Below are 57,671 nucleotides of genomic sequence, written 5' to 3'. Positions count from 1 at the left end.
GTTTAAAGTAGGACAAGCACCATCTACCCCTGGTAGCCAGTGGGTTTCTGCTGTCATTCTGCGGGGTAATGGAATGACGATGGTAACTCAACGTCTGCAAGTGGTGAAAAAGTAGAGACGTGATGAATCGCGTCTGTACAAGAGAGACGTGATGAATCGCGTCTGTACAAGAGTTAGGAGTTATAGCCTGAGTGATGATAAATTATGAACGATGAAACTTGTGCTAATTCATAATTCATAACTGTTAACTCCTGACTCCTAACTTATCCTAATGACTTCTCTACAAAATCAAATCATTTTGATCACTGGTGCAAGTAGTGGTATCGGTACTGCTTGTGCCAGAATCTTTGCTGGTGCGGGTGCAAAACTTATCTTGGCAGCACGACGGTTAGAACGTTTACAGCAGCTAGCAGATACTCTTAATAAAGATTTTAGTACTGAAACTCATTTATTACAGCTAGATGTGCGCGATCGCAGCGCTGTTGAATCTGCTATTGCTACTCTACCCCCCGCCTGGGCTGACATCGACATTCTCATTAATAATGCTGGTCTAAGTCGCGGTTTAGACAAGTTGCACGAAGCCAGCTTTCAAGACTGGGAAGACATGATTGATACTAACGTTAAGGGTTTACTTTACGTCTCCCGCTATGTTGTTCCGGGAATGGTGAGTCGCGATCGCGGTCATGTGGTAAATTTAGGTTCCATTGCCGGACATCAAACCTATCCCGGTGGCAATGTCTACTGTGCTACTAAAGCTGCTGTCAGAGCAATTTCTGAAGGTTTAAAACAAGACCTGTTGGGAACGCGGGTACGTGTAACTTCCGTTGATCCTGGTATGGTAGAAACGGAATTTAGCGAGGTACGCTTTCACGGAAATACTGAACGCGCTAACAAAGTCTATGAGGGAGTTACACCCCTAACAGCAGATGATATCGCTGATGTGATATTTTTCTGTGTGACGCGATCGCCCCATGTAAATATCAATGAAGTTGTGCTGATGCCTGTTGACCAAGCTAGTGCTACCCTAGTTAACCGCCGAACATCAAAATAACTCATCTACATACCAGGGGAGTGGGGAGTAGGGAATCGAGAATCGGGAATATATTAGCCCCGAAAAAGGTTTAAGCCGGACAACTCTTAGAGACGCTACCGCTATCGCATATTGGTTGAAACCCCGCCCATTTTGGGCGGCTTAGTTTCCCCACTCCCCACTCCCCACTCCCTTTCATCTAATTGGCTAGAGTGAATCTATAAACTGCTGTACTTTTTCTAGTAGTGGCTGATGTTCGATTTGTTCTGCTAACTCTTGGGCATTTTGGAAACACAATCGCGCCATTTTTTTGCGTCTGGTTGTGGCGTAAAGGTTTCCCATATTCAGCAAAGTCGAAATTTCTCCCAGAGCATCGCCCAATTGTTGATAAATTGCAATGGCTTGTTTGTAAAACTTCATTGCCTGTCGATGCTGTACCAGAGTAGTGTAGGTAAAGCCAATGTTATGAAGGGTTGTGGCCTCACCAGAGCGATCGCTAATTGCCTGACGTGTCAAAAGAACTTGATAGTAGAGTAATAGAGCTTCTTTCGGTTTTCCTAAATCATGATAAACAGAAGCAATATTATTCAAAGTGGTTGCTTCTGCAAGCAAATTCTTCGCAGCTCGTTGAATTGGGAGTGCTGCTTGAAAAAATTCTAGAGCTTGCTCAAACTTGCCTAAAACATTGTAGGCGAACCCAATGCCATTTAGGGTTGTTGCTTCACCAGAAAAGTCACCTAGCGATCGCCGCATCGTCAAAATTTGGTGTTGTAACAACAGTGCCCGTTTTGGTTCTCCCAACCGGGTATAAATTAGTGCTACATCATTGAGCGTAGAAACTTCACCTTGAATATCTTGCAATCGCCTAAAGATGGGAAGTGCTTTGTCAAAATATGCCAACGCTTGCGAAAAACGTCCCAGGCGGCTGTAGGTAGAACCCAAATTGCTAAGTGCAGTTGCCTCTGCGGAAGCGTCGCTAATTTCAACAGCAACCAAAAGCGCCTGATGAAACCGCTCTAATGCCCTTCGAGGTTGCGAGCAACTGAGGTAAGCTAAACCAAGATCGTTCAATGTATAACCTTCCCTAGCTCGGTCTGGAATTGCTCTAGCTAGGTATAAATTCTTGGTTGCCAGATCGAGATACTCTTGAAATTTACCCCGCTGATAGTAGCGGTTTGCTTCATCACGACGTTGTTCCCACTCTTTGACTTGATTTAATGGTTGCGTCATCTGACCTCAGTTGCACTCTGCGATAATTAAGCAGGACATCTCTTGGGAATCAATCTCTCTTAGGTTTCCCAAATCTTAACCTTGATCTTCTATCTTTAGATATAAGACGTAAAGATATAAGTATGGTATTATTCCATCTTTACATGAGTATTTATGAAGCAATTAATACAAAATACCTTAGTAGAGGCGCACAAAATCTGACCTTTTTCCTGAAAGGAGAAAGGTTTTAACGGGGGCTGCTTCCTTGAGATTTCCGACTTATTTAAGATTTCAAAATGTAAAGAGAATCATCTGGCTGCCATTCTGTGCGTGAGATAGCGTAGTAAACTACATCATGACCGTAATAGCTAGCATCTTTTTCATACTTCATGCCTAGCTTTTGAATCACACGCACTGAAGCGATGTTTTCTGGATGTGCGATCGCAACTATCCGATCTAGCTTCACTTCCCCAAATCCAAACTTTAAAGTTGCTTGTGAGGCTTCAGTCCCCATTCCCATATTCCAATAGGACTTGTCAAACACATAGCCAAGCTCAACTTCGGGGGTATTTTCCAGAAAACTAAGTCCACAACGGCCAATCATTTTACGAGTTTCTTTGTGTATTACTGCCCACATCCCAAAGTTGTGTTGTTGCCACTGTTGGATATGTTTGTTTAAACTTGTCTGGGTTTGTTCCCTTGTTCTTGGCAACAGATACTTCATCACTTCTGCATCGCTGTAGAGGCGAAATAGGTAATCAAAATCATTTAGAGAGAAGTGCCTTAGTTGCAGCCGCGCAGTTTCTATCTCCATAATTGCCCCAATTCAGAATTAAATTTAGAAATTGTCAAGATAATTATCCAATCCCTATTCTGAACTAATTAGAGCAAAATATAAGCACTAACCAGATTTTTCCAAATCTTCAGTTATTGTCAAATATTCCAAAACTTAGGGACTTCCAAATAAAAAAATATTCAATTAACTCTTGTGGATTCTTGTGGGGTGGGCGTCTCGCCCGCCCTATGGACTGGGCGCTCATGTTGCCCACCCCACAATGTTGAATAATTTATTTCTTGGAGTTCCCTTAAGCAAGAGCTATTTGAATTTTCTTCACTACTTTTTGAATTAATCGATTACTTTTGGTAACAATGTTCGGCTGTTTTAGCTGTTGCGGTCTTTTTTCCGGTTCTTTAAGAAAACGATAGTATAAAAACTCGTCTCTGTAACAAATATTGACATCTTCACCTTGACATAAACGAGCAAAATCAGTATGGGAATAGTTCATGTAGTGAATACGATGAATTGGTTTTAATCCATCTTGGTTGTAAAGGATATTATTAATATTTACAAAGGGGTCTGAATTAGCACAGTTACCTGTTCTTTCTTGACCGTTTGGACTGAGAGTAAAATTAAATAAGGCAAGATTTGATTTCCATGTCAAATAATTAAATAAATGTGCATCATCCCAACATGCAGTTAGCCATTCAATCTCTCCATCTTCAATTAATAATTTTTTATATAAATCTAAATCTTTTTCTGGAAATAACCCTGATTTAGAACCAAAAAAATCAGAGCAATGGAGTCTAGGACGTATGTTTTTTTCAGAAGCAATCTTGGACTTTTCTAAAAGTGGAATATTTAATGGTACTTCTGTACGTTCTTTAATGTGTATCCAGTCATCAAATACAAAATCGTATGCGTTTAATTTTTCAAAAATATCATCAACTGGCTTCATAAGAAGGCTATCAGCATCACAAAATAAAAACTGATTAAAATGTCCGTTAAAAACACACATTTTTCTTTGTAAGTGACCTGATGACCACCAATTACGTGAGATTTTGGAACTTCTAGCACCTGGGTGAACTGCCCAAACTTTGTGAGCAAAATCTTCCCAGTACTGTATTGCCTCCCAATTCTCAAAAATGCTGACGTTTTTTCTAGACTTTATTTCTTTTTGAACTAAGTCTAATCTTTCATTATAGGGAATAATACAAACAGGAATATCTGGGCTAACATTAACTTCAATACTATTCAACAATGCCACTAACTGATCGTAAACAGCATCATTTGCAAGTGTATAAATACCGAAAAATTCCATAAGTAAGATAATATCCTAGTTATTATAGTTTATTTATAATGTTTCTGGCGCGATCGCGCCAGGAAGTTGATAGATAAGAACTCAGCACAACTATTATAAATAGCGTTTTTAGGTAAGTCAACGAATTCAATTTCTGACGAAATTTTCTTAAAAACTCCCAATTATATAATTAATTTCATCATTATTACTTGATGGGTATTGATTAAATTTTATGCCAGGCGATCGCCTCGAAAAATCTGGAAAAAATTCGTAATGATGCTCTCTATGAGACACTGCACGTAGCTTGCTTCTCTGTAAGGGTACGCGGACTCGCTACCTCTGCGCTAACTTAATTTATCATGACGCTCTCTAGGAGACGCTACGCGCAGCGTGGAGAAGACAGTAATTAATTTTTGTAACGGGAATCAAGCAAGACAAGAGCCACAAAACTTGCCGAGACTCGATTGAAGGTTCGCCAAATGTCTTGTTTGTTGCTCTTGAGCGACAAAATTGATTAAGACAAATCGTTAGGCGTATTTTTTTGCAAACATTAATATAATGCTCTTACTATGAGCATCTACCAATCTCTCAAAAAATCTTACAGGCAAGACAGACGCCGTGAAAATGACTGGCGGTTGTTTTTGCGTCTAGTACCCTATGCCCGTCGTAGCGGCCGGTTATTGGCGCTGTCAATGTGCCTACTAGTACCGATCGCCCTAGCGAATGCCTTACAACCGTTCTTAATTGGCCAAGTGATTTCCCTGATTCGGCATGAACCAAGCGCTTACGAATTTTTTCGGAATCGTCCCTTCTCGCAAGGGTTAAATATCCTGGAGGGATCACTGGTGATTGCGATCGCCATCCAATTAATGTTGACAGGTGTCCAAGGTTATATAGTCCAAAAGCTAGGGCAGCAAATCACCGCAGCAGTTCGCCAAGACTTATTCCAGCATGTGACATCTCTAGCAGTGCGCTTTTTTGACCGCACGCCCGTAGGTAAATTAATCACCAGAATCACCAGCGATGTGGAAGTGTTAGGTGATGTCTTCTCGACTGGGGCAATTGGCATCGTGTCCAATTTGTTTTTAATGCTGGTAACTTTGAGTTTAATGTTTTCTATCCAGTGGCAACTCGCTTGCTTGCTGCTATTAATACTATTACCAATTAGCTGGTTAATTGTTTACATTCAGAAACAGTACCGCAAAGCCAATTACAAAGGACGGGAAGAACTTTCGATTCTGAATTCGCAGCTACAAGAAAATGTACTTGGCATTAACGTCGTCCAATTGTTCCGCAGAGAAAAATTTAATGCTGAATTGTTTCGTGCTACGAACAACAACTACACTCAGCAAGTGGATAAAACCATTTTTTATGATTCATTTGTTTCCGCGACCTTAGAGTGGATTGGACTAATTGCGATCGCAGGTGTTTTGTGTGTAGGTGGGTGGTTGTTATTGGGAAAAACCTTGACTTTTGGAACATTATCTACATTTATTTTGTATGCCCAGCGATTATTTGATCCCTTACGGGATTTTGCCGAAAAATTTACAGTAATTCAAGCTGGTTTCACTGCCATTGAACGCGTCGGCGATATCTTAGATGAACCGATAGAAATCCGCGATCGCGCCAACGTTCGTTTCTCAATCTTTGATGCGAAATTTGGCTACATAGACGAAATCGTGGCAAATCTAGAATCCCCAGACCTGACTTCTCCCCCAGAACTGGGAGAAATTCATTTCGATCACGTCTGGTTTGCTTACAAAAATGATGATTACGTAATTAAAGACTTAGATTTCACCATTCATCCTGGTGAAAAAATTGCATTAGTCGGCCCCACAGGTGCGGGTAAAACTTCGATTATCCGGCTTTTGTGCCGCCTCTACGAACCCACCCAAGGACGCATTCTCATCGATGGCGTAGATATTCGAGAAGTCCCACAAGCAGAACTGCGGCGCTACATGGCAGTGATTTTACAAGACGGCTTTTTGTTTGCTGGCGATGTTAAAAGCAACATTTCTTTAGGAGATGGCTACACTATTGAACAGATTCAACAAGCAGCCGAAGAAACCAACATTGCCCAGTTTATAGAAGAACTACCCCAAGGTTATGATACTCAACTTCGAGAACGGGGCACAAATATTTCTAGTGGTCAAAAGCAACTTTTAGCCTTTGCGCGGGCTGCCATTCGCAATCCCCAAATTTTGGTATTAGATGAAGCTACCGCTAGTTTAGATGTTGGTACAGAAGCTTCAGTTCAAGAGGCATTAAACCAGCTATTGCTCAGACGTACCGCCATTATTATCGCTCACCGCTTGTCTACAATTCGCAATGTAGACCGGATTTTTGTTTTGAAGCGGGGCGAATTAATCGAACAGGGAAGCCACGATCAACTATTGCGAGAAGGAGGGCTTTACGCTACTTTACATAACTTGCAGATGTTGGGAAGTTAGAATATTGTCAAAATAATCTCAAATGGGAAATAGCGATCGCTATCTCTGTGACGACATCTACAAAAAAAGTGAAAGACTGTTATTCTTAACCTATTTTTGGAGTGCGATCGCTAGTTTGTAACTAGACCATATACTAATAAAAAATCCCCACCCAGACAAATGCCTGAGTGGGTAATATGAGGTCGAACAAAACAATCTTCTCAAAAGAAGTCAGGGAATTATTTGCTCTCTGTAAAATCAGCGTCAATCACATCGTCACCGCCACCAGAGCTAGATGTAGAACCGCTATCTTGAGGTTCCGCACCTGGCGCAGCACCGCCACCAGCTTGCTGATAGATGTTGCTACCAACAGCGAATAGCGCTTGTTGCAATTCTGGGGTCAGCTTCTTGATTTGCTCATCGTCTTCTTTAGCAACTGCTTCCCGCAGTTCTTTCACTAAACCTTCGACTTTAGTTTTGTCAGCATCGGGAACTTTATCGCCCAATTCTTGTAACTGCTTTTCAGCTTGGTATGCCAAAGAATCGGCTTGGTTCTTGCGTTCAATCTTCTCACGCCGCTCTTTGTCAGATGAAGCATTTTGTTCAGCTTCTCTTACCATCCGGTCAACATCATTTTTATCCAGGGTGGAAGCGCCGGTGATGCTGATGGACTGTTCTTTACCAGTGCCTTTGTCCTTAGCGGTGACGTTAAGGATACCGTTAGCGTCAATATCAAACACTACTTCAATTTGAGGGACGCCGCGTGGTGCAGGAGGAATACCATCGAGGCGGAAGGTTCCCAAGCTCTTGTTATCGTTAGAGAATTCGCGTTCACCTTGGAGGACGTGAATTTCTACGTTGGTTTGTCCATCCACAGCAGTGGAGAAGACTTCTGATTTCTTGGTAGGAATTGTAGTGTTGCGGGGGATAATTTTGGTCATTACGCCACCCAATGTTTCCACACCCAAAGATAGGGGTGTCACATCTAACAGCAAGATGCCAGTTACATCACCAGCCAGTACGCCGGCTTGAATGGCTGCACCAACTGCTACGACTTCATCAGGGTTAACGCTTTGGTTGGGGTCTTTACCCAATACCTGCTTCACAATCTGGTGGACTGCGGGAATCCGGGTAGAACCACCAACTAACACGACTTCATCAATATCGCCTTTGGTTAACTTGGCATCCCGGAGAGCATTTTCCACAGGAATGCGGCAACGGTCGATTAAGTCAGAGCAAAGTTCTTCAAACTGAGCGCGAGTTAGGGTTGTATCTAGGTGCTTCGGCCCATCCTGGGTAGCGGTGATAAATGGCAAGTTAATTTCTGCTTGAGTGACGCTAGAAAGCTCAATTTTGGCTTTTTCTGCGGCTTCAGTCAGACGTTGTAAGGCTTGTTTATCTTTGCGTAGGTCAATACCTTCGGCTTTTTTGAACTTCTCAGCTAAGAAGTCAACTATTTTTTTATCAAAGTCGTCACCACCAAGGTGAGTATCCCCAGATGTAGCTAGTACTTCAAAAACTCCGTCTCCTACTTCCAGCACGGATACGTCGAAAGTACCACCACCAAGGTCAAATACGAGGATGGTTTCGTTACTCTTCTTGTCAAATCCATAAGCCAGAGAAGCAGCTGTCGGTTCGTTGATAATCCGCAGAACTTCAATCCCGGCAATTTTACCAGCGTCTTTTGTCGCTTGGCGTTGCGAGTCGTTGAAGTATGCGGGAACGGTGATTACTGCTTGGGTTACAGTTTCGCCCAGGTATTTGCTGGCATCTTCAACTAGTTTGCGAAGAACTTTTGCAGAAATTTCTTCAGGAGCAAACGGTTTACCAGCTATCGGACAATCTAATTTGACATTGCCATTGCTGCTGAGGACTTTGTAAGAAACTTCCGTAGCTTCATTACTAACTTCATCGTAGCGGCGACCGATAAAGCGTTTGACTGAGTAAAACGTATTTTCGGGGTTCATCACCGCTTGACGTTTGGCGATTTGGCCAACCAAGTTGTCGCCATTTTTTGCAAATGCAACTACTGATGGCGTTGTCCGAAAACCTTCAGCATTAGCAATTACTGTGGGTTTACCACCTTCCATCACTGCCACGCAGGAGTTCGTTGTTCCTAAGTCAATTCCAACTACTTTTGCCATTTTAGGTGCTGGCTCCGTATAACTACAAATGAATGAATGAGAATATAAAGCACTAAATTTTGAACCAACAGGGTCAAGAAATCAGCCAGTTCAGCATGAACACCTTTGTTTTGGCTTTCCTGGGGTTAAAACTCCAGACTATGCTGATATATATACTGAAGCTTAGTGGTAGCCAGTCCATGAAGGGTGGTTTCCCGAACCTTGCTTGGGACGGTTAAACTAACTAAATTGTGTTTTTAGTTGGTTCATGGATTAATTTGTCTTCACTCTGTCTAATGTAGAAGAATTAATACTTTCAGTAATTAGGGTGAACCGTAACGTCCGAGTGGTGTTTGCCGTCTTTAGAGGTAACAAACTACAGAAGCACTGAGAATATAAAGATGAAAAAGTGCGTATGTGTAGCTCAACCCAAGCATCGTTTCCGTAATTCACCATAAAACAGAGGCGCAAAATTACTCTTGGCGCCTCTATTTTGGAAAGTTCTGTTCACTCTTGGCGTTAGCAAAAACAGACGCTTGCAAAATTGTTAATTCTGTGCTATTTCAAGAAGCCGACGCCTAGACTTTTCGCTGCGTTTCTGTGTAAGATATCCCTACTTACACCATTTCAGAGGAAGCCTGCACCAGTGATTGAGGCTGAGGCTGGAACATAAACAACGAGTACACCACATCTCGGCGAATGTTAACCATCATATCCAAGAACAATTCATACCCCTCGCTCTTATACTCAATCAGTGGGTCTTTTTGTCCATAACCACGTAATCCCACCGATTCGCGCAAGGCATCCATTTGTTGCAGGTGTTCCCGCCACAGAGTATCAATGCGTTGCAAGATAAAGAAGCGTTCCGCTTGGCGCATCAGTCCGGGTTGAACTTGGTCAATCTGCGCTTCTTTGAGGTCGTAAGCAATTCGCACCTGTTCGTGGAGGAAGGCTTTAATCTCGCTGACGGTGATATCTTCTAATTGACTAGCTTGTAAATCTGCTAGTAGATAGACGAATTCTTTGACTTTCTCAACCAACTTTTCTAACTCCCACTCTTCCGAGGGTAAGTCTATGTTGATGTAGTAATCAACGATATCATCCATCGTTTTTTCGGCGTATTTAATCACCTGTTCTTTCAAATCTTGACCTTCTAGCACTCGGCGGCGTTCAGCATAAATAGCACGACGCTGATTATTCATCACCTCGTCATACTCAAATACCTGCTTCCGAATGTCGTAGTAGTAGGTTTCAACTTTTTTCTGGGCACCTTCCAAACTGCGGGTAAGCATCCCAGATTCGATGGGCATATCTTCTTCCACTTGGAAGGCATTCATTAATCCAGCAACGCGATCGCCACCAAAAATCCGTAGTAGATTATCCTCTAAACTGAGGAAGAATCTTGTGGTTCCAGGGTCGCCTTGTCGTCCTGCACGTCCGCGCAACTGGTTGTCAATCCGCCGCGATTCGTGGCGTTCTGTACCAATTACGTGCAAACCGCCAATTTCTACGACCTCATTGTGTTCACGGGTCGTAAATTGTTCATACTCTCGCTTAACGTGGTTGTAGGCTTCCCGCAACTTCTGAATTACCGGGTCATCGATGGGAGCTTTTTCTGCTGCCACAGCTACCTTTTCTTCAGCTTCCAGTTCGGGTAAGCTACGTTCGCCATATTCACGCACCGCAATTTCTACTGCGTCTTTGAGTAGTTTTTCGGTTTCTTTGGTTAACTGGGTAGGGAAAATTTCTGGTGAAGCGCGCCAAGTTTTGACTTTTTTACCAGGGACAAAGCCTTGACCACCGCCGTGTCCTGTGGGTAATCCGGCTGCTCTTTGCACGCCAAAGCTATCTTCATCTTCTGGCTGGACAATGCGGGGCATGAAGTATTCCCGCAGCTTCAAACGCGCCATATATTCGGAGTTACCACCCAAAATGATATCTGTACCTCTACCAGCCATGTTAGTAGCAATGGTAACAGCACCCTTCCGTCCGGCTTGGGCGATGATTTCCGCTTCACGTTCGACGTTTTCGGGACGGGCGTTAAGTAATTCGTGAGGAATCTTTAAATCTTTCAATAGGCGACTGAGAAGTTCGGATTTTTCTACACTAGTGGTTCCTACTAATACAGGTCTGCCGAGTTCGTGCATTTCGGCACATTCTCTGGCGATCGCCCCCCACTTGCCTGCTTCTGTCTTGAACACCATATCAGACAAATCTTCGCGTCGGCGATCGCGGTTGGTGGGAATTACCGCAACTTCGAGTTTGTAAATTTTTTCAAATTCTGGTTCTTCGGTTTTTGCCGTTCCTGTCATCCCACCGAGTTTTGGATACAGCAAGAACATATTTTGATACGTAATTGTCGCGAGAGTTTGAGTTTCTGGCTGAATTTCTACGTGTTCTTTAGCTTCAATTGCCTGGTGTAATCCATCACTCCAACGCCGTCCAGCTAGCACCCGACCGGTAAATTCATCCACAATTACGACTTCACCATTGCGGACGATGTAATTTACATCCTTGAGGAAAAGTTCTTTGGCTTTAATTGCATTGAAAACAAAGTGCGCCCAGGGATCTTCTGGGTCAAATAAATCTGTGACTCCTAAAAGATTTTCCGATTCAGCAAACCCTTCATCTGTCAATAGAACGTTACGAGCTTTTTCATCTACATCGTAATGTTCGTCTTTTTTAAGTGTGAATGCTATTTCAGCAGCTTGTAGATACTTTTCTGTCGGTCTTTCCACCTGCCCAGAAATAATCAGTGGTGTCCGCGCCTCATCAACTAAAATTGAGTCCACCTCGTCAATTACGCAATAATTAAACGGGCGTTGCACCACATCTGCCATTGATGTCGCCATATTATCCCGCAGGTAGTCGAAGCCGACCTCGCTGTTGGTAACGTAAGTGATATCACAATCGTAGTTTTTCTGGCGTTCACTGGGAATCATGCTTGACTGAATTAGCCCTACACTTAGCCCCAAGAACCGATGCACCTGTCCCATCCATTCAGCGTCCCGACGAGCCAGGTAATCGTTCACGGTGATGACGTGTACACCTTTACCAGTGAGGGCATTTAAATAACTTGGCAAGGTAGCAACTAGTGTTTTACCCTCGCCGGTTTTCATTTCGGCAATTTGCCCTACATGCAGAATGATACCGCCAAGGAGTTGGACATCAAAGTGCCGCAAGCCTAAGACTCGCCGTCCTGATTCCCGAACAACGGCGTAAGCCTCTGGCAATATGTCATCCAAGGTTTCGCCTTTGGCGAGTCGTTGTTTAAATTCAACGGTTTTACCTTTTAATTCATTATCAGAAAGAGCCTTAATTTCTTCCTCTAAAAGGTTAATTTCAGTAACAGAAGGTTGGTATTTTTTAAGCTTACGAGCGTTGGGGTCGCCCAACAAAAGTTTTAGCATGGCAGGTTATAGAACTGAATCAAGGGGATGGGAATTACAGGGTTGGCATTGATTATAAACATTTAACCCAGCCTAACCGTTTTGGTCGTGGATGGGTTTGAAATGAGAATTACCTCAAAAACAGGAGAAAAACTATCCAATCAGTCTATTAAATGATTGGTTTTAACTCTTATCTTATATTTCGTCTTTCTTCATAGTATCATTTTGCCCCCAGATGGGGCCAGAGAGGGAGTGGGGGAATAGAGTTAGGAGTTAAGAGTTATAAGTTATGAATTTTTCAACTCCTTACTTCCACTCTGCTGTCAGGCGACGGAAATTGTAATCACTAGCACTGGGATGACAACTGACACAACTGCTAATCTGGACTGGACGTGGTAACTTCACTTTTGGATGCAAAGCTTTGAAATAACGCGAATTGTTGAGGCGATATGGCGTTTCTTCGTCGTCTAGCTGTACACGGGAGAAAGTCGAAAGATATTTCCACACTAATATGCGTGGCGGATCGATTAAAGGCTGGAGTTGTGCGCCATAGTGCTGCGAATCTTGCAGAAGATTTTTCCACGTTTGGGTAGGTAAAACTGCTGGTGGTAAGCCGATGTGGCATCTGGAGCAGTTTTCTAAATATAGTTCTTGCCCTAGTTTGTATTGTGCAGGTACTACGTCAACAGTGCCAATTTCGGCGGTGGGAGTAGCACTTTGGGCGTTAGTTGCCAAGGCTAGAAGCCAGCCCATAGCTAAACTCCAGGTTACAATTACCAGAAGTAAACCGAAAAATTGGCGTTTGAATTCACGTTCAGCGCTTTGCTGTAGCGCTTGGCGTTGGCGTAGCCCGCCGTAGGCATCGCGGGTTTTACGCTTAACAAAAATTGACATTCCTCACATTCCCAGATATTAAAAAGTGGCGCTTGTGTTAATCATAAGACTTACGCAGTATTGGTAGTGTTTTAAATTTTGCGTAAGTAGTTTTGGCAAGCAACGCATCTTTAACATATCCACAACAGTAATATAAATGTCTATTCAGCGCACCACTAAGCTATGCAAGAAAAATTTCCTAGCAGTTTCAACCTTCCCCACTGTCAAAATCAGCTAAAATCTCTCGGATTTCATTTACACCAATATCTTCTCGGTCAGATTTTGAATAAATCGTTAGTAGCAAAATACTTGTAGGTGACTCAACTTGATAAATCAATCGATATCCAGCACTCTTACCTTTTTGGATACTACTGTTGCGAACTCTCACCTTGTAAATAATATACTCCTCACCAATGCCCGCAATGCGTAGGCGTAGCCCGCCTTAGGCATCACCGAAAAAATTTCCTTGTTGTAATTGCTCAATAATTGGTTGAACATCAGAGCGAATGTTGCGAAATCTTTTTGATAGTCTGTAAACTTCCTGCTCAACCTCATCAGAAAATCGAATTAAAATCGCATTATTACTCTGCATCAATCCTGTCCCATAGCTCGCTAATTGGTCTAGTTTGCCCTGTTTTTGCTTGCTGCAAGGCTCTCCTCAAACTAGCTTTAATCTCCTTAACGGGTGTATCATCAGGGTCAACCTCTTCTGCTTCTGCTTGTTCTGGAACCAACACAATCACCCGAACCTGATGAGGATAAGTGTTTCCCTGAATCGGCTCATCTAAAACTAGGTTTCCTTGAGAGTCAATCCTGCCAGTAACTTCAATCGCTTTCATCTTTTCTCTAGCTGATTTTGTAGGAGATTCTAACACACTGAAATTCTGCCAATATCAAGAAACTAAAGTTAATATCTGCCAAGGAAATCCTTAGTCAAATCTGACATCATCACTTTTTTGATACTTCTTAAAAGCGATGTCTAAGACAAGCGACATAAACAAATATCCTCCACAGCAAGAAATAGAGTTACCGCCACCCTGCATAGCGGTTTTTTAGTTCAAACACTTGTAGAGACGGCGATTTATCGCGTCTCGAAAACTCAAAAACCCATGATTTTGTACAGATAGCACTTAACCCAAGTGTATTGTTTTTTAGTTCATCAAACTCATCTCACATTAAGGAATAGAAACCGATCGCAATAATCGCTCCACAACAGTTCTAGAATTGCGTCCTCCTCTAGGGATAAGACGATGGCAAAGAACATGAGGGACGAGAAATTTTACATCATCAGGAATGACATAATCACGACCTAATAGAAAAGCTAGCGCTTGGGCAGCCCGTTGTAATGCTAATGTGCCACGCGGACTGACACCAAGGGCAATTTCCTCATCTTGGCGTGTTGCCCGCACCAATTCAAGGATGTACTGTTGCAAGGAAGTCGCCACTTTTACTTGAGAACAGAGGTAACGCAATTCTTGTACTTCTGACAAGGTAATGCAAGGCTGCAAATCAGCAACTTTTACACCCTTTTGGAGATTTTGCAGCATCAGGAGTTCTTCTCCCTCAGAAGGATAGCCCAAACTCAGGGACAACATAAACCGATCCATTTGCGCTTCTGGCAGAGGAAAAGTACCTTGATACTCGATCGGGTTTTGAGTTGCAATCACAAAAAAGGGCTGGGGAACTGCACGAGAGACACCATCAACTGTTACCTGATGTTCTTCCATAACTTCCAGCAACGCTGACTGAGTACGGGGTGTAGCGCGGTTGATTTCGTCAGCTAGTAGTATGTTAGTAAAGACTGGGCCAGGAAGAAAAGTAAATTCGCCGCTTTTTGGGTTCCAGATGTTAGTACCAGTAATATCCGTTGGTAGTAAATCGGGGGTACATTGTAGCCGTTGAAACTTGCCATCCAGTGAACGAGCTAGGGACTTAGCAAGCAGGGTTTTACCAACACCAGGGACATCTTCTAGGAGAGCATGACCACCACCTAACAAAGCAACTAGCACTAAGCGTATTGCCTCAGCTTTGCCAACGATGGTAAGAGCTAGATTTTGTGTTAAAGCGTCGATTTTTTCTCTCATGCGTTGTAGGGAGTGGGGAGTGAAGGGATGAGGGAGTAGGGGAAGCAGGGGGAGAAGGATTAATAACCAATGCCCCATGCCCCATTCCCTATCTATTGTTCCCACTAAGCACTCAAAACTTCTCTAGCAACAACGCAGTCAAGTTGAATTTGTGTTTTCAGGGCTTCAAGAGAAGGAAATTTTTGTTCAGGGCGCAAAAATTTAACTAGCTGCACAACTAGTTTTTTGCCATACAAATCACCAGACCAATCAAATAAATGCACTTCCGTAGATGAATAAGTACCATTTACAGTTGGGCGATTCCCGATATTCATTACGCCCAAGTTCCCACTAGGAGCGGTATCTGGTATTTCGCTGAGAGTGAAAACGCGGACAGCGTAGACTCCTTGGCGGGGCAAAAACTTGTCTTTTGGTAGTTGGAGGTTGGCGGTGGGAAAGCCAATTGTTCTGCCCAATTGTTGACCTTGAACGACATCACCAAGGAGAGTGTAAGGGCGTCCTAGTAGTAGATTTGCGTTTTCGATGTCGCCATGCTCAAGGGTTTGACGGATCAATGAGGTGCTAATGCGGGCATCTTGAGTCGGAGTAGTGCTGACGCAACTACTTTCGATGGGCGATTCACCTGTATAAGTTTGTAAGGGAACGATAGTAACGGGAATATTGTGTTTGGCGGCGAGTAATTGCAAATCTTTAGCAGTACCACTACGCTTTTCGCCGAAACAAAAATCCTGCCCAATACTAATTTGTTGGCATCGCAGCTGTTGCACAAGAATTTTTTCGACGAATTCTTCGGGGTTCAGTGCAGACAATTCTTTGTCAAAGGGTAGTAGTACCAATTGTTCTACCCCAAGCGATCGCAATTGTTGGACTTTTTCATCCAGTGGCGTTAGCAAAGTCCGGGGTTGCCCCGTAAAAAACTCCTGTGGATGGGGGTCAAAGGTAACAACTGTTGGGTAAGTATATTCTTGATTTGCCAGTTGATTTTCCTTTGACTGCCGACTACTAGCTACTGACAAGTTACCACCAGCGTGCAAGACTGGTTGAATTACTCTTTGATGCCCAAGATGAACACCATCAAACTTGCCAAGGGCAACAGCAGTTGGCGTTAGCAGCCCTTCACTTGAAGAAGCAACCCGCACAGAACACCCATTTTTAGACAAATTTAGCACGTGGATTCTGAGATTTTAGGTTTATTTTAGCTATCAGCAGGAAGCTACCCTATGGTAAACCGCTTTGAATTGGGGATGGTGGGGCCCCCTCTGGGGATAAGGGGTAATGGGGACTGGGGAAGATAAGTATGAGGATTCATACCCCAAGTAAATCTTAAAAGAATTTCTTCACCAGCATACGGTAAGTACCCAATAGCCAGTCTTAGAGCGCTCATTCCTGAGGCAGTGCGGTCTTCTCACAAAGAGATTTGCCCAAGTGGAATAACTGCCATTCTTAGCTTGCTGGAAAGGAATCGGCGCAACCCGCTGAGGAGGAAAGCTTTTGTTGATCGTCTGAACTTCCACCAAATGCATCTGAGGTTTTGTGCTATCAGCCAAAAGCCTAACCCAAAGAAAGTTGTCCAAACAGCTAATAGCTAAGTCCAGATAATCCCAAATACTAGAGCTAAAAAGGCTCTAGTTTCGTATTGAGGCTTACCCTGACCATCAGCCGCAAGAGAGGTCATCTGTGGGTTCTGGGCTGTGTTGGTGAATCGATAAAGTGTGTCCTCCTGTTGTCGCCCCGATCCCGTGGCGCTTTGACAACTCTAGGCAACGCTGTCTTAGCGTCCAACAGGTACGCTCTCGCGCTGAAAGCTTCTGATCACCAATCTAATCTAAAATCTCCAATTCCTCCGATCGCAATCTTTAGGTAGAAAACTTACTAACAGGAAAAGATTCTGATAAGGCTACTGAGGTGGGAATCTGAAGCACCAATCCTTCCCGTGCCATAATAGCGCCAGGAAATTTTGCAGCGGCTTGTTTGCCTACACGATCCAAAAAGTCGTCATCGTGCGCCGGATCGTGGTGGTAAATCACCAAAGTTTTGACGTTAGCAGCTTGTGCCACTTTCACCGCTTCTTGCCAGGTAGAATGTCCCCAGCCAATTCTTGGGGATTTTGGGGAATGGTATTCCTCGTCTGTATAGGTAGAATCGTAAATTAAGATGTCGGCATTACGAGCTAGCCACAGCACATTATCATCGAGTCGATCGGGAAAATGTTCGGTATCAGTGATATAAGCAGCAGCACCACCACGCCAGTTGACACGGTATCCTACGGCTTCACCTGGATGATTTAAAGGTGCTGTTTCTACGGTAACGTCATCGATGTGGATTGGTTGCCCCGGTCGAATGTCGTAGAAATTTAAATTGGCCTGCATAATCTGCAAGGGTACGGGGAAATTCGGGTGTAACATTTGATCGTTGAGGCGCTGTTCTATGGTAGAACCATCAGGTGCGATCGCCCCATAAATATGAAAGTCGTTCCCCTTCACAAACCCTGGGGTAAAGAAGGGAAAACCCTGCATGTGATCCCAGTGAGAGTGGGTAAAAAATATGTGAGCTTCTAACGGCATCTGGCGCAACATAGATTGCCCCAAAACATGTAGTCCTGTGCCAGCATCGAAAATTAAGCGCTTATCGCCCGCTTGCATTGATATGCAAGGGGTATTACCGCCGTAACGAACGGTGTGTGGCCCTGGACTGGGGATGCTACCGCGAACGCCCCAAAATTGTACGGTAAATTGGTTCTCTATCCTAGACATGGGTGTTGCTTGCTGGACTGAGCGGGCGATAATTGAAAGAATTTTTACTTATTTTGTCTAAGTTTATGCTGTCTCACCGATTTTGCTAGAGGGAGGATTTCTTGGTAAAACAGCATACCCTGTTTCTGGCTGATTGTGTAAATGTGAATGAAATACTGTCAGTTAGAATTTTCCGGGTTTTGGGGTGGATGTGTATCACTTATTTCAAGAGTGCCCCTACGTTATAGCCTACATTTTTCTATGATGCATTTACACAACCCCAGTTTTGTCCTGATAAATCAAATGATTCAAGGAAAATTAAATTCCCACTCAGATAATTTATCTAGTCCATCTACGTATGTAAGATTGTATTGTAACGGCGTTACACTGATGTAGTTTTTACGCACAACCTGCACGTCTGTCGGTACATTTTGAGGCAAGTTTAATCCGGTTGGGGGTTCCACGTCTTCAGTTACCTCTCCGGTTAGCCAGTAGTACGTTTTTCCACGAGGATCAACTCGTTTATCGAATACATCAATGTAACGCCGTATTCCTTGACGGGTGAGAGTAACACCGGCAATTTCTTCCCATTTGACCGCAGGAATATTGACATTGAGCAACATCAAATCTGGTAGCGGTTTTTGGGCTAACTGATCTACGAGAATTTTGGCAAACTTCGCAGCAGGTTGAAAGTCTTTTGATGTGTGACTCATAAGACTGAGGGCTACACTGGGAATGCCTTCAATTAGACCTTCCATTGCCGCAGAAACAGTACCGGAATACAAGATTTCAGTTCCCAAATTCGCACCTTGATTAATGCCAGAGAGAACCAAATCGGGCGGAGTCGGGAGTAAAGCCCACAGCGCTAGTTTGACGCAATCTGAAGGTGTACCATCGCAAGCCCAAGCTTTGATAGCAGGATGAAAAATCCCTTCAACAATTTCGGCACGAATGGGTTGCTGTAAAGTTAACCCGTGTCCAGTTGCCGATCGCTCTCGATCTGGACAAACTACACTCACATCATGACCGGCCTCTGCCAAGTAATTGGCTAGGGTACGAATCCCTAAGGCAGAAATGCCGTCATCGTTGCTAATTAGTAATTTCATAGTCACTGATCATTGGTCATTGGTCATTAGTCATTAGTCATTGGTCATTAGTTATTTGTTATTTGTTATTAGCCATTTGTCAATGTCTGAGGTCACAAGCAGCAAAAAAACATGGATACTCGCTAGTACACTGTGGCAGAAGTTTGCTTATTTTTAAGACAAGTTGTTCAATCTCCAAGTCTTGTTAATTGGGATGTTGGGAAGATTTTTGTGCCCATTGTACTAGCCCAACCTCTCTAACCGATCAATAGAGGTTTAATTTCGACTCTCATCTTTAGCTGATGTTAATGGATATGACTGTAAGTTTATTTATCGACCAGTTCACAGCTTTTGACTATAGACTAATGACTAAAGACCAATGACTAATAACTAATGACTAGCAATTTAGAAGCTCAACTTTTAGCACTGCGGCAAGAAGGAGAAAAAGCGATCGCAGCCGCCGACACCCTAGAATGTCTGGAAGAACTCAGAGTTAACTATCTGGGTAAGAAAGGGGAACTAGGGGCACTGTTGCGAAGTATGGGGCAAATGAGCGCAGAGGAACGACCGAAAATTGGAGCGATCGCCAATACAGTCAAAGAATCCCTGCAAACTAGTCTAGACCAGCAACGCGCTACCTTAGAAGCTGCACAAATTCAGGTACAGCTAGAGGCGGAAACTCTGGATGTGACTATGCCGGGAATTTACAGCCCCCAAGGTCGCATTCATCCCCTCAATGGCATTATCGATCGGGCACTGGATATCTTTGTTGGTATGGGCTACACCGTGGCTCAAGGGCCAGAGATGGAAACAGATTACTACAATTTCGAGGCTCTCAATACCCCGCCTGACCACCCCGCCCGTGATATGCAGGATACCTTCTATCTGCCAGATGGGAATCTTTTACGTACTCATACCTCATCAGTGCAAATTCGTTACATGGAAAGAGAAGAACCACCAATTCGGGTTGTGGCTCCAGGGCGAGTTTATCGGCGAGATAATGTAGACGCGACTCACTCAGCAGTTTTCCATCAAATAGAACTTTTAGCCATTGACGAGGGACTAACTTTTACAGACCTCAAAGGCACAATTAAAGTATTTTTACAAGCAATATTTGGCGATTTACCTATTCGTTTCCGCGCTAGTTATTTCCCGTTTACTGAACCCTCTGCTGAGGTAGATTTGCAGTGGAATGGACGTTGGCTAGAGGTGATGGGCTGCGGTATGGTCGATCCAAATGTACTTAAGTCTGTGGGTTATGATCCAGAAGTTTATACAGGATTTGCTGCTGGTTTTGGTGTAGAACGGTTTGCAATGGTGTTACACCAAATTGATGATATTCGCCGCTTGTATGCTAGTGATTTGCGATTTTTGCAGCAATTTTAGGACTTATGTAATAGTTATGTACTACAAGCAAGTTAATCATAAATAATGACTTCATTCTCCAGGTTAGATCAAGTTCTAGAAAGCATCGAAGACTTATCAGTAGATGAACAAGAAACACTAATTGATCTGATACGTCATCGGCTGGCAGAACGGCGGCGTTCTGCAATTGCTGCTAATATCGCTCAAGCACAGGTAGAATACCAGACGGGTAAAGTGTTCCGTGGAACCGTTACTCAGATAATTGATGAGTTACGTAAGTGAAAACTGTAGTCCTGGCATCCTCCTTTAAACGAGCATTTAAGCGATTGATAGGACGACAGCCACAATTACAAGAGCGAATTGAAGAGCGGTTAGCATTACTAACCGCCGATCCATTTGATCCACTGTTACAGACCCATAAACAAGTAGTTTCTCCTGGCAAAGCTAACGCAGATCGAGACTATCGCTACAAACGTTCCGAGTATGCAGCAAGGGGAATTGCTGAATATTGGATTGTTGACCCCCAAAGAAATGTAGTTACCGTACTGATATTAGTTGACGGGTTTTATGAAGAAACCAGATTTGCCGGAAATACTGCGATCGCATCTACTATCTTTCCAGAGTTACAGCTAACCGCAGAACAAATACTTAATGCTAGAGAAAACAATGTGGGTGATGCCATCTCTTAGCTAAAATTATACACAAAGACTTGGATATCCTTTGGCTGAAGTTTCTTGATATATCTAGGTTTGGGCGTAGGCCTAGCCTACCGTAGGCATCGTACAGCCTTTTTTTTACAGTAGACTGCACTAATGAATTACCCGGCGACTGAATTCCCCTTCTCAAATAGCAGATAACTGATACACTATATCGTAAGAGGTATCTGAAGTGTCATACTTAATAATATCACCAGATAGTCTTTGCATCCTTAACACGTTTTAACGTGTATAACCCATGAAAAATACTTCAGATTTAATTCTAGAATTTGAAAAACTATTCAGACAAAAATTACAACTAAATAATTGTAAGCTCAGAAAGAAAAGACAAGAGAATAATTATGAAATTATTACTCCGGCTAAAGACATTTTTTTGATGTATTGGTCTGAATTTCCAGAAGTGAATTTAATATATCAAGCTGTAGGGGTACGCACTCAGCAGACTGGAGTTTATGAGCGAGCTATCCGTTCGCACATTAGTTGTTGTTTAAGTAGTATCCAGGAAAATCCTACTTCTGAATCACCATTATTAGTGAAATAACTATACTCAGCTAACACAGAGAAAATTTACGTAAGTAAGTCGGCGCTAAGTATTTCAAACTATGTTAAGAAATTTAAATGTAGGGTGTGTTGTCGCCAAGCGCCGCACCGTCAACAATTCAAGGTGCGTTAGCCTACGGCATAACACACCCTACGGTTAATTTATATTTCTTTATATACATTGAATTTTTCTCACCGACTTACTTAAACTCTCGTTAGTTACCTGACAACACTAGCGAGAGTTGACACCAAAAATCTGTTGATCGAGAGATAAAAATGCAAGTCGAAAAAAATCAAGATCAGCTAGATTATAAAACCTTGTTAGCCAACGCAAAGCAAGCCTTAAAACTTGAATACCAGAAATCATCTGCTTTAGCCTCCCAACTGCAAGCCATAAAAGCTCAGTTAGAACAAGTTCAGACTGAAAACAAAACTTTGAGGGAAAGTGCTTATGAAGATATAATTAGGCACTTTGAGGCACGTACTCAAGCAGCAGAAGCACTAGCGTTAAAAACAGAAGTACGCCAAAAGTTCCTTGAAGCCAATGGTTGTAAGGATGATGAGAGCTTTGATACTCTATGGGATAGCATTAAAAATAAGATTCAGATCCAAGATGGTGAAGTGAGAATCGTTGCTCAAAATGGCACTCCTAAGTTTACCTTAACAGGCAGTATGATGACTTTGAGGGATTTTATTCAATCCCTCAAACTAGACCCAATCTTTAGAAAGTTTTTCTTGAATTAGAGAGCTAAATTAATTAAAATCTCTCGTTAGAAGAAGATTAAAAATTATAGCAAAAAGCTATTCATCTTCGTCTCCTGGCGGTCGTTCGCTCTCGCTTTGTTGGGCGTTCCACTCCAAAACAATGCGCTCCAACATCTCAGACTGCGTACAGTTATTAACATCGGCGTACATTTTAATCAACTGCCTCACGTCAGGACTAATGTGGCGAATTTCTAGTTGGTTACTTTGTAGCATGTCCATTAACTTTTAGTGTCTATCACATTATGTTGAACTATTAAACTATGTCTGTTGCAATAAATTTTGTTAATGGCAATCGCTCACCATCGCCTACTATGTAATTATTTAGTATTAAAATCATTAACCTGCTGGGGCTGCTTCTTCAAAGGGACGGATAATCGCTGGGGCTGGTGTAACTTCTGGTTTAAAAATTCCCTGCAATGCTTGTTCTAAGGTTTGTGCCATGACAATCCGGTTTTCGTAAGCTACGACTACCCGCACCAAAGTTGGCAAACTATTCTGTGTGGCTTCTAGATAGATTGGCTCGACATATAGCAGAGATTGGTCAATGGGAATTACTAGGAGATTGCCTTGAATGGCTCTCGACCCCTGGCGATTCCACAGGGAAATTTGCTGTGAAATTACTGGGTCTTGGTTAATTCGCGCCTCGATTTGCTCTGTTCCATAAACCAGGCGTTCTTTAGGAAAGACATACAGAACTAGCCTACCATAGTTCTTGCCATCCGAGCGCGCGGCTAGCCAAGCGATTAAATTAGTCCGTTGTTTGGGAGTATAGGGGAGAAGCAGGATAAATTCTTCTCTGCGGGAGGATTCCCCAACAAAAGGTACTGTGGGTAGACTAGTAGTTAAATAATACGGCTCTACCGGTCGAGGTTCACTGCCATAGATTTCGTTGGGGATTTGCCACTGGTCTTCCCGATTGTAAAATACCTGAGGATCAGTCATGTGGTAAGTCATCAATCGCTCAGATTGAATTTTGAAAAAGTCCACCGGATAACGGGTATGACTGCGGAGATTGACCGGCATTTTACTAAGCGGTTTGAACATTTTGGGAAATATCGCTGCCCAAGTGGCAATGATCGGATCGCTTGAATCGGCAATATAAAAGTTAACAGTGCCGTTGTAAGCATCAATCACAACTTTGACAGAATTGCGAATGTAGTTGATACCATCGCTACCAGTGTCAGAGTAAGGATAGCGATCGCTCGTTGTATAGGCATCAACAATCCAGTAAAGATAACTGGGATTACTAGGAAAATCTTGATTAGCGGCAGCAGCGACTAAATAAGGATCGCTGTCAAATTTCAGAAAGGGTGCGATCGCTTGAATTCTTTGCTTAACATTCCGTCGCAGTAGCAATTTTGTCTCTGGCAAAAAGTCCCGCGTTAGCACCATCTGCCAATCTTTCAAATACATGGCAAAAAGCCAGCGCCGCCATGCTGAACCGATTTCAACGCCACCTAGTCCATCATAAGAGTTGTAAACATTGTCACTTCCACTAGGGTAGTCTAGCTCTCTAACTCTTGTGCCAGTCATCACATAGCTATTAGTAATTTCACCGTAATAAATTCGGGGTTGCCCAATGGGAATGCTTTGACGAATGGCCTCACTGGAAGTTGTGAGGGCGCTAATATTACCGCTAATATCTTTAACAAAATATTCTGGTAGCCCACCCGGCCCAACTGTATTAACCGGGCTAACAGTAAACCCAAACCCGTGGGTATAAATTAAATGGCGGTTAACCCATGTTTGAGCTTCCTGTGGTACTGCACTGTAGTCTAATTCTCTAGCAGCAATCAATACTTGCCGCCTTTCTGTCGATTCTAGCGTATTTTGCGGAGTAGATGGTTGGCGTGAAGTTATATCTGTTACTAAAGTGTATCGGTCGATATCGGCATCAGGGAACCGATAATACGGCCGAATTTGTTGCAGTTGACGGTTAGTTTCTAACAGTGGCCGCTGATCCCAAAGGCGAATATTCCGAATTGTCAAGTCATTCTTTTGAATATCTGCTTCAGTCAATGTTCCTTGCGGGTTGAAAGTTTTAGCATCGATCGCCTCTAAATCAAATGCTTGGCGAGTCAAGGCGATAGTACGCTGAATGTAGGGTTGCTCTCGTTGCAACTCATTCGGCTGGACAATTAAATATTGCACTACAGTAGGTAGAATAATGCCAGCTATTGCAACTAATAAGAGATAAACCCCTAAGCTATAAAATACCAAGCGGCGATGCTGAGATTTTGATCGCCAGAAAAATGTTCGCCAAAGTAGGTAATAGGCGATCGCCACTGCCAAGATGCACAAGACAGTGTAAGCTGGCAACTGGGCTGTGACATCCGTATAGCTGGCCCCATAACTGACTCCCCGGCTAGAATACACAAGTTCATAGCGACTTAGCCAATAACTCAGAGCCACTACCAGCATCAATAAGCCACCCATACCATATAAATGGCGCTGCTGCTGGGGCGAAAAACCGGGGAAAATTCCCTGACTTAAACTGTTTGCTGAAAGGAGATAAGTGAGAGTAACGGCGACGAAGCCATACAAACATAATCCCATCAGCCAGAGTTCTAGGAGTTCCCAAAAAGGTAAGGAAAATACGTAAAAGCTGATATCTCGACCAAATAAAGGCTCAGTGCTGTTGAAAGGAGTAGGGTGGAAATATTGCAGCACCTTTGGCCAGTGTTGGAAGAGGATGAATGCAAAAAGGGGACTGAATAAAATGGCGATCGCAGTTAATAAAAATTGGGGATAAACTAAGATTGCGATCGCTACTCCCCCTATTAAGCCCAGATACCAGACTTGAGAGATAATCTGCCTCAATAGTTGCCAGATTGTCTCTGGTCGAAATAGCGCGGGAATGGTTAGATTAGCCTGATTAACGGGAGAATGCCAGTAGGCAAGAGCAATTTGACCATAGTGGGCTAAAATTAACCCAATTAACAAGCTCAGTACCAGAGCTACAGGTAACAACCAGCGCAATCTCAATGTTTGAAAGCGTTGTGGCGCAAGTTTTTGGCTTTCGTTACGTCTTCGATAATCAGGACTGAGGAAATTTGTTAATTCACTGCCAAGTTGTGCTGACTCAATCTTTGGAGACTGGGGATATTTTAGCCGCTGTGCTAAAGCCAAGTTTAGCAGTAGATAGGCAGCAGTTATGCCAGCCACCACTACCCACAAAACACCACCAGTCATCACCCTCAACAGAAATACTTGGAGATAGCCGACTTCCTGAAACCAAAAAATCTCTGCTCCCAAGCGGGAACCCAGATTCAATAGTAGCCACAGCCCAAAGAATGCGATTAATAGTCTAAAGCCCCATTTTCGATACATTCCGTTGCAGCCAAACTATCTGCAAAGCCTTAAAGTCTATATCCTACACTAAAATAAAAGCCATGATCTTGAGCGTTTTCACCTCGATCGTCTAAGTTAATTAAAGGAAGACCATAGTCTAGGCGCATATTTAGATTTGGTAAAGGTTCCCATAAAACTCCTAAACCCACAGCTGCTAAAAATTTCTGTTTCTGTAATTGGTTGGGGTTATCATTTACATTCCAGATAACTCCTGAATCAAAAAATGGAGCAATTTGCAGCATCGAATTTCCAGATTCGTCTTTTTCTAGAGTGATGCGGTCTTCTAGTGAAAATCGGACTCCGTTATCGCCAGCACGGGCATTTTGCCGATAACCGCGCAAAGATTGACCACCGCCAATCACAAATTGCTGAGACGGTAATAAACCATTGGGTGTTAATTGTACTTCGGCTTGAGCGATTAAGAGATTATCATTAGTCAACCGTTGCACCCGTTGGACTTGCGCCAACCAACTGAAAAAGCGACCATCGGGAACAGGATCAGGGTTGATGGTGGCATCAAAGCTACCAAGACCTAAACTAAATAGCGATCGCAATGCCCATGCACCATTAACATCTCGTCGCACATAATCTTGACCAAACTTAATAACACGGGTACGACTATTACCTTCTGTGTCAGGCCCAAAGCCAAAAGGTGTTGGCCCTGCAAAAGTAAATGTCTGACCATTTTGGACAGTAAAGCCTAATGATAAAGCGAATTCTTCACGAGGCGATCGCACCAAAGGCTGACGATAACTTATTTCATATAACTGAGATTCTCCCCGAATATCAAAGGCATTCAAAGGTTCTTGGACGACTTTATTGTTGTTAATAGTAGTGCGTAGTTGTAAAGTACCATTCATCGCATTCAACGGTACTCGATAGCTAAAATCATAAATATTTGAGCCTCCCTGAGTTGTGCGGTAATAAGCTGCTGCAAGTTCATCACCGATACCGGTGAGGTTTCGATAACTAGCATTAAAACCTAATCTTTCAGAACCAACACTAGGAGGGGAATAATTATCAATACTTACTGAGCCATCAAAGGCATCAGCTTCAGTAACTCTAACTACCAGAATACTTTGACCAACTTCATTACCTGTGCGTAAGCTAGCTTCTACATTGGACAGTAGGGGATCAGTTCGTAACAATCTTAATTGGTCTTCTAAATTAGCTGTAGAAAGAGGTTTGCTAGCACCTAGAGCGACACGCGATCGCACATAATCAGGATTAAGGCGTTTTGTTCCTTGGATTTCAATTTTTTCCACACCACCTTCAATTACCCGAATTTGTACTACACCAGCAGTTATTGCTTGGTCTACTAAAATTGCTCTTGAGGTGATAAAGCCACGGTCAAGGTAAATTTGGGTAATTGCATCAGCAACTTGTCTGAGTTCTTCCAAGCTGACCGAACGCCCTTCAACTGACTTCGTGATGGAATTCAGTTGTTCTGAATTCAAGATTGTACTACCCGTAACCTCGATTTTTTTAACCTGAATACTTTCAATAGCAGGCACGGTTAGCAATCCAAACGGGTGTGAAGTCAGCTATTGCCAGTTTGTGGTATGTCTCAGATGCCGGAACTTTAGGGCTAATGACGGAGTTTTACAGCCACTTAAAGACTGCACCCATTAAAGCAGAAGCACTGCGACAAGCACAGTTAGCCATGATTCAGGGCAAAGTGCGAATTGAAGGTAATCAATTAACTGGCATAAATGGAGGTGTATCTTTGCAACCGCAAATGGCAAGCTACTTACAGCAGAATATCGTTGGTAATCTCTCGCATCCGTTTTATTGGGCACCATTCACCATGATTGGTAGCCCGTGGTAAGAAAAGTGGTCTGGTTCTACTCAACAGATTGAGTAGGATATTGCAGTTTTCAGCATGAAGTTCCCAGTTCCAAGTTCAAGAAGGCGATCGCTAGAGAATTTGGAATTCTATATGTCAATAGGGTTCAGTTAAGACTAAAAATCTTTGTAAAAGTCAATTTTTTTAACGAACTGTCAAGGACGCAAAGAAAAGAAAGAAATGCTTAACTGAACTGTATTGTTCTATATGTAATTTTCGGATAGATATATTTTGTAGAAAGTTTCTGCTGTTTTTCGTTGCCTTTCTTGGGCATCACTGTGCTGATAGAACTCTCTAGCTGCCGTGTCTAAATCAGATTCAAGTTCTGACCATCTCTCTTGCACTTTCGCTAGTAATCCCCCCATCATTAAATTTTCATTTCTTGGTTCCTCCTCCCATATCCGCAGAGCATCTTCGATTCGATCACGCAATCGCCTAAGTTCCCGTCTTGTTTTACGCCACTTAGCAAACCTTTCCCAACCTTCCATCAAAGCTTCGTGAGCTAAATCTACCCAAACTTCTCCTGTTGGTTCGCAATCAAGTACTATCAAGCGTCCTTGAATCAGTTTTTCTAGAATATCATTTATGACTTGCTGCTCATCTGGGTTCTCACCAGCAATACTCAATAATTTAGTTTTAGCTTGCCATTGTCGAGTATCCTTAGCTTGTGCGCCAGTACGCACCAGTTTTAAAAAAATCTGCTTCACCCAATCTTGCTGCTGTTCAGTGAAACTTGCATACAGATTTTCTGCATGACGATTCAACGCCCCAGTTACTCCACCCAGTTCGTTATATTTAGCCACTGTCAACTGATGTGTTTGCTGATCGCGCTGTTCCCAAAGTTCGGTAAGAGCAAACTGTAATAGAGGTAAGCAGCCTTTCTCTTGTCCTATCACTTCGTGCTGGATAGCTCCCAGTAAACCTCTCTCCAACTTATAACCTTGTAAATTTGCTGGGGATGCGATCGCTTCTTCTAATTCTGCACCCACCAATGGCGGCATATAAACTGCCTGTTTCTGGATTATGTTAGTTAGCGATTCATAGCTCAAACAAGGTTCGAGAAAATCTGCTCGCATTGTAGTGACAATTGCCAACCGCGAACTTTCCCCCAAACCTCCTTCCAAAGGTGGAAATTCTGTTAACAACTCAATAAATCGGCGTCTCTCCTCTTCTTTTGGACAAAGGGTAAACACCTCTTCAAATTGATCCACCACTAACAAAAAACGCTGGGAAGTTGGCAGACAAGAAATTACCTGACGTAAACCATCTGGGTGATGGCGGATGTAATCATAGAGTTGTCTTGAGTTAGAAAAATATGTTTTGAAAATCCCTCTCAACTCAGCTAACGGCTCAACATCTGGTGTCATCTCTAAGACTTGCCAGCCATTCTGTTCTAAGGCAAGAATCAATCCGGCTCGAACAACTGAAGATTTACCACTCCCCGAAGCGCCAATCACTGGTACAAAATTAGCTTGTCCCAGTTTTTCTAGCAGCAGTTGGATCACTTTCTCTCGCCCGAAAAAGAACCGTGCTTGTTCTTTGTTAAAAGCCTCTAAACTTCGATAGGGACAAGTTTCATTGATAACTACTGCTGTTTGTTTGGGTTGATACTGCACTAGCGTAATGCAACGCCCCCAACCCATACGGATTGGTTCTTGACCACTGCTTTTAAGTTCTGTAGCAAGTCTATCGAAGAGGCGATCGCCTGTCACCTGTCCGCGATCGTTAGTGTTCTCTGGTGATAAACCAGCCAGCAAAGCTGTTGTAAAAATACTGTGTTGTGCGCTTTTTTCGGCATAAGCTTGTTGAAAACCTCTGCAAGCAGCAATAAAGTAGTAATCGCGCTGTGAAATAAAGGCGGTAAGAGTTTTTTCGATGAGATTGCGTTCTAAAAATTCACCGCTATGACAGCAATCTAACAGCACTACTAAACTACTCAAGTCGGAGTCTCTAATTAAATTGTTGAGGCTCAGAAGACTAATCCCGCCTGTTTGTTCAATAATTTGCTTACCTTGAGTGGCAATTGTCAAGTCAGAGGTTGCTAGATATGCTTGTTGTGTTCCTAAGCTGTCAGATACGGTGATGCCATGCCCTGTAAAGTAAATTAGCGCTTCGTTTTTAACTGCTTGTTGTTGCAAAAGTGTTTTTAAAGCTTCAGCCAACTTAGTTGTACTAACTTGCCCTTTGAGAACAGTGATATCCTCAAAATCACCATGCGCTTTTAGTATCTGCGCGACTGCTTCTGCATCCTTAGCTGGTTTTGTGAGGTTGGGAAGCTGCTTTGTATAATCTGTAATGCCAACTACAAGCGCGTAACGAGCCATCTATACATATTTAAGTTGTCTGTTACAGAATAAGATAACGTAAATACACCTAAAATCTGAGGGCTTGATGTCGAACATAGAACGTTTAGTCTTTGAAGAAGACGGGGAAATCTATACAATTCTGTTCGAGTCAAAGGAAACGCCAAATATACCAGAAGTTGTTACACCGGAGATTGATGAGGAGAAAGAATCCTACGGCTTTCGGGAAGAGGCATTTGTCAAGATTGAGGAAGTTCACCATCAAATTCGAGCTTATACCAAATATGCCATTGGCGCTTTTAAAAATTTAGGTACTGCCGAAGTTGAAGAGATTACTCTGAAGTTTGGCTTGAAGATAGGCGGAAAAACTGGTATCCCTTTTATAACTGAAGGTTCGGCGGAGAGTAATTTTGAAATCGAGGTGAAGTGTAAATTTCCTGAAAAGAAGCAAAATTCCAGCACTTGAGGTTTTGCTTTAGCAGGGATAAGCTTTATATCTTTAACTCTGCTAGGAATTATGTAAGCGATGTCTAAGAGCGGGCTACGCCTATGCCCTTTGCTTACCATAATTCACCTTTGGAACTCGGATGTTGCTGTTCAAAGCACGAAGTTCCGAGTTAAAAGGGTGAGCGATCGTGTTTTACTTGAGAAAAATCGCACATCGGGCTAGTCTTCATGGACGTAACCGCACACTGTAACATTAGGCGATGACAAATCAACTCTCTCCGAAAATTCCCTCTTGCACTTGGAGCCGTCCCATCGGCTTGGGCTGGGACAAACCTTATACCGTCCGCTACGCAAGTAATATCGATGATGGTCCTTGGCATGGTATGCCTTTAGGTGGCTTTGGTGCAGGCTGCATCGGTCGTTCTTCACGGGGAGATTTTAACCTATGGCACATCGACGGCGGTGAGCATACTTTTAAAAACGTTCCCGCTTGTCAATTCAGTGTGTTTGAGTCCAATGGTACATCTTCTCAAGCCTACGCTTTATCTACCCAAGCACCCGATGATCGTACTCTCAAGGCTTGGCAGTGGTATCCAGCCAATAAGAAAGCAGAGGGGCAGAGGGGCAGAGGGGCAGAGGGGCAAGAATCTAATACAGGCAATTATCACGCGCTATACCCGCGTAGCTGGTTTGTGTATGAAAATGTATTTCAAGCACAGTTGACTTGTGAGCAATTTTCCCCAATTTGGGCAGGCAATTATCAAGAAACTAGCTACCCTGTGGCAATATTCCTCTGGAATGCCCACAACCCCACAGATGCAGCAATTACTCTCAGCATCATGTTTACTTGGGAAAATATGGTGGGCTGGTTTACAAATGCTCTCAAGTCTCCTCAAGTACAGGTGCGCGATGATGGTAGTCCGGTTTATGAATATCAACCGCGCTGGGGCGAAAGTCAAGGAAACTATAACCAAATAGTTGAAAATACACAACAGTTTGGCTGTGTTTTAGGTCGGGTTAGTAATGAACCTTTGCAAGAAGGTGACGGAACTTGGTGTATTGCTACAGTTAAGCATCCCCAGGTGGAAGTATTTCACCACAGCCGATGGAATTCTGAAGGAACGGGTGATGATGTATGGCAAAGCTTTGCTAAAGATGGTTCTTTGCCTAATTATATAGATGCAAATTCTGTAGGAGAAGGTGAACAGTTAGGGGCTGCGATCGCACTCCGTTTTACTCTCCAACCAGGCGAAACTCTCGAAATCCCCTTTGTCCTCGCTTGGGATTTACCCATCACAGAATTTGCGGCTGGAGTTAACTATTACCGCAGATATACGGACTTTTTTGATCGAAGTGGTAAAAATGCTTGGGCGATCGCATCCACTGCACTACAAGAATATCAAAACTGGCGATCGCAAATTCAAAGTTGGCAAAAACCCATTCTCGATCGAAAAGATTTACCCGACTGGTTTAAAATGGCTCTATTTAATGAGCTTTATGACCTCACCAGTGGTGGTACTCTCTGGAGTGCAGCATCGGAACTTGACCCCATCGGTCAGTTTGCGGTGCTGGAGTGCTTAGATTACCGTTGGTACGAAAGTCTAGATGTGCGGTTGTATGGATCTTTTGCCTTGCTGATGCTGTTTCCAGAATTAGAAAAGTCAGTAATTCGGGCATTTGCACGGGCAATTCCTCAAGGTGATGATACTCCGCGAATCATTGGCTATTACATGACAATTAAAGCCGAAAGCCCGATCGCCGTTCGCAAAGTTGCAGGTGCAACACCCCACGATTTAGGCGCACCCAATGAACACGTTTGGCAAAAAACCAACTACACCAGCTATCAAGACTGCAACTTGTGGAAAGATTTGGGTAGTGATTTTGTCTTGCAAGTATACCGTGATTTTCTGCTCACTGGTGCTGACGATGTAGAATTCTTAGCAGATTGTTGGAATGCGATCGTTCAAACCCTTGACTACCTGAAAACCTTTGACCTTGATAGCGATGGAATTCCTGAAAATGCTGGTGCGCCTGACCAAACCTTTGATGATTGGCGGTTACAAGGAGTCAGCGCCTATTGTGGTGGGTTGTGGTTGGCGGCGTTGGAGGCTGCGATCGCAATCAGCAATATTTTATTAACTTACCAGATAGGTAACACAACAGAGTTGGCGGCGCAAAAATCCATCTATGAAACTTGGTTACAACAATCTCTTCCCATTTACCAAGAAAAACTTTGGAATGGAAAATATTACCAACTTGATAGTGAAAGTGGTTCTGATGTGGTAATGGCAGATCAATTGTGCGGACAGTTTTATGCTCGTCTGCTGGACTTACCTGATATTGTACCGAGCGATCGCGCTCTTTCTGCCCTGAAAACTGTTTATGATGCTTGCTTTTTGAAGTTCTGCAATGGTGAGTTTGGTGCTGCTAATGGTGTTCGTCCTGACGGTTCACCAGAAAATCCCCAAGCGACTCATCCCTTAGAAGTTTGGACGGGAATAAACTTTGGGCTGGCGGCTTTTCTCGTACAAACAGGAATGAAAGATGAAGCATTGAAGTTGACACAAGCTGTAGTGCAGCAAATTTATGATAATGGTCTGCAATTTCGCACACCTGAAGCAATCACCGCAACTGGCACTTTTCGCGCTAGCACTTACTTACGGCCAATGGCAATTTGGGGAATTTACTTAGTTATTAATTGAGCGGCTATCAAAACGTTTGTCGTTTTGACACAACATACATAGGGGTGGAACTGTACGCCCCTACGAACATTCATAAGCTATTGCGCCTTTAATTTGCACTAATATTTTTCCAATATGATTGTGGGGTGGGCATCTTGCCATTGGTGTCAAGTTAAGAAAAAGCTACGTCTCTCGATAACGCATATTTCAATTCCAATACAGTTCAGAATGAGCAACAAAACACTTGTAGAGACGGCGATTTATCGCGTCTCGAAACCCCAAAATCGTTGCCAGTAGCCCTTCACACAAGCGTATTAATTTAAATTCGGTAGATGTCTATTTATGATTTTATTTTCTGAGTGTTTCCGGAAGTCAAGGAAAATTTCAGTAATGGTAAGAGTTGAAGGATTAAGAATTCAAGATTACTGTTTCAAAGAATGCAAATATTACTAGCTCTAGCTATAAATATTGCTAATATTTCCCCGACTACGTTCACAATTAAAAGCTAGGTTTATGAAGTACCTACTCCTGCATTCAACAGCAAAGTTCATTCAAATAGTGATGCTGCGTGTTTGGCAATGATTAACCAATACTGGGGCATACGCTTAAACCTCTACAATTTGCGTAACTTAGATACAGGTGCATTTCTCCAGGGTTTAGCAGGATTAGCTCAAACTTTGGAATATGAAGCGCTATCAGTTAAGCAGAGTATTAATAAGCTGGATTCAAATTATAACCCGTGGATGGCTAATTGGCAAGAAATCCATTATGTAGTAATTGTCTGAAAAGTTAGAGGCGATCGCACATTGATTTCTGCTCCAGATACCTGCTTTCGCATCCAGAGTTTGAATCTAGCTGGTTCTTCTATCTAAAATACCTGTTGCCTCAATAACACACAAAATCAATGTCTTCAACCCACGGAGATGGGTTTCGTCTGTGTAGCCGCGAATTATATTCGCCAGGGCTGATATTAAATTAGATTTTTCAAATAGCCTCTTAGGCACTCATTACAAACTTATAGTAATTGGTGGCTTTTACTACCATTTAGCCAAACTTCCACTACATTTATTTATCATCTCAACTTTATAAATCTGTTAGATATTAATACACATATAAATTCCTGCTGAACTTACTTAAGAATATTCAGTATTAACTAGCCTTATCTTTATTATTAGATTATCTAATTTTGTACTGACTTAGGCTGCTACATCTTTTTTAGCAAAAGCATTCATTTATAGATGTTTTGCTTTACTTAGTTGATGCTTATCCAGGCTATCTATATATAATTACCGCTAACCAGTAGTTTTATTTCACAACTGGGCTATATATGATTACTAGCTGACGATCATGAAATATTCATGGTTAGTTTACAGCGATTTCATTGAGAGAAGCTGAAGCTGTAGTTTTTGGAAATCAAAAACTACAAAGATAATAAGTACAAGTATCTAACTTAACCTATTAAAAAAATATGTTAAATCCTATGCTTATAACGTTTTCATCTTCTATTTACTAATATTTTTCTAAGTTGTTTTACATTATAGTTAATGGTAATATTTTCTAGTGACTCGACAATAATAAAGGTTTTAAATTGATGTCGGGTGAGGGGTAAGACCCCTCAAAAATTAGTAGGAGGGACGAATATAAAAGTTGCACAATACACAAGTAAGTATAGGAATACATTCAGTAAATTTAACCTATAAACCTGCTAGCTTAGTAGATGACATTAACGACAAAAAATAGTATAAATACGAATGTCATTGTTACAGCCCAAAGATAAATAAATTTTCTTCATTAGCCTAAAAAAATATGCAAATTTCCCGGAAAATGCCTAATTAAGCAGTAGTAAGAAATACAAGCACGCGAACAGAGAAATTTTATTGAATTAGGAGTTGAGAAAGTTTAATAACACAAGACTACATCAACCAAGAGCCATGCTGAGATTTTTGTCTTATAAGTCATCTGACAAGACAAAAGATAAATTTTTACCTTTCACTTACTAACAAGCTATAAGCAAAATTTCCTCCATTCATCAGAGGAAATCTAGATAATTCGGACTGAGCAGCTAACAAACTTGGTTAAAAACTTGATTGTTTTAATCAAGGGTCAGTTCATGGAAAAAATCATCAGGTCAAATGCAGTCGAAACCTCAAGCCAAGGGGACAGTTCAGAAATGAATCTATATAATTTGTATCCCTACTACAAGCTAGCTCTTGCCAAAACTAGTTTATTAGGGGAGTTATCAGCCAAAATCACTAAAACTCTGCTCAACAGCGCCAAAGTAAAGCTCAAACAGCAGAGAATTTCAGCCGATTTTTTTACCGCTCAAAGCTGCGGGAGCCAATCAGAGTTGGGGAAAGTTATGTACGCGGCTGTTGATAGATTTTTATCCTTCGTTAAGATTCACCACCCCTCTATAGCTGATAATTTCCCAGAAGCGATTTAACCAGCTGCAAAAAAGCTAACGCAGTCTGTACACCTCAATTGAAACATCAACAATCGCAGAAATTAAACTAGTTTACTTCATCCAAGATAACTAAACACTATGATGAACCAAGACATTGCTGGTATTAGTAACAATTTAGATAACACAGTGAAAGCTCAACAATTTGACAAAGTAGTTGAAGCAATTCTAGCTGGAAAATATTCCTGGGCATGTGTTTTAATGCTGCGATTTGGTGGTTATAATCCTCTGCATTACATTCCATATCGCACCTACAATCGATTACTCAAAGAAAACTCTCAAGCCAACAGGACAAAACAACAGCAGAGTGAAAATCTCAAAATGCTGAAAAATGCTAATGATTCCAGGTCTGATAATAATATGTCATCAAGCTGCTTAGGCAAAATTAAAGACCTAGCTTATCTGGAAGTCGTTGGAAAACAAAAAACAGAAATTCGTGGTGGTAGTTTAGACCAGAGATTGACACAGAAAATTAATGAACATCAATCAAGTAAATCACCATTAAAACCAGAAAAATCTCAAGATATTTCCCTGAAATCTTGTGGATTCAATTAAAAAGTCTTTGGAATCAATAGATTCTGTTCTAGAGTTGCTTGAGCCTCTGAAAGCCTGCGATGCTAATTTAAAATTTATAGCATCGCAGGTTTTCTATAACAGTGATTAATTTGATAATTTTTTGTAAAAATCTGCCAAAATGGCAAATATATACTGACAGTATTGGTAAACTAATAATAACTACAACTTAAACCAAAATAGAGGTGATTGGCAAGCAAGTTAATTTTAAAAAATAAAATCGATGATTAGTTCTGACTATGAAATAAATCAACCTGATTACAAGAGTAGTCAGTATTTCCTGGAGTAAATAACTCCTACACCAAGACTAATAATTCAACCGTTACTACTGGTGGTTCTGTTTCTGAGTAAGTCTGATCAAAGAGAATTTGGGGAGGTGGATTCCCCCAATCCAAATTTTATAATAGCTTTCACCGACTGCAAACGGTGGAGTAATGCTTATAAAACTTACTATCCTGTGGTTGGTGTTGCTTTATTAACTAAAGCAAACGCTTAACATCAATACCAGGAACGGAAATAGAAAAGTTACGGTGAAATTATTTCGGTGGCTGGTAGAACTAGTATCTTATACGCTTCTCTTTCGACTATTGTAATCCTAGTCCTCCCAACCTGGATTATCTGTAGTTTCTAAATTTTCAATTTATATAGTACTTACTGGAAGTTAAAAACTTGAATAGCTTCCAGTTTTTTTGTGTAAATAAAACAGGAGTCAGAATTCAGAATTCAGAATACTCTACCCATAAAGGGATAGAGTTTTAAGGCGAGAATATTTTAATTTTTTTCACCCACCTCTTACGTGATTTTAACCAATATTCATTACCCACTCATACAGAATTCATACGCTCATTCTGACTCCTGAGTTCTGAATTCTTCTTATAAAATAAGGTGGGCAATTTGCCCACCTTATTGTTTGTGGAGAATGTTTAATCCAAAAATGAATTAAACCTTGGCTAATTCTGGAGTAGGACGCTTGCTGTTGCGAATTGCTGTAATAGCTTCAGCATAATCCTTAGTGTTAAATACAGCTGAACCGGCGACGATCGCATTAGCTCCCGCTTCCAAAACTTGCCAGGTATTATTTGCCTTGAGTCCCCCATCTACTTCAATCCAAGGGTCAAGACCACGTTCGTCACATATTTGGCGCAGCTTGCGAATTTTGGGTAACACACCAGGGATAAAGCTTTGACCACCAAAACCAGGGTTAACGCTCATAATTAGTACTAAATCGCACAAATCTAGAACGTATTCAATTAACTCTAGAGGAGTACCAGGATTAAGTACAACTCCAGCTTTCTTACCAAGCTCTTTAATTTGCCCTAAGGTGCGGTGTAGGTGTGGAGAAGCATTATGCTCTGCGTGTACGGAGATAATATCAGCACCCGCCTTAGCAAATCCCTCTACATACTTTTCTGGTTCCACAATCATCAAGTGGACATCCAGAGGCTTGGTCGTAACCGGACGAATCGCCTCCACAATCAGAGGGCCGATCGTAATATTAGGTACAAAACGACCGTCCATGACATCAACATGAATCCAATCCGCTCCAGCTGCATCTACGGCGCGAATTTCGTCACCCAGACGACTAAAATCGGCTGATAGGATAGATGGAGAAATTACAATGGGCTTTTGAGATAGGTTTTGGGTCATGGCTAGTGGATTTTTAAGCGTCCTCGTCTGTAAGCATTGTAACAAAACATTGATCAAGACTCATAATTTTGATCCCGGCTTTTTTGGGGAGTGGGGAGATGATGGAGCAGGGAAAACAGAGGGGCAGAGGAGGTAAGGGGAATAACCCATGCCCAATGACTAATGACTAATGACTAATGACTAATGACTAAATAACTAATGACTAAAAAACTAACCTGGATAATTTGGGGATTAAGTGCTTCTTGTCTGAGTGCGCCTGTTATTGCTTCAGCTTTAGAATCTGCACTAGGAACTAACGGTATTGATGCTCTGAAGCTACACCAAGCTCCTTATAATTTAACCGGTCGTAAGATTGCTATTGGTCAAGTGGAAATTGGGCGACCGGGAATGTTTGGGTGGGATAAGGCGGTGTCTAAAAACCGTGCTATCTCTTTAGCGGCGGTGTTCTTACGCAATGGGCCAGCTAAATCTAATAGTGGTGTTGACCCCCACGCCTACAATGTGGCTGGTGTGATGGTGAGTCAAAGTAAAGCTTTGCCAGGAGTTGCTCCGGGAGCGCGATTATATTCGTCGGCGGTGGGTTCGACTAAAAGCATGGGTCAGCCAGAAGAGTGCTTATCGGCACAGCACATAGCATTACAAAATGGTGGCGATGTTCGTGCTATTAACTTTAGCTTTGGTGAACCTCTGAGCCGCGATCCTCGACCGGAGGCTACTTTAGATGGCAATGCTTTACTAACTTTATGTGTTGACTGGTCTAGTCGGGTTCATGATGTTTTGTATGCGATCGCAGGCAACCAGGGTAAAGGTGGTATTCCTATTCCTACAGATAATTTTAACGGAGTCAACGTTGCTTTTTCATCCCGCCGAGGAGGGGTTTTTAACAAAGTAGACGTGGCTAATCTGGCGAGTGCTAACCAAGGAGTTAGTGGCAAGCTAGCGGGAAGGGAATTTAATCTTGGTGGGCGTAGTGCTATTGGTTTAGTTGCTCCTGGAAATAACATTCCTTTGCTCAATCCAGATGGCAAATTTAACAAGGTTACGGGTACGAGTTTTGCAGCGCCTCAAGTTACGGCTACAGTTGCTCTGTTACAAGAACTTGCTGACCGACAGATTCGGACAAAACAACCCCACTGGAGCATCGATGCTCGACATCATCAAGTTATGAAAGCTGTATTGCTGAATTCAGCAGACAAAATCCAAGATAGTGGTGATGGCTTGCGTTTGGGAATGACTAGGACGCTGATTGATAAACAAAATCAAAACTGGTTAGATTCTGATGCTTATAAAGATCCCAAGATTCCCTTAGATGCCCAAATGGGAGCGGGTCATTTGAATGCATTTCGCGCTTACCAGCAATTTAGTGCTGGTCAATGGCAGCCATCAGCTACGGTGCCAGCTATTGGTTGGGATTATCGCACAGTTGATGTTGGAGCATCTGTTGACTATATATTAGCAAAACCGCTAAAACAGGGGAGTTTTGTTGCTGTTACCCTGAGTTGGGATCGATTGGTGGAACTCAACGATAAAAATAAAAACCAGCAATATGATGTGGGCGAGAATTTTCGCGATCGCGGTTTGAATAATCTCGATCTATACTTAGTCAAAGCTGATGCTCAAAATCCAGATGCGGGTGCTGTTTGCTCCTCAATCAGTCAAGTTGATAGTGTAGAACATATTTTCTGCCCCGTTGCTGCTACTGGCAATTACAAAATCCGCGTCCAGTTTCGTCAAAAGCTCAATGAAGCGACTCAACCCTATAGTTTAGCTTGGTGGAGTGTGCCGATCAATTGAAACAGGGTAGCACAACTTTTATCTGTATAAACTTACAGCGTTTTTTATTTATTTGAACCATAATCCCTTATTGGGGCGCACAGCCGTGCGTCCCAATGAAATTTCTGTATTTCATGCAACTGAAAAACGTGATTTTATCTATAAAAATCCAGCATAATTGGTTATTTTCTGATTACGTAGCTTACAATACGTTTACAGGTAAATAGAAAAATTCCTAGAAATCAAAATTTTTTATAACTTATCTGCATAGCCGCCTCAATTAGGAACTCTCACAAGTTCTGTTTACTTCTTCTGAGCCACTAACTTGCTGTTACAAAAACTGTAACAGTAGATTTTTCTATTGAAGCAAATGCAATAGTTAATCATTGACACAGTTTTTGCGTCAATCATAAGCACAGATCGGGAATCTTTGGCAAGTGAGGTAGCAGAATGAATCGGCAGAATAGTGATGCGAAAGAAAACTTCCTACAAAGACGCTACGGTGTTAGTCTGGGCAGACGTTATGCTTTGGCCGCTGCAAGTGTTGTTCTATTCAGTGTATTAGGGTGTTCTCAAGTCAATAGTAATAAAAGTGCCATCGCCCAATCTAGTTTGCCTCAACCAGAAAATCCATTGCAAAAAAAAACAGTCAACACTGATACAAAAATAGTTGAGTCTAGCAATAAGTTTGGCTTCAAACTGTTTTCAGAAGTGCTGAAAAATGATCGGGGTGGGAATAATATTTTTATCTCACCTTCGAGTGTGGCGATCGCTCTTGCTATGACCTACAACGGCGCTAGCGGCTCGACTCAACAAGCAATGGCAAAAACCCTAGAATTACAGGGGATGAATCTACCAGAAATCAACTCTTCTTATGCGGCGGCATTAAAGCAGCTTTTAGATAATTCTGATACGAAAGTGCAACTGAAGATCGCTAACTCACTTTGGGCAAATCAAGATGTTAGCTTTGCGCCAGACTTTATCAAGAGAACCCAGGATTTCTATCAAGCCAAGGTCAGCAATTTAAACTTTAAAGATGCCGCCGCATCTAATATTATTAATAACTGGGTAAAAGAAAATACTAACGGTAAAATTAATAAAATAGTTGAAACCATTGAACCCAATCAGGTTTTATTTTTAATAAATGCCATATATTTTATTTTAAAGGAAATTGGAGTAACGAGTTTGACAAAAAAGAAACTGCCCAATACCCTTTTTACATCACATCTGGTAGGCGGAAGCAACACCCAACGATGTCGCAGAAGGGTGATTATAGATATTATGAAAGCGAAGAATTTCAGGCAGTTAGTTTACCTTATGGTAAAGATGGTAAATTCAGTTTTTATATATTTTTGCCCAAACAGAATTCTAACCTCCAAACCTTCTATCAGAACTTGAATGTTGCAAACTGGGAAAAATGGATGACTCAGTTCAACAAACAAAAAGGGTTTATCCGCCTACCCCGCTTCAAAACAGAATATGATATTACACTCAATGATGCTTTGAAAACTTTAGGCATGGGAGAGGCTTTCAGCAACAAAGCTAATTTTTCCGGCATGGGGAAAAATTTTGCCATTAGCCAAGTTAAACACAAAACTTTTGTGGAAGTAAACGAAGAAGGAACCGAAGCGGCTGCGGCTACTTCAGTGGGAATAGTAGCAACATCTTTGAGAGATGAACCAGAACCATTCCGAATGATTGTCGATCGTCCCTTCTTCTGTGCCATCAGAGATAATCAGACGGGAAGTCTTTTGTTTATGGGTTCCATCATTGATCCGCAATGAGGCAGGAGGCTTTCTGCCTCATTAAGGTGATGTCGCTTCAGAAATGCTCAAAGTGCTTTTAGGGTCAGTTTTTGGGGACTCGTTTGCTGTGACGGGTACAGTTATCTCCCCAGTGGCGCTGTCGTTTGTCTCGTTACCAAGACGCAAGGCGCTTAAAGCAGTCTTAATCACAACAGCAGTGGGTACTGCCACAATGACACCCAATAGTCCGCCAATTCTTGCCCCCGTCAAGACCGAAATTAAAATCCAAACTGGATTTAAACCAGTAAAGCTGCCTAAAATTCGGGGGGCAATCAAGTTTTCGAGAATTTGCTGTACAATTACCGCTGCGATCAAAACTCTCACACCCATTGAGAAATCTTGCAATGCTACCAATAGTGTAGTCATGGCGATGCCTACAGAACCGCCAAAGGGGACGAGAGCCATCAGTCCAATAGTTAGTCCGAATAGCAACCCAAAGGGCACTTTTAGCCACAAAAAGGTAGGAATGAGGGCTGATGCCATGCAGGTAGATAAAATCAACTGGGTGATGAAGAAATTTTGGAAGCTGAGGCGGACTGTTTTAGAGAAAGGATCGCGGAATTTATTCGGTAGCCATTCGACTAAACTTTCCCAGAGTTCACCCCCATGCTGTAAAAGATAGAAAGTCAAAACCATCGTCAAGAGAATATCTAGCAGACTAGTGACTGTAAGTACAGCTAGATTTAGAACTTGGCCAGCGATCGCTTGCAATTGTCCTTTAACGCGATCATTGATTTGCACCACCAGAGCATCGAGGTTAATCGGTAAGCTAAAAGTCTCAGCTTTTTCGTTTAAGATCATTAACTGAGAGCGTCCAGAGTCGATCAACTCTGGCAAACGAGCCACTAGCTGTTGAGCTTGGGTAAGGGCGAGGGGGAAAAGTGTCACACCTAACGCCAATAAAATCGATAAAGCCAAGAGAAATACTAAAATAGCAACTTGCTCTCGTCTTGCACCATGATGCTCCATCCAGCTCACGGGGTAGTTGAGCAGAAAAGCTAGTACTGAGGCTCCAACTAAAATGACTATGAGAGAATGAAAATAACTAAAAAATACCGAAATTGCCCAGCCATTGATAACCAGCAGCGGAGCGAATAGCGCGATCGCCCCGATTCGCGCTATTGGAGTAAATGTTTGCCACCAGTCGAGTAGCTTACGTGTCTGCATTTTGAGCTGATTGCGGAATAGAACTAAATGAAATTTTTCTTTACAGCTTATTATCTCTAACTATATGAGTCTTATTCATCCTTCTAGTTTAGGAGTTAGACAAACCCCTATGGATAATTTTGAACCGAAAGAGAGTGGCGAGTGGAGAGCAGAGGAGCAGAGGAGCAGGGGAGCAGGGGAGCAGGGGGAGAATAATAATCCCCAATCCCCAATGCCCAAAACACAGTTGCTTTTACATTTAGTTCCGATTATCGGCTTTTTTCCGTCTTTGTGGACTCTCTATCGGGGCCAGGGTAGTCGGGAACAACTTGCTATTAGTCGTCTGTCTATTACTTTGGCACTTACTTGGCTGTTGGGTTATTTATTATTAACTACCGGAGCAGCAACTTCAGATTATTTTCCGCTACGTCTATTTATCCTGAATAGCTTTCTCACGTCGGGTTACTTTTTAGTAAGTGTCTGGTTGATTTTGCGCCTAATGCAGGGCAAATCTGGCCGTTTGCCAGGGTTTAGTAATTTAGCAGAGCGAGTGCTTGGTAAGTATTTATCTTAATTTTTTTGGGTGACAAATTGTCAGTGTTTTTACTTATTTCCTAAAAATTTACAGTTGATTTGTCCATATATCTAGTCAAATCCAGTTTATTATTGCCATACTTCAGTAAAACATCTTTAGATTGGCCCAAAAGAAGAATAAAAGCTGCTATAAGTGTTGTGGTTGACACTACATTAAAAAAGTTAGCACTGATAATTAAGAGTTAGCTATTATGGGTTGATTTATTTGGATGTTTTTAGTCTGCAATTTACCAAATTTGATTAGTGAGTAAGTGTGAGGAAGTCTGTGACCATTCAAAGAAGTTCGGCGGAAGAAAACCAGTCGGGAAAAGCCTCAAAGTCCAATAAAAAGATTTCTCAGAACTCGACATCAGGACGTTGGTTATGGTTTTGGGTAGGGATGAGTGGTATTGCAATGGTGTCTGCAACTGCGGGGGCGCTTTTGGCGGTATCTTTGACTAGCACGCCTTTGCAACAAGCCCAGCTAAGTCCAAAGGATGAGGCGGCTTTTGATGGCGATCGCATTTCTGGAGGGGTACTGCGATTTTCAGAATTAACTCGCCCAGTAAATCTCTTGGTGATGGGGATGAGCGTACTTCCCCCAGATATTCAAAACCCTCCCCCAGAAACCAAAAACCTCAAATACCTGCCCCAAGTAAACTCCTTTGATGGTCTTTCTGATGTCATGCTCTTGGTCAAATTCGATCCAGAGACGAAAAAAATAAATATGCTCTCCATTCCCAGAGATACCCGCACACAAATAGAGGGGTATGGGGTGAAAAAAATTAATGCTGCCAATGTTGACGGTGGCCCAGCTTTAACTGCCAGAACCGTCAGTAACCTCTTAGGTGGGGCGGGAATTGATCGCTATATCCGAATTAACGTTTTGGGAGTTGCCAAGCTGATTGATGCTTTGGGTGGCGTGACAGTTTACGTCCCCAAAAATATGAAGTACCAAGATGATTCTCAGCATTTATACATCAATTTGAAGGCGGGTAAGCAGCACCTCAATGGCGATCAAGCATTACAATTGCTACGTTTTCGCCATGACGAACTCGGTGATATTGGTCGGATTCAGCGGCAGCAAATGGTCATCCGAGCTTTGATGGATCAAACACTCAACCCGGCTACTGTTGCTCAATTACCTAAAGTTCTGGATGTAGTCAAAGAACACATTGATACTAACTTAACGGTTGAAGAGTTAGTGGCGTTGATGGGTTTTGGAGTGCGGACAAATCGCTCTAATATGCAAATGTTAATGCTGCCTGGTCGCTTTAGTGAGAAAGGTGAATTTGATGCTAGCTATTGGTTACCTAACAAAGATGGTATTGCGAAATTAATGGCTCAACATTTTGGGTTAGAGTCAGAACAACAACAGCTAGGAACTACGGCTAGCCCCCGTTCTTTGCGTATAGCAATTCAAGATAGTACAGGTGGCGATCGCTCCAACCTCCAGCCATTAATTAGAGCCTTAGAAAAATCTGGATATCGCAACATTTATATTGCCAAGGCATGGGGGGAACCTCTAGAGGTAACTCACGTTGTCGCCCAACAAGGAGACGGTGACAGTGCCGAATCAATTCGCAACACTTTGGGATTTGGCGAAGTGCGCGTGGAAAGTACTGGGAATCTTGGCTCAGATATCAGTATCCAAGTGGGTCAGGATTGGTTGCAACAAAAATCTATTTTGGAGAATTCGGGGACGAAATAATTCGTAATTCGTAATTCGTAATTAATTACGAATTAGAGACTTTCAAATCAAAAATATCCCAAAATTGACGCAAAATCCTCTCTATTTCTCCTCTGTGTGTGGTTCGTTAAAATCCCTTGTGTTTACACTGGCACAAATCCTATTTACACTGAATTTACTATCTGGTTTAGTTCTTGGAGTTTAGCTGCTACTACACCATTGGTTAATAATTCTTCTGCTTTAGCCAAACCCTTTGACATATCTGGACAAATACCACTCCGCCATAGATAAAATCCACCATTCCACAAGGCTGTTTGCATCAATTCACCTGGTTTACCTGCCAAAACCTCTTGAATATCTGCCACCAGTTCTTCAGTAGTTCCAAGGGGTACGTTTTTGGTAGTAAAGCCGTAATCGCGCGGTACGAGGTGCAATCGTTCTACCTCTTGGGATGCTATGGATGAAGATAAGCTGATAATTGCAGTGCGATCGCGCGGTAAGTCGCAACTACCTTCCAATCCTTTGACTAATGTAAATTTTGTCACTCCTCGCAGTCCTAGAGCTATCTGAAACATCCCTTCTGTCGGGGGATGGACAAACCCTGCAATGACGTGGGCATCACCATCATAAGGACACCAAATTAGCTCCATTGTCGCCAAGGGCGGACGCTTGCCAAGTTGGTCGCGGTACTCCCAAATACTTGTAGTTAAGGGGAAATGCTGAGGTAGATAAATAAAGCCGATTCCCGTTTGCTCAAATACCTGCTGGGTTTTTGTTAGTGGTAGGGTAGTCCAATTGACTCCTAAACCCTGCCAAATATCTATCAGGGGTAAGCCGTACTTCGTTGGTAAGCGATCGCCACCGTGCATGATTACTGGTTGTCCCACTGCGGCGAGTAGTAAAGCTGTTACGGGACTAATTGGTGCTGTGCGGGTTCTGCCATCATAAGGTATGCCAAGAGCGATCGCTGGTCGGTCTGAGGCTATTGGTTGCAGTTTTGGCCCCAGTTCCTCATAAGCATCCAACATTCCGGCTAATTCTTCCCCTGTGGGCCGCTTGATTCGATGAGCAATCAAAAATGCTCCGATTTGGACTGGTGTAGCTTCACCCAACAACATCATTTTAGTTGCGGCCGCTGCTTCAATACGAGTTAAATTCTCGGCTGTGTGGTTTCCACCGCCTACTTTTTGCAGGAATCCCCGAAATACATTGCTCATTTAGTCATTGGTCATTGGTCATTAGTCGTCATTGGTCAATTATCAAATAAGGTTTTTGCTACACAATATATACAGTGAAGTTGACTAGGTTATCCTGACCAAATCGTACTGAGTCACCGTTCAACAGGCGATATTGCATTCCAGGTGTTAGAGGATTGTTGTTTAAATAAATACCATTTGTACTCATGTCAACAATCATGTATGAGTTTTGCGACCAATCCCAATCGACTCGTGCATGACGACGAGAGACTATTCCTTCACTGGGAATGCCGGTCAAGTCAATTTCTGGGGGCGCTATTCCTGGACTCTGACTGCGGCGACCAATATAACCTCCTTCTCCAACAAGGTTAAATTCTCTTCCTGTGCTATGAACTAGTTTTAAGAGAGGCGCTCTTTGAGGCGGAGGGGTATAAACAGGCGGTGTTGGTTGATAAGAAACCCGTGGCTGATAGACTGTTGAATAATCAACGGGAGGTTGTTGGGGAACTTGGTAGTTAGGTTGGTCTGTTGCAGGTCGCTGATACTGACTAGGTTGTTGTTGATTGGGCTGTGGTTGACTAGGCTGTGGTTGAATAGGCGGCGGTTGTGGTGTAGGGGAAACTACATTCCCCACAGGGGTGGAACACCAGGGACAAACCTTAGCATTGTTAGGCAGGGCGCGGTTAAAATATTCGCAACTGGGATTAGGGCACCGATTTGCAGGCATAGGAATTTATATCATCAGGCATGGGTTGTAAAGCTACAAGACCTACTTTAGTAAGTAAACACTGACCCTGACGAGTAGTTAGCATCTGAGCAAATGTAGAACCACCGGGCAGGCGGTTGCTGTCTTTAGGGTACACTACAAAAATAGGGTATCCCAGGGGGTAGCTTTGGAAAGTTGTGACATCAACATAATAATCATCATGCTGACATAAGTCATCTGAGGGATTTATTGAGCGGCGATCGCGTCTTTGAAACAGAGGTTGAATAGCTGACTTTTTGCTATCTGCGATCGCTAACGGGTAGCCTGTACACTGACTCGAAGTTTTACTGATAATCCCAAAACTAATAATACCAGTGGTGCGCCCTTCTAAAGTCTCACTGCGGATCAAATTTTGGGTCTTTGTGGTATCAAGTTTAGTAACTTTTGCTGCAAATAAAGCTTCGTCTTGAGGAGCGTTTTTGAGAACTATTTCTTGAAATTTACTGATTGCTTCCGGTTCTGTTGGGGCGAAAGCTTTCACAGGTAGATTTGGAAGTTTAGAATTAATCTGCTGCCAATTGGTAATTTTGCCTGTGTAAATTTGACGCAATTGCTCAATATTGATTTGGCCTCCAAGAGCGTTAGCAAGATTTGAATCTCTTTTATTAAATGCTACAAACACAAGTAAACCATCATAAGCAACTTGTTTTTTCGCAAGTTTATCTGTGATGTTGTCTACTAAACTTGTAATTGCAAAATCTTTTTTGTTTGTTTGAACTTCTTCGATACTTTTAACCGAATTATTTATGTTTGATGATAAGACAGATTTATAGTCAAATGTTGCTGTTGCATCTGATTTTGGTCTGGTCAATAAATCTCCTAAACGAGTGTTGTCTACAGATTGCGTTAAAACATAGCTCCATGTACTATCTTTTTCTCCTGTGTAAGTAAATTGTCCCGAAGGAACGTTGGGAACTTCTGAGAAATTCCGCACAAGTCTAGACCATTGTATATATTGATTAGGACTATCTATTTTCCTACTCCAAAACCAATACCAAATTCCGCCGCCAAGTAGTAATAAAGCGAGAACTCCTAACAGAATTAAGGGCATTGGTAAAGGCTTTTTGATTTCTTGAGAAGCTGGCGACGAACCTACTGAATTTTTGCCGCGATCTTCTTTAGGAAGTTTTAGCAGTGCTTGACGAGCCGCTTCCGCATTCTCGAAAGGAGTTTCTAGACCAATTAAACGATAAATAAACTGCTTTAAATGGCTATCGGTATCTGGCCATTGTTGATTATCTCTAGGGTTGAGAGGCTGGTTAGATAACAAATTAGTTGTCCGCCCTACCCACAAAGTAAAGGCTAGCAATCCTAATGATTCTAAATCTTGCTCAGGTCTGGCGGGAGCGGGTTGAGGAATAATTGGTGGAATAAATAAGTTTTCCCAGATAGCTAAATCACAAAAATATATAGAAAAATTTTGATTATTTTCTACCTTAATTAAGGTACTATCTAAACTGATATTTCCGTGAGTGATACCCAACTGTGTTTGATTTGAGGGGAAACGCAGCTTTTGGGTATGGAGAAACTGGAGAGTTTGTAAACCTTGATTTAGCATCTCACGCACATCATGAGGTGTCATTGCTCCCTTTTCTATGAGATACTTACCTAAAGTTTGGGATGATTCTATCCCCTGAGTAATAAGATAGCAGCGTTCGCCTCTTTCATCTGTGATCGCTTCTTTCGTTTCCACCAGACGGAAATTTTGAATTCGACTATCGGCTAAACTTACTCCACCCACTCGTTTGAAAGTATCTTTGCGCTTTTGAGTCTCGCTTTCATTAAAAGAACGATTGGGTAGCAGGTATTCTTTGATAATGACGGGTTGTTTGTCCTTGAGTTGAACACCTGAGTATAAGCGGCCTAAACCCCGTACACCCACAAAACTAGCTATTTGATAAGTCCCCTGATTTCCTTTAATCTCAGCCTCCTGCGGTAAAGTTGCTGGAAAACCACATTCCAAGCAAAACTTAGCGCCCTTTATTTGCTGTGCCGTTTGGAAAGGGCGATCGCAATTTAAGGGAGAATTGTACGAGCAGGGGTATTCTTGATAAAAAGATTCAAATGAAGGCATATACAAAGAGTTTCGTGAATTGCGTCGATTACTTCTCTCGCGCTCAAGTGTGAACTAATCCTAACTTGAGGGCAGCCACAATCGCTTGAGTCCGACTAGTAACCTTCAATTTTTCAAAAATACTGGTGAGATGCGCCTTAACAGTAGCGACTGTTACATATAAATGTTTAGAGATTTCTTCATTAGAAGCACCTTGAGTTAACCAGTATAAAACTTCTTGCTCTCTTTCGGTTAAATGCACTTCATGACATGCTTTCACACAAGAATCTGAGTAAGCCTGAAAAAACCGGAAAAATCGACTAGCAACTTCTGAAGGTAGATAAATTTCTGACCGAGTTACAGTGTCAATAGCTTCACACAATTGCGTGGCTAAACGATTTTTAAACACATAACCTGCGGCTCCCGCCTGCATCGCTCGAAAAATCCAGTCGTCTTCTTGATGAGCCGACAATACTAAAACTTTGCCAGTATAAGCAGTTTCCTTAAGACGTGCCAAAACTGTAATTCCATCACATCCTTTTAACTGCATATCCAGCAAAATTAAATCTGGACACTTCTGGTTTGTAAACTTTAAAACTTGATCGACGGAATCCGCGTCACCCATCACTTCTACAGGTAATGCAGAATTAATACTATAAAAATTGAGGAGAGTACGCAACCCTTGACGAAACCTTTCTTCGTCATCTACCAGCAAAACCGAAAGTTTTTTCTGAGCATTAGTCATATCTTTAATTACGAGTTACGAATTATTTATCCATTTCTTGGTCGAGGTAAAATTATAGAAAACTGCGCCCCACTTTCTGACAAAACTTGTGCCCAGATACTTCCTTGATGATCCAGAATAATTTTTTTAGCAATAGTTAAACCTAGTCCTGTACCTCCTTTTCGCCGAGAATAAAATGGGGTGAATACTTTTTGCAAATCCTCTTGAGACAATCCTGGGCCTTGGTCGGAAATTTTAATTAATACTTCATCTTGAAAAATTTGCCAACTACAGCTAATAGTTCCTGAATTTGGGCTGAAATGAACAGCATTACTGAGGATATTATCAAAAACTTGTTTCATTTGCAATCTATCTATCTTCAGTATTGTTGATGTATTGGGAATTAATATTTTAAGTTTTTTCTGATTAATTAGTGGTTGTAGATTTGTGATACTTTCAACTACCAAACTTCTTAAATCTTGAAGTGATATCCTTAATTTTGCACTTTGACCGCAATCAATCAGTTCATTCAAATTAGTATCTAAATCTTGTATGCTTTCGCCAATTATTGTTGCTTGCTCTTGCCAAGGGCTATCCTCTAAACCCAAGCAGAGATTATGTGCATATAATCCGATGAGTCCTAGAGAATTACGCAATTGGTGTCCTACTCGATGCAGGATATCTTCTAAAAGTTGAATTTCAGTTTTTTGTCTTCCATAATCCAAGGAAATATCTACATATTTACTTATGAGTGTAGCCGAGCGCTTTACGTATAGTTGTAAGCTTGATGAGAGAGGTTCATGAGTAATGATTTGAATGTATTCAGGCTTTTGATTTCTATAAGATATGGGGCAAATATAAGAAATGAATGAAAAATCCTTAAGTTTAAATTTATGTAAAGTAAAAGCAGCCGGGAAATCTGTGAGCCATGCTTCTGAACGCAAGTAAGCTAAAGCTTTTGGAGGAAAAGGAGCTTGGTCTTGACCATAATTTATCACCTCCTGATTAGCTTTTGAAAATGAATCGTGATAGACAATCCGAGCGAAAAAAATTGGATATTGACTAGTTAACTGCTCAGACTCAAGCTGACAAAAACTCTGAATATCTGAGGAATTCAAATAATTAGAGCTATTGTCTAGTTTTTGTACAGAAAAGCCTAGTGTCATAGCTTCACTCGCTTTTTGCAACCAAATGTTTTACTATTCTGCTGACCAGTATAAAATTATGCAGCCTCAAGAATGTTTATTTTTTTGTTAAGTTATCTTTGTAACTAATTAATACAAAGAATTATTAAGTTTACATTTAAAACCGCATTTCCTTTCCCTAAGTATATATAGGTATACAGTACCTATTATTTACAACACTTGGATGAATCTGTTCGTAGAGAGTGCTGAAGCGCTCAAACCAAAGACTAAAGTCCTGACTACGAACTTATTCATCGATGAAAGTTGGATTGGCGCTCTAGGGTAGGCTTTTCAGTCTACTCCACAAGAAAAAATGTTATGCGTCCAATCAAGAACTACTCAAGACTAATCTACAAACTGAAGTTGCTACTTTTCGGATTCTGGAAAAGCTAATATTTTCCAGCTTTCTCAATCATCATTTTGAGAAGATGGGGAGTAGGGAGTGGGGAGTTATAAGAATTCTTTGCCCAATGCCCTATGCTCAATTCCCCAATCCCAAAATATCGACAAAAGTCTAATTAACTTTAGAAGACTGATACATATACTCTAGAGGCATCTGGATTAGCTACCAGCATAATACCTTCATGCTTATCTTCGTTCTTCAAACTTTAGCCGAAATTCTAGCTGGAGGAACCTCGCTTACCAGTACAGAGCAAATTGACTTTAGCCATCCTGGTAATCGCAGGGAAGAGGGAGCAGGGCCGACTCTCAATTTATACATATTTGATATACGTGAGAGTAAGCAGGTACAACATTCTGGTAGGCAAGTTGAGCGCAAGCTAACACGCGCTCTGCAACCTGCTACTGTAAATTGGGCACCTGCTTGGTTTGATGTTTCGCTGCTATTAACAGCCTGGGATAGAACAGCTTTAGGTGAGCATCACTTTATTAGTGAGGCTTTGACTGTGCTGTTGCGCCATCGCACCTTGGAAGAGGAGTTTTTGGTTCCTGAATTACGGGGCTATGGTAATTTGAACATGACAGTTGCCCTAGAGCCGCCAATTGAGATTGGCTCTTTATGGAGCGCTCTCAATGTGCCATTGCGTTCAGCCTTATATTTAACAGTCACAATCCCCTTCGAGCCACAACCGACTCCAGTACCTTTGGTTTGGGAGCGAATTTTCAATTTGCGAAATCAATTATCTCGCGATAGTGACAGTCTAGTATTAACGAGGCGAGTTGCGATCGCAGGTATTGTCAAAAGTGCGGTGACAAATTTACCTCTGGTAGCGACAGAAGTAGCTGTGAGGGGAACTGAAAAATCCATATTAACCACTAAAGAAGGGTTGTTCTTCTTTGAAGACCTTCATTTAGGTAATTATGTTTTGACTCTGAATCATCCTGGCTATTTACCCCAAAACGTCAATGCATTGGTAGATAACCAAAGTCATACTTTCAAAGAAATATTTCTAACTCCTGAATAATTAGATTTTTACTGACTTGGAGAGACTTTCATGGCTAGACTTGATTACTTTGCTCCTGGTGTCTACATCGAAGAAATTGACCGGGGTAGCCGACCAATTGAAGGTGTTAGCACAGCAGTTGCCGGATTTGTCGGCTTTACAGAAGACGTTCGCGGTGGGGCTGAGTTATACAAGCCCATGCTAGTAACCACTTGGACACAATTTTTAAACTACTTTGCGCGTCCCAACTCTGACGGCTTCACCGACTTCAACGCCTATTTACCCTTTTCAGTCTACGGCTACTTTATGAATGGTGGCGGTCGTTGCTGGGTAACAAGCATTGGGACTCAATTACCAGGCGCACCCAGACCCGCAACTCCAGAACCGGCTACCCTCAGAATCAACTCTAGAGGTAATCGTCCAGCCCTCCGCTTTACTTTGCGCCCTGAGCAAGCATCGGGCGGATTAGTAAATCTCGTTATTATTGATGGTTCGCCCCGCGCCCTACCCGAAGGTACTGAAGGAGAAGCGCCTCCAAATACAGGCGAATATTTCACCATCCAAATTCGTCGGGGAGATGAACTTTTAGAGCAATACGAAAACTTGACAATGAACCGCGAACCTGCTGGTCAAACAGCGACTTATGCACTCGCGGCATTGAGAAATTCCTTGTATGTGACTGTAGAAGACATCACTCAAAGCGGACAGCCTTTAGCTCGTCGCCCTGTTAATGGTCAATATGAGCTAGCGCCGCCCATTGTCGCCGCCACACCCGATAGATTTTCGCAAAATTTAGAAGGGGTTCGAGACGATCGCACCGGGGTACGCGGTATCTTTGAAGTTGATGAAATCACAATGCTGGCTTGTCCTGATGTGATGCGGGCTTATCAAGAGCAGATACTTAATTTAGATCAAGTTCACGGCATCATCGAACTGATGATTAGTATGTGCGAGGGTTCTGCCAGTGGCGATATTCCCAATCCGCCTAACCGGATGGTTGTACTTGATGCGCCACCGGATGCCGTCAAACCGCAACAAGTAGTGGAGTGGTTGAATAGATTTAACCGTCGTTCGATGTTTGCGGCCCTTTATTATCCTTGGATTAAAGTACCCAATCCACGCGATCGCGGTAATCCAATTTTAGTACCTCCTTGCGGTCATGTGATGGGCGTTTGGGCCCGCACCGACGAAACCAGAGGAGTTTACAAAGCCCCTGCAAATGAAGTTCCAAGAGGCGTAATTGGTTTGGGCTATGACACAAACTTCCGCGAACAAGAACTATTAAACCCCTTGGGAATAAATTGCATTCGCAACTTCCCCAACCGAGGTATCCGCATTTGGGGCGCACGCACTCTAGTTGAGCCAGATAAAACAGAGTGGCGTTACATCAGTGTGCGTCGGCTAATTAGCTATATTGAAAAATCTCTAGAATTAGGGACTCAGTGGGTAGTTTTTGAACCGAACGACCAAGATTTATGGGCGCGTGTAACCCGCACCGTCAGTAATTTCTTAGAACGCATCTGGCGTGAAGGTGCTTTATTTGGGGCATCTCCAGCCCAAGCATTTTATGTGAAGTGCGACGAAGAATTAAACCCACCAGAAACCAGAATTTTAGGACGTTTATACATCGAAGTCGGAGTTTGCCCAGTCAGACCGGCTGAATTTGTTGTTTTCCGCATCAGCCAATGGAATGGCATTGAAGATAGCGAATAGACCAAGAATTCTCCTCTTGTAGAGACGCGATTTATCGCGTCTTTCCCCATTCCCCATTTCAAAATTAATTACACATAAAGGAGTCTAAAAGTATGGCAGGCGAATTTTTAACCTCTTGTAAGTTTTACTTCGAGGCTGATGGAATTACTGATAAATTTATCAAAGAAATTAGCGGACTAGGCGTTGAAAATACACCAGCGCAAGAAGTCCACGGTTCATCTAAGGGCGCTAAACTAATGCGTCAAGCCACACCAACTGTTGTTAAATTTACCAACATTACAGTCAAAGTCATCGCCACAGATGATATAGACCTTTATAAATGGTATCAAGACTGTAACGAAGACATGGGCGACCCTCGGAAGTGGGCACAGAATCGTAAGACTGGTTCGGTGGTTGCTTACGACCAACAAGGCTCTGAAAAAGCACGCTGGAACATCGTCAATTGTTATCCCTGTAAATACACCGGGCCAACCTTAACTGCCTCTGGTGGCGATATGGCAAATGAAACAGTTGAATTGGTTCACGAAGGAATTAAACGAATCAAATAATCGTAATTACGTAAAGCCTGCGGCATAGCTTTGCTTAGAGCGTAGCGGTAGCGAGTCCGCAAGCGTCATTACGAATTACGTTAGCGCAGCGGTAGCGAGTCCGCGAGCGTCATTACGAATTACGAATTATTTAACAGTGGTACAATCCGCAAGCCGAATTCCAGAAGTTCTGACAGCCCATCGGTTCTATTTAGAACTGACACTAGAAGGTCAAAATGATGCCAATTGTTTCTTTTTGGAGTGTCAAGGCTTCAAAAGAACCCAAGAGGTAATTGAAATTTGTGAAGTCACTTCTCAAACCTGGGGTAAAAAAGGGCAATCAAAAGGTCAGGTGGTGAGAACTAAGCTTCCTAGCAATTCCAAGAGTGGTAATCTCACTTTGCGTAGAGGTACTACTAACTCTATGGATTTTTGGAAGTGGTTTGAAAAAGTCGAAAAGGGTGATTGGTCACAGCAACGTAGACTTGTTGCTTTGTCTATTTATAATCAGGCAAATGAAGAAATCGCCAGATTTGAATTAGCTGGTGCTTGGCCTGCAAGTTACAAGATTGCCGATGTTAACGCCCGCAGCCATGACATCGAAATTGAGGAGGTGGAGGTTGCTTTTGAGGAATTTAAACGCGTGAAATAATATAGGAGAATTATGTTTCCCACAGAGTTTGAATTTACACTGCCAAAGGGGTATCTAGACTCTGAAGGCAACCTTCACCGCAAAGGTGTAATGCGGTTATCAACGGCGATAGACGAGATTGCACCCTTGCGTGACCCCCGCGTTAAAGCGAATCCCGTTTATGCCACAATTATTATCTTGGCGCGAGTGATTACCCACTTGGGTGCTTTATCAGAAGTAACCCCGGCAATCGTAGAAAACTTTTTTTCCCAAGATTTAAATTATCTCCAAGATTTTTACCGTCGAATCAATGGCTTGGAAGGCGAAACTTCCATACCGGAAGATACAGTAAATTCTCCCGAAGCAGTTCTTCATAATTGAGTCGGGGATTGGGGAGTCCTGAGTCCTGAGTCCTGAGTTCAAAGGCTCAACGTTCAAGCAAAAAGGTGCAACTTCCGAGTTCAAAGGTTCAACGTTCAAGCAAAAAGGTGCAACTTCTGAGTTCAAAGGCTCAACGTTCAAGCAAAAAGGTGCAACTTTCGAGTTCAAAGGCTCAACGTTCAAGCAAAAAGGTGCAACTTTCGAGTTCAAAGGCTCAACGTTCAAGCAAAAAGGTGCAACTTCCGAGTTCAAAGGCTCAACGTTCAAGCAAAAAGGCTCAACTTTCGAGTTCAAAGGTTCAACGTTCAAGCAAAAAGGCTCAACTTCCGAGTTCAAAGGTTCAACGTTCAAGTAAAAAGGCTCAATTTCCGAGTTTTAAGCTTGAAACAATAATATTTCTTCCTAACTCCTTACTCTTAACTCTTAACTCAGCACTCCCCAATACCCAATGCCCAAATTCAATAACCTATGCGCCGTAAAAAGGATACTCTCTGCACAGAATTTGCTTTCACTCTTCCTAGAGGATTGAGTGATAGCGAACAACGAGTACATCGTCATGGGGTGATGCGTTTAGCCACCGCCAAAGATGAAATTTTGGTGCAACAAGAGCGCAAAGTTCAAGAAAATCCGGCTTACGGTGTCTTGGTAATGCTTGCAAGGGTTATTACTCGTTTAGGCAGTTTCAACTCTGTTAGTCCTGATTTACTCGAAGAACTTCTTTTACATGACATTGCCTATCTCCGAGAATTTTACAATCGAATCAATCAGCAAGGCAATGTACATATTCCGACACAATGTCCCCACTGCAATACTCAATTTTCAGTGGAGCTAGAACTTGCGGGGGAGTCGTAAGCTACCCCTCTGATACTTTATATGAGGAGGTAGCTTTTATTGCTTATCATTTCCACTGGTCACAAGATGATATTTTAAATTTAGAACATACTACCCGTCAGCGCTGGGTGGCAGAAATCAATAAAATTAACCAAAAATTAATATGAAAGTAAAAGTTAGCTACTCACCAAATCTAAGTGAAGTCAATGAAGTTGACCTTACCACAGAAACTCCAGCGAGAGGAGAATGGCTAATAGGTCGTTCTCCTGATTCTGATTTACTCCTAGATAGCCCTGATATCAGTCGGGTACATGCTAAGTTTTTTGTTAAAGGTGGAAATTACTACTTCTCTGACCTTGGCAGTCGAAATGGCTCAATATTTAATGGGAAACAAGCTGAAAAAGATCGACCATATTCTTTGAGTGATGGAGATATTATTCGGATTGCAGATTACGTTTTGATCTTAGAAGCTGTTGCTCCCGTTTATGAGCAACCAGAGACAGTCTTTAGAATTATAGATCCTTCACTGTTTTCTCGGCCGCGATCGCCTGAAAATGTCAGCCCTACCAATGCTGTTAATCCACACCCAGAGGTAGTCAAAGAAGTAGAAACCCCTGAAATTAATCCTCCTTCCCCAGAAACCAGCGAAATCTCAGCAGTTGTTTCTACTCAAAGTGATGATTTCATCCCAGTTGTTGAGATAGCCGCGCCTGAAAACATCATTGAAACTACTGAAGCAGCCAGCGAAGTTCCACACGATGTTCGTGATGAAATTGTGGATTTGCGAACATTAGTTGCACCAGAAATCAGCGCAGATGTTGAAGAGGTAGAACTTCCAGAAATTAGTGAAGCTTCAGAAGTTTCTTCTAGTTTAGCTGATGATGCGATCGCTGCACCTGAAAACATCATTGAAACGCCTGAAGAGGAAATTGTCTTTTCAGAAGCTAACCACGATGAGGCTGTAGACTTGGAAGCAGCACTAGCAACAGAATCTACTTTCGTTCAGCAACGTAATATACCTATTCCAGAAGTTAGCAGCGATGAGTATGCAGAATTAGAAGCAGCACTAGAAGCAGAAGTCACCTTCGTACAGCCGCGTGATATTTTCAATGAAGTTCCTCCACAGAGGGCCATTCCAGAAGTTAGCAGCGATGAGTACGCAGAATTAGAAGCAGCACTAGAAGCAGAAGTTACCTTCGTACAGCCGCGCGATATTTTCCATCAAGTATCTGAGGAGGAAAGCGCCGTTCCAGAGGCTACTCATGATGAAATAGTAGATTTGGATACGCCAGTCGTAGAAAGTGCAGATGTTGCTGAAGACACGGATATTGAGCCACAAGAAACATTGAGCCAAGTTACACAAAATATCACTGATGAAGCAGTAGATTTAGATACGCCAATTACAACAGCAGATAGGGCAGATGTTCACGAAGTAGAATCTAGTCCGGTTGTCAATGAAACAATCAGCGAAGTTTCTGAAGTATCAACTGCTGTTGACGAAGTAGAACCTAGTCCGGTTGTTAATGAAACAATCAGCGAAGTTTCTGA

Annotated in this window: 46 protein-coding genes and 3 pseudogenes (1 of these 49 running past the window's edge); 26 read left to right on the top strand and 23 right to left on the bottom strand. The window is 42.3% G+C overall.

The features are described from left to right. Positions 1-115, top strand: partial view of a nuclear transport factor 2 family protein gene (locus V7L31_RS03860; protein ID WP_334695020.1) — the 3' portion only. 725 nt of this gene lie to the left of the window's left edge; the window shows 115 of its 840 coding nt (coding positions 726-840); its start codon lies off the left edge, out of view; its stop codon occupies positions 113-115. Positions 116-271: 156 nt separating this feature from the next. Beyond that, positions 272-1,051, top strand: coding sequence for an SDR family oxidoreductase (locus V7L31_RS03855; protein ID WP_179066210.1), 780 nt, complete (start codon positions 272-274; stop codon positions 1,049-1,051). 186 nt (positions 1,052-1,237) lie between these two features. On the opposite strand, the gene V7L31_RS03850 is transcribed toward V7L31_RS03855, so the two are convergent. The 3 genes from V7L31_RS03850 to V7L31_RS03840 form a co-directional block, all read right to left on the bottom strand. Next, the gene (locus V7L31_RS03850) at positions 1,238-2,260 is read right to left on the bottom strand and encodes a tetratricopeptide repeat protein (protein WP_334695019.1); all 1,023 of its coding nucleotides are present in this window, start codon (positions 2,258-2,260) and stop codon (positions 1,238-1,240) included. A gap of 262 nt (positions 2,261-2,522) precedes the next feature. Further along, positions 2,523-3,053 carry a GNAT family N-acetyltransferase gene (locus tag V7L31_RS03845; RefSeq protein ID WP_334695018.1) on the bottom strand — a complete coding sequence of 177 codons (531 nt, stop codon included), beginning with the start codon at positions 3,051-3,053 and terminating at the stop codon, positions 2,523-2,525. Positions 3,054-3,324: 271 nt separating this feature from the next. Continuing rightward, the gene (locus V7L31_RS03840; RefSeq protein WP_334695017.1) at positions 3,325-4,338 is read right to left on the bottom strand and encodes an Npun_R2821/Npun_R2822 family protein; all 1,014 of its coding nucleotides are present in this window, start codon (positions 4,336-4,338) and stop codon (positions 3,325-3,327) included. A 548-nt stretch (positions 4,339-4,886) separates the two neighbouring features. Between V7L31_RS03840 and V7L31_RS03835 the strand changes: the two genes are divergently transcribed. Then, positions 4,887-6,767, top strand: coding sequence for an ABC transporter ATP-binding protein (locus V7L31_RS03835; RefSeq protein WP_334695016.1), 1,881 nt, complete (start codon positions 4,887-4,889; stop codon positions 6,765-6,767). 218 nt (positions 6,768-6,985) lie between these two features. Here V7L31_RS03835 and dnaK read toward each other — a convergent pair whose 3' ends face one another. The 9 genes and pseudogenes from dnaK to surE form a co-directional block, all read right to left on the bottom strand. Then, complete coding sequence (dnaK, locus tag V7L31_RS03830) at positions 6,986-8,890, bottom strand: molecular chaperone DnaK (RefSeq protein WP_179066205.1); 1,905 nt, start codon at positions 8,888-8,890, stop codon at positions 6,986-6,988. Positions 8,891-9,486: 596 nt separating this feature from the next. Next, positions 9,487-12,279 (bottom strand): preprotein translocase subunit SecA, encoded by a 2,793-nt coding sequence (gene secA, locus V7L31_RS03825; protein ID WP_334695015.1) that lies wholly within the window; start codon positions 12,277-12,279, stop codon positions 9,487-9,489. A 285-nt stretch (positions 12,280-12,564) separates the two neighbouring features. Continuing rightward, on the bottom strand, positions 12,565-13,152 hold the full coding sequence (locus V7L31_RS03820; protein WP_334695014.1) for a cytochrome C: 588 nt from the start codon (positions 13,150-13,152) through the stop codon (positions 12,565-12,567). A gap of 187 nt (positions 13,153-13,339) precedes the next feature. Continuing rightward, positions 13,340-13,723, bottom strand: a pseudogene (locus V7L31_RS03815) (type II toxin-antitoxin system RelE/ParE family toxin). Further along, positions 13,713-13,970, bottom strand: a complete 258-nt coding sequence (locus V7L31_RS03810) for a type II toxin-antitoxin system RelN family antitoxin (protein ID WP_334695027.1) — start codon at positions 13,968-13,970, stop codon at positions 13,713-13,715. The pseudogene V7L31_RS03815 and the gene V7L31_RS03810 overlap by 11 nt, the downstream one beginning before the upstream one ends. A 336-nt stretch (positions 13,971-14,306) precedes the next feature. After that, complete coding sequence (locus V7L31_RS03805; RefSeq protein ID WP_334695013.1) at positions 14,307-15,215, bottom strand: AAA family ATPase; 909 nt, start codon at positions 15,213-15,215, stop codon at positions 14,307-14,309. 104 nt (positions 15,216-15,319) lie between these two features. Next, on the bottom strand, positions 15,320-16,384 hold the full coding sequence (locus V7L31_RS03800) for a bifunctional riboflavin kinase/FAD synthetase (protein ID WP_334695012.1): 1,065 nt from the start codon (positions 16,382-16,384) through the stop codon (positions 15,320-15,322). A gap of 687 nt (positions 16,385-17,071) precedes the next feature. After that, positions 17,072-17,968 (bottom strand): MBL fold metallo-hydrolase, encoded by an 897-nt coding sequence (locus tag V7L31_RS03795; protein ID WP_179066198.1) that lies wholly within the window; start codon positions 17,966-17,968, stop codon positions 17,072-17,074. Positions 17,969-18,255: 287 nt separating this feature from the next. Then, the gene (surE, locus tag V7L31_RS03790) at positions 18,256-19,053 is read right to left on the bottom strand and encodes a 5'/3'-nucleotidase SurE (protein ID WP_334695026.1); all 798 of its coding nucleotides are present in this window, start codon (positions 19,051-19,053) and stop codon (positions 18,256-18,258) included. Positions 19,054-19,425: 372 nt separating this feature from the next. Here surE and pheS point away from each other — a divergent pair, with 372 nt between their 5' ends. From pheS to V7L31_RS03765, 5 genes are all read left to right on the top strand, one after another. After that, on the top strand, positions 19,426-20,418 hold the full coding sequence (pheS, locus tag V7L31_RS03785; protein ID WP_334695011.1) for a phenylalanine--tRNA ligase subunit alpha: 993 nt from the start codon (positions 19,426-19,428) through the stop codon (positions 20,416-20,418). Between the two features lie 45 nt (positions 20,419-20,463). Further along, the gene (locus V7L31_RS03780; RefSeq protein WP_179066196.1) at positions 20,464-20,679 is read left to right on the top strand and encodes a hypothetical protein; all 216 of its coding nucleotides are present in this window, start codon (positions 20,464-20,466) and stop codon (positions 20,677-20,679) included. After that, a complete protein-coding gene (locus tag V7L31_RS03775) occupies positions 20,676-21,086 on the top strand; it encodes a Uma2 family endonuclease (protein WP_334695010.1) in 411 nt (136 codons plus the stop codon). The genes V7L31_RS03780 and V7L31_RS03775 overlap by 4 nt, the downstream gene beginning before the upstream one ends. 265 nt (positions 21,087-21,351) lie before the next feature. After that, on the top strand, positions 21,352-21,654 hold the full coding sequence (locus tag V7L31_RS03770; protein WP_179066195.1) for a hypothetical protein: 303 nt from the start codon (positions 21,352-21,354) through the stop codon (positions 21,652-21,654). A gap of 275 nt (positions 21,655-21,929) precedes the next feature. After that, positions 21,930-22,397, top strand: coding sequence for a hypothetical protein (locus V7L31_RS03765; RefSeq protein WP_334695009.1), 468 nt, complete (start codon positions 21,930-21,932; stop codon positions 22,395-22,397). Positions 22,398-22,454: 57 nt separating this feature from the next. Here the strand turns inward: V7L31_RS03765 and V7L31_RS03760 are convergent, their stop codons facing one another. From V7L31_RS03760 to V7L31_RS03750, 3 genes are all read right to left on the bottom strand, one after another. After that, positions 22,455-22,637 (bottom strand): hypothetical protein, encoded by a 183-nt coding sequence (locus V7L31_RS03760; RefSeq protein ID WP_334695008.1) that lies wholly within the window; start codon positions 22,635-22,637, stop codon positions 22,455-22,457. 117 nt (positions 22,638-22,754) lie between these two features. Continuing rightward, positions 22,755-25,748, bottom strand: a complete 2,994-nt coding sequence (locus V7L31_RS03755; RefSeq protein ID WP_334695007.1) for a UPF0182 family protein — start codon at positions 25,746-25,748, stop codon at positions 22,755-22,757. 29 nt (positions 25,749-25,777) lie between these two features. Then, on the bottom strand, positions 25,778-27,283 hold the full coding sequence (locus V7L31_RS03750; protein WP_334695006.1) for a ShlB/FhaC/HecB family hemolysin secretion/activation protein: 1,506 nt from the start codon (positions 27,281-27,283) through the stop codon (positions 25,778-25,780). A gap of 20 nt (positions 27,284-27,303) precedes the next feature. On the opposite strand from V7L31_RS03750, the gene V7L31_RS03745 reads away from it, so the two are divergent. Further along, positions 27,304-27,597, top strand: coding sequence for a CHAT domain-containing protein (locus V7L31_RS03745; protein WP_334695005.1), 294 nt, complete (start codon positions 27,304-27,306; stop codon positions 27,595-27,597). 221 nt (positions 27,598-27,818) lie between these two features. Here the strand turns inward: V7L31_RS03745 and V7L31_RS03740 are convergent, their stop codons facing one another. Then, positions 27,819-29,939 carry an nSTAND1 domain-containing NTPase gene (locus V7L31_RS03740; RefSeq protein ID WP_334695004.1) on the bottom strand — a complete coding sequence of 707 codons (2,121 nt, stop codon included), beginning with the start codon at positions 29,937-29,939 and terminating at the stop codon, positions 27,819-27,821. 67 nt (positions 29,940-30,006) lie between these two features. Between V7L31_RS03740 and V7L31_RS03735 the strand changes: the two genes are divergently transcribed. From V7L31_RS03735 to V7L31_RS03715, 5 genes and pseudogenes are all read left to right on the top strand, one after another. Beyond that, the gene (locus V7L31_RS03735; protein ID WP_334695003.1) at positions 30,007-30,384 is read left to right on the top strand and encodes a CU044_2847 family protein; all 378 of its coding nucleotides are present in this window, start codon (positions 30,007-30,009) and stop codon (positions 30,382-30,384) included. A 241-nt stretch (positions 30,385-30,625) separates the two neighbouring features. Further along, a complete protein-coding gene (locus V7L31_RS03730) occupies positions 30,626-33,067 on the top strand; it encodes a GH116 family glycosyl hydrolase (RefSeq protein ID WP_334695002.1) in 2,442 nt (813 codons plus the stop codon). A 548-nt stretch (positions 33,068-33,615) separates the two neighbouring features. Beyond that, positions 33,616-33,831: pseudogene (locus tag V7L31_RS03725) on the top strand (cysteine peptidase family C39 domain-containing protein); the annotation flags it as partial. 1,385 nt (positions 33,832-35,216) lie between these two features. Further along, the gene (locus V7L31_RS03720; protein ID WP_334695000.1) at positions 35,217-35,489 is read left to right on the top strand and encodes a hypothetical protein; all 273 of its coding nucleotides are present in this window, start codon (positions 35,217-35,219) and stop codon (positions 35,487-35,489) included. Positions 35,490-35,591: 102 nt separating this feature from the next. Further along, the gene (locus V7L31_RS03715) at positions 35,592-36,062 is read left to right on the top strand and encodes a HetP family heterocyst commitment protein (protein WP_334695025.1); all 471 of its coding nucleotides are present in this window, start codon (positions 35,592-35,594) and stop codon (positions 36,060-36,062) included. Positions 36,063-37,019: 957 nt separating this feature from the next. Here the strand turns inward: V7L31_RS03715 and rpe are convergent. Beyond that, positions 37,020-37,727, bottom strand: coding sequence for a ribulose-phosphate 3-epimerase (gene rpe, locus V7L31_RS03710; protein ID WP_179066237.1), 708 nt, complete (start codon positions 37,725-37,727; stop codon positions 37,020-37,022). A gap of 198 nt (positions 37,728-37,925) precedes the next feature. Between rpe and V7L31_RS03705 the strand changes: the two genes are divergently transcribed. Then, positions 37,926-39,521, top strand: a complete 1,596-nt coding sequence (locus tag V7L31_RS03705) for a S8 family serine peptidase (protein ID WP_334694999.1) — start codon at positions 37,926-37,928, stop codon at positions 39,519-39,521. Between the two features lie 429 nt (positions 39,522-39,950). Next, a pseudogene (locus tag V7L31_RS03700) lies at positions 39,951-41,284 on the top strand (serpin family protein). 21 nt (positions 41,285-41,305) lie between these two features. Here the strand turns inward: V7L31_RS03700 and V7L31_RS03695 are convergent. Then, positions 41,306-42,472, bottom strand: a complete 1,167-nt coding sequence (locus V7L31_RS03695; RefSeq protein WP_334694998.1) for an AI-2E family transporter — start codon at positions 42,470-42,472, stop codon at positions 41,306-41,308. A 211-nt stretch (positions 42,473-42,683) separates the two neighbouring features. Between V7L31_RS03695 and V7L31_RS03690 the strand changes: the two genes are divergently transcribed. Beyond that, entirely contained in the window at positions 42,684-43,025 is a 342-nt protein-coding gene (locus tag V7L31_RS03690; protein WP_334695024.1) for a hypothetical protein, read from the top strand. Between the two features lie 285 nt (positions 43,026-43,310). After that, positions 43,311-44,735 (top strand): LCP family protein, encoded by a 1,425-nt coding sequence (locus tag V7L31_RS03685; RefSeq protein ID WP_334694997.1) that lies wholly within the window; start codon positions 43,311-43,313, stop codon positions 44,733-44,735. A 143-nt stretch (positions 44,736-44,878) separates the two neighbouring features. Here V7L31_RS03685 and V7L31_RS03680 read toward each other — a convergent pair whose 3' ends face one another. From V7L31_RS03680 to V7L31_RS03660, 5 genes are read right to left on the bottom strand one after another with little or no spacing between them, the layout of a single operon-like run. Continuing rightward, the gene (locus tag V7L31_RS03680; protein ID WP_334694996.1) at positions 44,879-45,931 is read right to left on the bottom strand and encodes an anthranilate phosphoribosyltransferase family protein; all 1,053 of its coding nucleotides are present in this window, start codon (positions 45,929-45,931) and stop codon (positions 44,879-44,881) included. 58 nt (positions 45,932-45,989) lie between these two features. Next, the gene (locus V7L31_RS03675) at positions 45,990-46,637 is read right to left on the bottom strand and encodes an FHA domain-containing protein (protein WP_334694995.1); all 648 of its coding nucleotides are present in this window, start codon (positions 46,635-46,637) and stop codon (positions 45,990-45,992) included. Further along, on the bottom strand, positions 46,615-48,750 hold the full coding sequence (locus V7L31_RS03670; protein ID WP_334694994.1) for a substrate-binding domain-containing protein: 2,136 nt from the start codon (positions 48,748-48,750) through the stop codon (positions 46,615-46,617). Before V7L31_RS03670 ends, V7L31_RS03675 begins: the two co-directional genes overlap by 23 nt. Before the next feature lie 43 nt (positions 48,751-48,793). Continuing rightward, positions 48,794-49,474: a response regulator transcription factor gene (locus tag V7L31_RS03665; protein WP_334694993.1), complete on the bottom strand. Its 681-nt coding sequence runs from the start codon at positions 49,472-49,474 to the stop codon at positions 48,794-48,796. A gap of 26 nt (positions 49,475-49,500) precedes the next feature. Beyond that, positions 49,501-50,619: a sensor histidine kinase gene (locus V7L31_RS03660; protein ID WP_334694992.1), complete on the bottom strand. Its 1,119-nt coding sequence runs from the start codon at positions 50,617-50,619 to the stop codon at positions 49,501-49,503. 602 nt (positions 50,620-51,221) lie between these two features. Here V7L31_RS03660 and V7L31_RS03655 point away from each other — a divergent pair. From V7L31_RS03655 to V7L31_RS03620, 8 genes are all read left to right on the top strand, one after another. Next, a complete protein-coding gene (locus tag V7L31_RS03655; RefSeq protein WP_334694991.1) occupies positions 51,222-52,061 on the top strand; it encodes a Pvc16 family protein in 840 nt (279 codons plus the stop codon). A gap of 30 nt (positions 52,062-52,091) precedes the next feature. Further along, positions 52,092-53,753: a phage tail sheath family protein gene (locus tag V7L31_RS03650; RefSeq protein ID WP_334694990.1), complete on the top strand. Its 1,662-nt coding sequence runs from the start codon at positions 52,092-52,094 to the stop codon at positions 53,751-53,753. 92 nt (positions 53,754-53,845) lie between these two features. Further along, complete coding sequence (locus V7L31_RS03645) at positions 53,846-54,301, top strand: phage tail protein (protein ID WP_094331970.1); 456 nt, start codon at positions 53,846-53,848, stop codon at positions 54,299-54,301. Between the two features lie 136 nt (positions 54,302-54,437). Then, the gene (locus V7L31_RS03640) at positions 54,438-54,932 is read left to right on the top strand and encodes a phage tail protein (RefSeq protein WP_179066249.1); all 495 of its coding nucleotides are present in this window, start codon (positions 54,438-54,440) and stop codon (positions 54,930-54,932) included. Positions 54,933-54,944: 12 nt separating this feature from the next. Beyond that, the gene (locus V7L31_RS03635) at positions 54,945-55,292 is read left to right on the top strand and encodes a hypothetical protein (protein ID WP_334694989.1); all 348 of its coding nucleotides are present in this window, start codon (positions 54,945-54,947) and stop codon (positions 55,290-55,292) included. A 468-nt stretch (positions 55,293-55,760) separates the two neighbouring features. Next, entirely contained in the window at positions 55,761-56,144 is a 384-nt protein-coding gene (locus tag V7L31_RS03630; protein WP_292739585.1) for a phage tail assembly protein, read from the top strand. Beyond that, complete coding sequence (locus tag V7L31_RS03625) at positions 56,087-56,290, top strand: DUF6760 family protein (RefSeq protein ID WP_334694988.1); 204 nt, start codon at positions 56,087-56,089, stop codon at positions 56,288-56,290. Before V7L31_RS03630 ends, V7L31_RS03625 begins: the two co-directional genes overlap by 58 nt. Further along, positions 56,287-57,671, top strand: a 1,385-nt coding sequence (locus V7L31_RS03620; protein WP_334694987.1) for an FHA domain-containing protein, incomplete at its 3' end; no start/stop codon positions are given. The genes V7L31_RS03625 and V7L31_RS03620, both read left to right, overlap by 4 nt.

Source organism: Nostoc sp. (assembly GCF_036916655.1).
Taxonomy (GTDB): Bacteria; Cyanobacteriota; Cyanobacteriia; order Cyanobacteriales; family Nostocaceae; genus Nostoc.
This window is presented reverse-complemented; position numbering and strand designations above follow the sequence as displayed.

Bases quoted from the DNA above. Each gene is read 5' to 3' on its own strand.
- V7L31_RS03705 (WP_334694999.1), top strand. From the start codon at position 37,926: ATGACTAAAAAACTAACCTGGATAATTTGGGGATTAAGTGCTTCTTGT.
- V7L31_RS03820 (WP_334695014.1), bottom strand. From the start codon at position 13,152: ATGTCAATTTTTGTTAAGCGTAAAACCCGCGATGCCTACGGCGGGCTA.
- V7L31_RS03810 (WP_334695027.1), bottom strand. From the start codon at position 13,970: ATGAAAGCGATTGAAGTTACTGGCAGGATTGACTCTCAAGGAAACCTA.
- V7L31_RS03755 (WP_334695007.1), bottom strand. From the start codon at position 25,748: ATGTATCGAAAATGGGGCTTTAGACTATTAATCGCATTCTTTGGGCTG.
- V7L31_RS03845 (WP_334695018.1), bottom strand. From the start codon at position 3,053: ATGGAGATAGAAACTGCGCGGCTGCAACTAAGGCACTTCTCTCTAAAT.
- V7L31_RS03735 (WP_334695003.1), top strand. From the start codon at position 30,007: ATGTCGAACATAGAACGTTTAGTCTTTGAAGAAGACGGGGAAATCTAT.
- V7L31_RS03655 (WP_334694991.1), top strand. From the start codon at position 51,222: ATGCTTATCTTCGTTCTTCAAACTTTAGCCGAAATTCTAGCTGGAGGA.
- V7L31_RS03695 (WP_334694998.1), bottom strand. From the start codon at position 42,472: ATGCAGACACGTAAGCTACTCGACTGGTGGCAAACATTTACTCCAATA.
- secA (WP_334695015.1), bottom strand. From the start codon at position 12,279: ATGCTAAAACTTTTGTTGGGCGACCCCAACGCTCGTAAGCTTAAAAAA.
- V7L31_RS03805 (WP_334695013.1), bottom strand. From the start codon at position 15,215: ATGAGAGAAAAAATCGACGCTTTAACACAAAATCTAGCTCTTACCATC.
- dnaK (WP_179066205.1), bottom strand. From the start codon at position 8,890: ATGGCAAAAGTAGTTGGAATTGACTTAGGAACAACGAACTCCTGCGTG.
- V7L31_RS03715 (WP_334695025.1), top strand. From the start codon at position 35,592: ATGAACCAAGACATTGCTGGTATTAGTAACAATTTAGATAACACAGTG.
- V7L31_RS03840 (WP_334695017.1), bottom strand. From the start codon at position 4,338: ATGGAATTTTTCGGTATTTATACACTTGCAAATGATGCTGTTTACGAT.
- V7L31_RS03630 (WP_292739585.1), top strand. From the start codon at position 55,761: ATGCGCCGTAAAAAGGATACTCTCTGCACAGAATTTGCTTTCACTCTT.
- V7L31_RS03680 (WP_334694996.1), bottom strand. From the start codon at position 45,931: ATGAGCAATGTATTTCGGGGATTCCTGCAAAAAGTAGGCGGTGGAAAC.
- V7L31_RS03690 (WP_334695024.1), top strand. From the start codon at position 42,684: ATGCCCAAAACACAGTTGCTTTTACATTTAGTTCCGATTATCGGCTTT.
- V7L31_RS03675 (WP_334694995.1), bottom strand. From the start codon at position 46,637: ATGCCTGCAAATCGGTGCCCTAATCCCAGTTGCGAATATTTTAACCGC.
- V7L31_RS03730 (WP_334695002.1), top strand. From the start codon at position 30,626: ATGACAAATCAACTCTCTCCGAAAATTCCCTCTTGCACTTGGAGCCGT.
- V7L31_RS03850 (WP_334695019.1), bottom strand. From the start codon at position 2,260: ATGACGCAACCATTAAATCAAGTCAAAGAGTGGGAACAACGTCGTGAT.
- V7L31_RS03650 (WP_334694990.1), top strand. From the start codon at position 52,092: ATGGCTAGACTTGATTACTTTGCTCCTGGTGTCTACATCGAAGAAATT.
- V7L31_RS03660 (WP_334694992.1), bottom strand. From the start codon at position 50,619: ATGACACTAGGCTTTTCTGTACAAAAACTAGACAATAGCTCTAATTAT.
- V7L31_RS03720 (WP_334695000.1), top strand. From the start codon at position 35,217: ATGAATCTATATAATTTGTATCCCTACTACAAGCTAGCTCTTGCCAAA.
- V7L31_RS03635 (WP_334694989.1), top strand. From the start codon at position 54,945: ATGTTTCCCACAGAGTTTGAATTTACACTGCCAAAGGGGTATCTAGAC.
- V7L31_RS03665 (WP_334694993.1), bottom strand. From the start codon at position 49,474: ATGACTAATGCTCAGAAAAAACTTTCGGTTTTGCTGGTAGATGACGAA.
- V7L31_RS03625 (WP_334694988.1), top strand. From the start codon at position 56,087: ATGTCCCCACTGCAATACTCAATTTTCAGTGGAGCTAGAACTTGCGGG.
- V7L31_RS03740 (WP_334695004.1), bottom strand. From the start codon at position 29,939: ATGGCTCGTTACGCGCTTGTAGTTGGCATTACAGATTATACAAAGCAG.
- surE (WP_334695026.1), bottom strand. From the start codon at position 19,053: ATGAAATTACTAATTAGCAACGATGACGGCATTTCTGCCTTAGGGATT.
- V7L31_RS03760 (WP_334695008.1), bottom strand. From the start codon at position 22,637: ATGGACATGCTACAAAGTAACCAACTAGAAATTCGCCACATTAGTCCT.
- V7L31_RS03855 (WP_179066210.1), top strand. From the start codon at position 272: ATGACTTCTCTACAAAATCAAATCATTTTGATCACTGGTGCAAGTAGT.
- V7L31_RS03765 (WP_334695009.1), top strand. From the start codon at position 21,930: ATGCAAGTCGAAAAAAATCAAGATCAGCTAGATTATAAAACCTTGTTA.
- V7L31_RS03835 (WP_334695016.1), top strand. From the start codon at position 4,887: ATGAGCATCTACCAATCTCTCAAAAAATCTTACAGGCAAGACAGACGC.
- V7L31_RS03770 (WP_179066195.1), top strand. From the start codon at position 21,352: ATGAAAAATACTTCAGATTTAATTCTAGAATTTGAAAAACTATTCAGA.
- V7L31_RS03780 (WP_179066196.1), top strand. From the start codon at position 20,464: ATGACTTCATTCTCCAGGTTAGATCAAGTTCTAGAAAGCATCGAAGAC.
- V7L31_RS03670 (WP_334694994.1), bottom strand. From the start codon at position 48,750: ATGCCTTCATTTGAATCTTTTTATCAAGAATACCCCTGCTCGTACAAT.
- V7L31_RS03795 (WP_179066198.1), bottom strand. From the start codon at position 17,968: ATGTCTAGGATAGAGAACCAATTTACCGTACAATTTTGGGGCGTTCGC.
- pheS (WP_334695011.1), top strand. From the start codon at position 19,426: ATGACTAGCAATTTAGAAGCTCAACTTTTAGCACTGCGGCAAGAAGGA.
- rpe (WP_179066237.1), bottom strand. From the start codon at position 37,727: ATGACCCAAAACCTATCTCAAAAGCCCATTGTAATTTCTCCATCTATC.
- V7L31_RS03645 (WP_094331970.1), top strand. From the start codon at position 53,846: ATGGCAGGCGAATTTTTAACCTCTTGTAAGTTTTACTTCGAGGCTGAT.